Source organism: Ramlibacter ginsenosidimutans (assembly GCF_016654015.1).
Lineage (GTDB): Bacteria > Pseudomonadota > Gammaproteobacteria > Burkholderiales > Burkholderiaceae_C > Ramlibacter > Ramlibacter ginsenosidimutans.
Map to the genome: position 1 here is coordinate 1 of NZ_JAEPWM010000009.1, position 55387 is coordinate 55387.

Here is a 55387-nt window from a genome sequence, read left to right on the forward strand (position 1 = left end):
TGCGCACTGAGGTGCGCGCTCGAACGACTGCGCTGCCGAGGAGCGATCCCTCCGTTCTTCTGCAGGGCATCGAAAAGCGAGCTCTTGGCCCGACCTCCCAATGCGCCGGAGATCTCAGCCAGGCTTTGACCCTGCTTCCACCTGTTCCAGAGTTCTCGCCTTTCCTGAAATGTCAGGCGTGCCCTGCGTCTCGCCATCCCGGTCTCTCCAACATCTTGGGTGAACAATGATGTTGCCTTGACCGGTTGAACTCACCACGCAAAGGTTTCGCAAAAGACGCAAAAGCATTCAAGCAGGCTTTCTTCTGCGTCCTCTGCGGAACTTCTGCGTCCTCTGCGTCCGGTTGTTGGGTTTGAAGGTTCAGTGCAACGCGCGATAGATCTCTTCCGCCAGTTCCCGCGAGATGCCTTCCACTGTTGCGATGTCCTCGACGCTCGCCGCGGCGACGCCGCGCACGCCGCCGAAGCGTTGCAGCAGGCGGGCGCGCTTCTTCGCGCCGATGCCCGGGATTTCCTCCAGTTGGCTGCCGCCCACGCGCACGCGGGCCCGCCGCGCCCGCATGCCGGTGATGGCGAAGCGGTGCGCCTCGTCGCGGATCTGCGCGATCAGCATCAGGGCCGCCGATTCGCGGCCCAGGTAGGTCTTCTCGCGGCCGTCGGCGAAAACGAGTTCCTCCAGGCCAACCTTGCGGCCTTCGCCCTTCTCGACGCCGACGATCACGGACAGGTCGAGTCCCAGTTCGGCGAACACCTCGCGCGCCATGCTTACCTGGCCGCGGCCGCCATCCACCAGCACGAGGTCCGGCAGCCTCTGCGCGCTGCCGCCGCCCCCGACCTTGGGTTTTTTCAGTTTCCCGGCGTCGCCCACCGCTTCGGCGGACTCCGCCGCTTCCGCAAAGGCGGCGGCCTGCGGGTCGGCGACCGCCTCGACCTGCACGTCGCCCGCGGGCTCGTCCTGTGCTTGCGCGGCCACTTCCTCGGGCGCGTCTTCGGGCGGCGTCGCATCCGGCGTGTCGCGGCCGGCCTGCGCCAGCCGCGCATACCGGCGCGTGAGCACCTGGCGCATGGCGGCGTAGTCGTCGCCTGGCGTGATGCCGTCGATGTTGAAGCGGCGGTACTCGCGGTTCTGCATCTGGTGGTGGTGGAACACCACGCACGACGCCTGCGTCGCCTCGCCCGCCGTGTGCGAGATGTCGAAGCATTCGATGCGGAAGGTGTCCAGGTTGTCTGGGGCCAGGTCCAGCGCCTCCACGAGCGCGCGCGTGCGCGCCTGCTGCGAGCCCTCTTCCGCCAGCAGCCGCGCGAGCTGCAGTTCCGCGTTCTTCTCGGCCATCTCCAGCCACAGGCGCCGCTGCCCGCGCGGGTTGTGCGCCACGCCGATGCGGCTGCCCGCCTGCTGCGACAGGGCTTCGACCAGCTCCGGCATCACCGGATGGCTCGTGATCAGCGCGGAGGGCACCGGCACGCCGATGTAGTGCTGCGCAATGAAGGCCTCCAGCACCTGCACTTCCACCGGCTGCACCGGCGCCGCCTCGTCCGCGTCGAATTCCTGCAGCGCCGCGGCGTCCTCGATGTGGCTGGGGAAGTAGGCGCGGTCGCCGAGGTGCCGGCCGCCGCGCACCATCGCGAGGTTCACGCAGGCCTTGCCGCCCTGCACGCGCACGGCGAGGATGTCCACGTCCTTGTCGGAGGCGGTCTCCACCGACTGCTGGTGCAGCACCTTGGAGAGCGCCGACATCTGGTTGCGCAGTTCGGCGGCCTGCTCGAACTCCAGCTTCTCGGCGTGCTCCATCATGCGTTGTTCCAGCGCCTGCAGCACGCTCTGCGCCTCGCCGCGCAGGAACGCCTCGGCATTCTGCACGTCGCGTTGGTAGTCCTGGGGCGAGACCAGGTTCACGCACGGCCCCGAGCAGCGCTTGATCTGGTACAGCAGGCAGGGCCGCGTGCGGTTCGCGAACACGGTGTCCTCGCAGGTGCGCAGCCGGAACACCTTCTGCAGCAGCTGGATCGACTCCTTCACCGCCCAGGCGCTCGGGTAGGGGCCGAAGTAGCGGTGCTTGCGGTCCACCGCGCCGCGGTAGTAAGCGACGCGCGGGAAGGCGGCGGGCATGGCCAGCGCGCCCTCCTTCGTCACCGGCAGGCGGTCCGGCGTGCCGGTGATCTTCAGGTAGGGATAGCTCTTGTCGTCGCGGAACAGGATGTTGTAGCGCGGCGCCAGCGTCTTGATCAGGTTGTTCTCGAGCAGCAGCGCCTCGGCTTCGGAGCGCACCACCGTCGTGTCCAGCCGCGCGATCTTGCCGATCATGTGGCCGATGCGCGTGCCGCCATGGTTCTTCTGGAAGTAGCTGGAGACGCGCTTCTTCAGGTTGCGCGCCTTGCCGACATAGAGCACGCCGCCCTCGGCGTCGTAGTAACGATAGACGCCGGGCAGCGCCGGCAGCGCGGCCACCTGCGCGAGCAGTTCGTCCGAATGCATTGCCCTATTATCCCGGCGACATGCACTGGGACATCTTCTGCAGGGTCATCGACAACCACGGCGACGCCGGCGTGTGCTGGCGGCTCGCCGCGGAGCTCGCGGCACGCGGCGAGTCCGTGCGGCTGTGGATGGACGACGTTGCCATGCTCTCGTGGATGGCGCCCCAGGGCGCACCGGGCGTGAAGGTCGTGCACTGGACCGGGCCGGTGCCCGCCGCCGAACCGGGCGAGGTCGTCGTGGAAGCGTTCGGCTGCGATCCCCCGCCGGCCTTCGTCGCGCGCATGGCCTCCCTGGTGCCGCCGCCCGCCTGGATCAACCTGGAGTACCTCTCGGCGGAGGATTACGTCGAACGCAGCCACGGCCTGCCCTCTCCCGTGATGAGCGGTCCCGGCGCGGGGCTGGTGAAGCGCTTCTTCTACCCCGGCTTCACGCCACGCACGGGCGGGCTGCTGCGCGAACGCGACCTGGCCGCTCGCCGCGCGGCGCACGACCGCGCGGCCTGGCTGCGCCAGTGGGGCATCACGGACCCGCAGGCGCAGGTGCTCAGCCTGTTCTGCTACGAGCCGCGGGCGCTCCCGGACCTGCTGGAGCAACTGGCGGCGCAGGACCGGCCAACCCACCTGCTGGTCACGGCCGGACGGGCGAGCGCCGCCGTCCACGCGCTGCAGGCGCAGGATCGTGGAACGCTGCGCCTGCACTGGCTGCCCCTGTTGACGCAGCGCGGCTACGACGAACTGCTGTGGTCCTGCGACCTGAACTTCGTGCGGGGCGAGGACTCGGTCGTGCGCGCGCTGCTCGCTGGCGCTCCCTTCGTATGGCAGATCTATCCGCAGGACGACCTTGCCCACCACGCCAAGCTCGAGGCCTTCCTAGCCTGGCTGGCGCCGCCGCGCGACCTGCGTGATTTTTTCCTGGCGTGGAACGACGCAACGCCCGCTGCCCTGCCGCGGCTGGCCATCGCCGACTGGCGCGCCTGCGCCCGGCGGGCGCGGGAAAAAGCCGAGACCTTGCCGGAGCTCGTGGCCGGGCTGGCGCGCCTGGCCGCCGGTGAGGCTAGAATATAGAGCTTTGCGCTTCGGGCCAGACCCGTGAGCGCACCGCTTGCCGCCACCCGCAACCTGCGCGCGACGGCGCCAAGTCGGCCCCCAGCGGGGCCGTGGCCCTCACCGAAGACACCGTCATGAAAATCGCTCAAGAAATCCGCGCCGGCAACGTGATCATGCACAGCGGCCAGCCCTGGGTCGTGCTGAAGACCGAATACTCCCGCGGCGGCCGCAACGCGGCCACCGTGCGCATGAAGCTCAAGTCGCTGCTGAACAACCAGGGCACGGAAACCGTGTTCAAGGCCGACGACAAGATGGACCAGATCGTGCTGGACAAGAAGGACTGCACGTACTCCTACTTCGCCGACCCGATGTACGTCTGGATGGACGCCGAGTACAACCAGTACGAGGTCGAGAAGGAAAACATGGGCGACGCCCTGAACTACCTCGAGGACGGCATGCCCGCCGAAGTGGTGTTCTACGAAGGCAAGGCGATCTCCGTGGAAATCCCGACCAGCGTCGAGCGCGAGATCACCTGGACCGAGCCGGCCGTCAAGGGCGACACTTCGGGCAAGGTGCTCAAGCCGGCCAAGCTCGCCACCGGCTACGAGATCGGCGTGCCGATCTTCGTCGCGCAGGGCGACAAGGTGGAAATCGACACGCGCACGGGCGAATACCGCCGCCGCGTCTGAGCGACGCACACTCCACGAAAGGCTCCGCGAGGAGCCTTTTTTGCGTTCCGGCCGTTTTGCGTTCTACTCGGCCGCGATCCCGCCAGCCGCCAATGTCCTTCCCGCTCTCCCGCATCACCGCCCCGTTCCGCATGCAGCCTGGGTTGCAGCGGCTCGCCGGCGAGCCGCGCCACCTGAGCGCGCTCACGCCCGGCAGCGCGCTGTGGCAGGAGAAGAAGCGCGTGCTGGACAGCGGCGCGAGCCGCCTCGCCGTGCCAGGCTTCGATCCGCAGCCCGCAATCACCGCGATCCTGGCGCAGGCGCGTGCGGAAGGCATCGCTGCGGCCGGGCCGATCGAACTCGCGTTCGAGGAAGACTTCGCGGTCCTGGAGGCGCAAGGCACGACCCTGCCCTGGCTGTGCGTCTGCGTGCCCTCGCACTGGGCGCCGGAGGACAAGCTCGGCCTGCCCTTTAGCGCCGTGCATGCGCCCGTGGCCGACAGCAGCGCCCTGCTCTCCGCCGCGTCCCATCTGGTGCGGCTGGTCACGGGCGGCGAGCGTTTCGAGCGCTTCGTCTGGACGCTCTCCCCGAGCGGCCGCTACGACCAGCACCCCCGCCGGCACGCGCGCGCGCCCTGGCCGGACACGGCCGACGCCGACGCCTTTGCCGCGCAATGCTTCCTGCGCGCGGAACGCCAGACCTTCTTTCCCGTGCCCGGCGTGCCGGGGCAGGCGGTGTTCACGATCCGCGTGATGCTGCAGCCCCTGGCCGAGGCCGTGCGGAGCGCGGACGACGCACGGCGGCTGCACGACGCGCTCGCCTCCATGAGCGCAGCCGTGCTCGCGTACAAGGGCCTCGCGCCGGCGCGCGATCGCCTGCTCGCCTGGCTGACCACCCGGGCCGCATGATGGAAGCGCGTCGTCCCGCTGGGACGCGCGCTCGCCTGGTAAGGCTGTTCAGGCGCCGCGCAGCAGCAGCAGCCAGGCCGCGAGCGTGGCGAACGCCACGGCGGCGCCGACGACGCTGGCCCACAGCAGCGACGAGCCCGCCCGCGTGCGCGCGGCGGTGCGCCCCGCCAGCGGCTCGCTTCCCGGATACGGCGCGGCATGCGGCAGGCTTTCCGCCAGTTCGCCGGCGGCTTCCGGCTTCAGCAGGTCGAGGCTCACGCGCTGCGTGCCCGACCCATCCGGACTGCGGATCCACAGGTCGACGATCGTCGCCCGCAGCCGCGCATGCGCAATGTCCTGCAACGGGAACTTGATGCGCTCTTCCTTCCAGTCGGGGCCCACTCGGAAGCGGCCGGACACGCGCAGGACCTTGCCCTGCACGCGCACATCCACTTCGCCCTGGAACGGCGGGATGGTGTAGCCGGCGCCCTGCACCTCCAGCACCCGCGCGGGGTGGATGCCCTGCACGACCGGACGGCTGGGCGCACCGGCGGGCGCAGCGCCCTGGGAGCTGGCGGCGAAGCCGTGGTCGGGCAGCGCCTGCCGGACCAGTTCGCCGACGGTCGTGCGGCTGCCGTCCTCGCCCACCAGCACGCTCTTGCTGCTCAAGGCCTTCTTCACCTTCATGCCGACGATGGTTCGCCGATCGTAGGGACCGACCCTGCGGCCTTCGAGCAGCACGTGATAGACCGGGTTCTGCAACTCTTCCCCTTCTTCTTGTCCCGACAGGATACCGGCAGGGTGCGGTGGGCGGGAAGCCCGGTCGTCCCGGGATTGCGGCCACAATGCTCCCCATGTCTTCGACCCGCAACATCCACGACCGGCGGCTGGCCGACGCCTGGGCCACGCTCAAGGCGTCCTCCGATTCCGGCCTGCCCCTGGAGCCCGATGCCAACCGGCTGGCCTTCGCCGACCCCGAGTTCCTGCTGCGCCGCGAAACGCGCGGCATCCGCTTCCAGCTCGAGCTGCTCAAGCCCGACCTGGAACAGCAGGCCCACGGCATCGAGAACACCATCGTCGTGTTCGGCAGCGCGCGCCTGCGCGACAGCGAGACCTCGGCCGGAATGGTGAAGGCCGCCGAGGCTTCGGGCGACGAGGCGGTGATCCGCCGCGCCCGTGCCCTGGCCCGCAACGCGCATTACTACGAGAAGGCGCAGGCCTTCGGCCGCATCGTCGCCGAGTACAGCGCCGGCAAGGAGCCGCGCGACATGCTGTTCGTGTGCACCGGGGGCGGCCCCGGCATCATGGAGGCCGCCAACCGCGGGGCCGACGAGGCGGGCGGCATCAGCGTGGGCCTGTCCATCGCATTGCCGATGGAGGAAGCCGCGAATACCTACGTGACGCCCGCGCTGTCCTTCAAGTTCCACTACTTCGCGCTGCGCAAGATGCACTTCATGATGCGCGCGAAGGCCCTGGTCGCCTTCCCCGGCGGCTTCGGCACCCTGGACGAACTGTTCGAGGTGATCACGCTGGTGCAGACGCGCAAGGCGCGCCAGGTGCCGATCGTGCTGTTCGGCTCCGACTACTGGAAGCGGCTGATCAATTTCGAGCTGCTGGTGGAGGAAGGCGTGATCTCGCCGGCAGACCTGGACCTGTTCCAGTTCGCGGACGAGCCCGAGGCTGCCTGGGACGCGATCAAGAGCTTCTACCGGCTGTAAGGTCCTTCAGGCGCCAGGCGACGCGGATGCCGGAGCCCACGGTCGCCGACACCACCCAGAACACGGCGCCGATGCCCACCAGGGTGCCGGCGCCTCCGAACAGCATGGGCATCACGACGCTGGAGGCGTTGATCACCATCATGCGCATGCCCACCGCCTCGCCCTGGCGGTGCTCGGGCGTGATCTGGTGCAGCATGCTCATGACCATGGGCTGGACCATGCCCAGGGCGAACCCGAGCAGCACCGAGCACGCCCCCATGGTGAGCGCCAGGTGCATGAAGGGGTAGATCGCGTAGATCAGGGTCGTGGCGACCATCGCCGCGACGATCAGCACCCACTCGTGCACGCGCGCGGCCAGCACCGGCAGCACGACCCGGATCGCGGCGGCAGCGAAGGCGAACACGCCCAGGATGGTTCCGATCACCGAGGCCGAGAGCCCCCGCTCGTGGCCCAGCACCGGCACCACGAAGGTGTGCACGTCCCAGGCCGAGGACAGGAACCAGTTCACGAGGATGAGCCGGCGGAAGTTCGGCTCCCGCCAGAGGTCCCAGGCCTTGCCGCGCCGGGCCGCATGGTGCGACGCCACCGGCGCGAGCTCCCGGGCCTGCCGCACGAAGGCCCACGTGACCAGCGGGAACATGGCCAGCAGCAGGAAGGCCGCGCGGTACCCCGCATGGTCGATCACCAGCCCCGCCACGAAGGGGCCGACGAAGTTCGAGAAGGCGGGGCCGATCGCCAGCCAGGAGAAGGCCTGCTTCAGCTCGGCGGGCGTGTGCGCGGCGCGCCCCACGTGCCGCTGCAGCGCGATGACCGCGGTGCCGGTCGCACCGCCCGTGAGCAGTGCGCTCAGGCACAGCACCGGGAACACGGGGAACGCGAATGCCAGCCCAGCGCCCAGCGATCCGGCGCAGACGCTGAGCGCGAACGGCCGCTTGAGCCCATGCCGGTCGGCGAAGCGCCCGGCCGGCAGCGACAGGAACACCTGCGTCAGTGCATAGAGCGACAGCAGCACGCCGACCGCCGCCTCGCTGTAGCCCTGGCGCAGCGCCAGCAGCGGCGCGGCCATGCGCATGCCCGCCATGGTGGCGTGCAGGAACACATGGCCGACGATGAGCTGGAACAGCTCGCGGCGCTGGCCTGCCGGCTCAGGATTCGGCGTCGTCACCGGCGTCCGCCAGCGGCAGCAGGGCCTGGGCCTGGTTCTCCGGCAGCGCCTCGATGTTCTTCAGCGCGCGGCGCATCATCTTGGTCCGGGTGTCGGCCTTGTCGACCGTGTCGGCGGCCTTCTGCACCTGCTCCTTGATGCGTGCGACCCATTCGCCGTAGCGCTCGAACTCGGTCTTCACCGCGCCCAGCACCTTCCACACTTCGGAGGCCTGCTGCTCCAGCGCCAGCGTGCGGAAGCCCATGTGCAGGCTGTTCAGCATCGCGAGCAAGGTGGTCGGCCCCGCGAGGGTGACGCGGTAGTCGCGCTGGATCTTGTCCATCAGGCCGGGGCGGCGCAGCACCTCGGCGTACAGGCTCTCGATCGGCAGGAACAGGATGGCGAAGTCCGTGGTGTAGGGAGGGCACAGGTAGTACTCGCAGATGGACTTCGCCTCCTCGCGGATGCGCACTTCCAGCGCGCGGCCCGCGCTCTCCACGCCGGCGGCGTCCGCGCGGTCGTGCGCTTCGAGCAGGCGTTCGTAATCGTCGCGCGGGAACTTGGCGTCGATGGGCAGCCACACCGGCGAGCCGTCGTCGCTGCGGCCCGGGAAGCGGATCGCGAAGTCGACGCGCTGGTTGCTGCGCGGCTTGGTCTCCACCTGCTTGGCGTACTGGTCGGTCGTGAGCACCTGTTCGAGCAGGTTCTCCAGCTGTACCTCGCCGAACATGCCGCGCGTCTTCACATTGGTCAGCACGCGCTGCAGGTCGCCCACGCCCTGCGCCAGCGACTGCATCTGCCCGAGGCCGTGGTGCACCTGCTCCAGCCGCTCGGCCACCTGCTTGAAGCTCTCGCCCAGGCGCGCCTCCAGCGTGGTCTGCAGCTTCTCGTCGACCGTCTGGCGCATCTCGTCGAGCTTGGCCGCGTTGGTCTGCTGCATCGCGTTGAGCTGCGTCTCCAGCGTCTCGCGCACTTCGGCGATACGCCGCGCATTGGCTTCGCTCAGGTCGCGCAGCGAATCGGAGATCGTCTTCTGCGTGAGCGCCAGCTGCTGGGCGAAGGACTCGATCTGCGTGCTCTGGGTGCGCGCGGCCTCCTGGCCCTGCTGCACCAGGTTCTGCTGGAACGCCGACAGCGTCTGCGTCAGCTGCTGCGCAAAGGTGTCGATCTGCGCGTTGTGGGTGCGGCTCGCCTCCTGCCCCTGCTGCGTCAGCGACTGCTGGAAGGCCGAGAGCGTTTGCATCACTTCTCCGCGCAGTCCGCGCGAGCTCTCGCTGATCTCGCGGCGCAGTTCGCGCTCGAGCCGCTCGTTGGCCGCCATCAATTCGACGCGGCCGGTGTCCTGCACCGGCGGCTTGCGCATCAGCAGCGCCACCAGCAGCACCAGGCTGGCCAGGCCCAGCGCCATCACGATCCAGATTTCCACTAGGGCTTCTTCTTCAAAACTTCGGGATTGAGGGGCGTGCGCGGTTGTCCGCCCACGAGGTAGCCGATCAGGTTCTCGGCCGCGAGGTCCGCCATGGCGCGCCGGGTCGGCACCGTGGCGCTCGCGATGTGCGGCGTGAGAACGACGTTGGGGACCGTGAGAAGGTCCGGATGCACCTTCGGCTCGCCCTCGAACACGTCCAGGCCTGCCGCAGCGATGCGCTTCTCCTTCAGGGCCTGCGCCAGCGCCGCGTCGTCGACGATGCCGCCGCGGGCGATGTTCACCAGCGTCGCCGTCGGCTTCATGCGGGCGAGTTCGGCCGCGCCGATGGCATGGTGGGATTCCGCGCTGTAGGGCAGCACCAGCACCAGGTGGTCCGCCTTCGCCAGCAGTTCGTCCTTGGTCACGTAGCGCGCCTTGCACGCGGCCTCGAGCTCGGGCGTGAGGCGCGAACGGTTGTGATAGATCACGTTCATGCCGAACCCGTGCGCGCCGCGCCGGGCGATGCCCTGTCCGATGCGTCCCATCCCGAGGATGCCAAGCGTGCTGCCGTGCACTTCGGCGCCGGCGAACATGTCGTAGCTCCACTTGGTCCAGCGGCCGGCGCGCAGGTAATGCTCGCTCTCGGCGATGCGGCGCGCCGTCGCCATCAGCAGCGCGAAGCCGAAGTCGGCGGTCGTCTCCGTGAGCACGTCGGGCGTGTTGGTCGCGAGCACGCCGCGTGCCGTCATCGCCGGCACGTCGAAGTTGTTGAAGCCCACGGCCATGTTGGCGCAGATCTTCAGTTCGGAGCACGCCGCCAGCAGTTCGGCGTCGATGCGCTCGGTGCCCGTGGTGAGCGCGCCGGCCTTGTCTTTCAGGCGTGCGAGCAGTTCCTGCCGGCTCCAGGCCGCGTCGGCCTGGTTGTGCTCCACCTCGAAATGCTGCTCGAGGCGGGCGATGGTTTCCGGGAACACGGCCCGGGCGACCAGGATGCGGGGTCGGGTGGTCATGGTTTGTTGGTCTGCGCGGGTTCGCTATGGGTGGTGATTGGTGCGGCGTGCGGAGTGCCGACGTCGGCCTCGGGCTCCCACCCCAGCACCAGCATGAGGGCGATGAAGCCCAGGACATAACCGACGGCGACGTGCCAGCCGCCCTTGAGCCACGCACCGACCGAGCGGCCCTCGTGGTACATGTTGCACAAGGCGACGCCGGCGGACGAGCCGAACCAGATCATGGAGCCGCCGAAGCCCACCGCATAGGCCACGAAGCCCCAGTCGTAGCCGCCCTGGCGCAAGGCCAGCGCCGTGAGCGGGATATTGTCGAACACGGCGCTGACGAAGCCCAGCCCCAGCGCGCTGGGCCACGATGCGCCCGGCAGCGCCTTCACCGGCATCATCGCGGCGCACATCACCAGCGAGAGCAGGAACACGCTGCCGCGGAACGCGCCGGGCAGCAGGCTCCACGTCGGCGTGCGCCAGCCCGCGGTGACGAGCAAGGCCACCCAGACCGACAGGCCGATCAAGGGCCACTCGTTCAGCAAGTCGGGGCGGTGGATGTTCAGCGTGATGTTGGTGAAGATCGCGGCGAGCAGCATCAGCGCGACGACGCCGAGGCGAGGCAGGTCCAGCTTCACGCCGCGCGGGTTGTCCTTCATGATGGGCTGGTAGGCCTGCTGCTGGCGCGCCGCGATGGTCCCGAAGAACAGCAGCGCGACGCCCGCGCCGACGTACGCCTCGAACACCTGGCCCGGCCGCACGCCGGCAATCCACATCATCGTGGTGGTGGTGTCGCCCACCACGCTGCCCGCTCCTCCCGCGTTGCTGGCGGCCACGATGGCCGCGAGGAATCCGACGTGCACCTTGCCCCGGTACAGCACGTGCGCCATCGCGCCGCCGATCATCGCGGCGGCGATGTTGTCCAGGAAACTGGAGATCACGGCGATGAGCACCAGCAGCAGGAAGCCGCCCTTCCAGTCGTCGGGCAAGTAGTTCGGCAGCATGTCGGTGACGTGACTCCGCTCGAAATGGTCGGCCAGCAGCGCGAACCCGAGCAGCAGCCCCAGCAGGTTGCCGAGCGTCACCCATTCGTGCGCGAGCAAGGTGCCCAGGCCGTGCACGCCCGTCACGCCGGAGAAGTCGCCGAACAGGATCTTGTAGAGCGCGATCACGATCATGCCCGTGACCGCGACGAACAGCGTGTGGTTATGGAACAGCGCGACGCCCAGCAGGGTGAGCGCGAACAGGATGAAGTCGAGCGGAATGCCGGCCAGCGTCAAGGGGAGCTCTCCATTTTTTGGTTCTTCTCGGGCAGGCGGGATTATCGCGGCTAGCCCTGCCGCAAGCCTTTCGGATGCAACACGGCTGTCGTCCGCGGACTACGGGACGAGCCCGGTGCTTCCTACCGCCCGACCAAGCTGGACGGCTGGATCATGGGCAGAACGTTGCAAGCCACGGGACAGGCGCATGAACCAGGATCGCATCGAGGGACGCTGGAAACAGTTGAAGGGCAAGGTCAAGGAGCAGTGGGGCAAGCTCACCGACGACGACCTGGACATCATCGCCGGGCGGCGCGAGCAGTTGCTCGGACGCATCCAGCAGCGCCATGGCCTGGCCAAGGACGAAGCGGAGCGCCAGGTGCGCGACTGGGAAGGCAAGAACCCCGACGCGCGCTTCGAGCGCAAGGACGACGGCCGCTGAGCGGCCTCACTCCCGCCAGTGCGTGAACGCCGACGCGGGCTCGCGCGGCGTGTGGAAGGTGTTCACCCTGGCATCGATGTCCGCATAGCCCAGGGACATGCCGCAGACGATCATCTCGTTCTCGCCGGCGCCGATGTGCGGCAGGATGATCTTCGCGAAGCCGTTCCAGGCCGCCTGCGGGCAGGTGTGCAGCCCGCGGGCGCGCGCCGCCACCATGATGTTCTGCAGGAACATGCCGTAGTCCATCAGCGAGCCGCGTCCCAGGATGCGGTCCATCGTGAACATCAGGCCCACCGGCGCGTCGAAGAAGCGGAAATTGCGCTGGTGCTGCGCATGCATCTTGTCCTTCTCGCCCTTCTGGATCCCCAGCAGGCCGTACAGGCCCCAGCCGTTCTCGCGGCGGCGATCGATGTAGGGCGGGATCCACTTCGTCGGGTAGTAGTCGTACTCCTCCCGGTACTGCTCCGCCAGCGTCGGGTCCGCGTAGATGGCGTCGTGCGCCGCGCAGACCTTGTCGGCCAGCGTGTCGCGCGCGGCACCCTGCAGCACGTATACCTTCCACGGCTGCGTGTTGGTCCCGGAGGGCGCGCGGGAGGCCACGTCCAGGAGGTGCTCGATGTCGGCTCGCGCCACCGGCCGCTCGCGCAGGAAGGCGCGGCAGGAGAAGCGGCTCTCGATCGCGGCATCCACGCTCGCCGGATCGGCCACCACGGTGGCGACCTGGGATACGTTCATTGCAAGGCCTCCAGCACGCGCCTGAGGCGCTGGGGCAAGGCAGTGGGCCGGCGGCTCGCGCGGTCGACGTAGACGTGGATGAAGTGGCCCTTGGCCGCGGTCATGGATTCTCCCTGCAGGAACAGGCCCACCTCGTAGCGGACGCTGGACGACCCGAGCTTCGCCACCCGCAGGCCCGCTTCCACGACCTGCGGGAACTCCACCGGCGCGAAATAGTTGCACTGGGTCTCGATCACCAGGCCGATGGTCTCGCCCTGGTGGATGTCCAGCGCGCCCTGCTCGATCAGGTGCGCGTTGACCGCCGTGTCGAACCAGCTGTAGTAGACGACGTTGTTGACGTGGCCGTAGGCGTCGTTGTCCATCCAGCGCGTGGGGATCGCGCGAAAGGCCTTGTAGCCGCCGCGCCCCTCCGGCTGCGGCTTCGCGGGTATCGGATCGGTCATCGCGGGCGATTGTGCCAGCGCCGCGCATAGGCCAGCGCCACTGCGAAGGTGTTGACCTGCACCTGCACCGTGTCCTCCAGCCTGTGTCCGTAGCCGCCTGCCATGGCGAACGCGAGCGGCACGCCACGCTGCCAGGCCCAGTCGAACACGCGCCGGTCGCGCGCCTCGAGTCCGTCCCAAGTGAGCTTCAGCCGTCCCAGGCGGTCGCCCTCGTGCGGGTCGGCGCCTGCCAGGTAGATGACCAGGCCGGGATCGAAGCGATGCGCCAGTTCGTCCAGCGCGCGTTCCAGTGCGTGCAGGTAAGCGTCGTCGCCGGTGCCATCGGGCAGGTCGACGTCGAGGTCGCTCGCTTCCTTGCGGAAAGGAAAGTTCTTCTGTCCGTGCAGGGAGAGCGTGAACACGGTGGGGTCGTCGCGGAAGATGCGCGCCGTGCCGTTGCCCTGGTGCACGTCCAGGTCGATCACGGCCACGCGCAAGGGCGCCCGCTGCGTCCGGACGCGCTCGGCCTGCATCAGGCGCGCGGCCACGGCGGCGTCGTTGAACACGCAGAAGCCGCCGCCCCGGTCGGGGTACGCGTGGTGCGTGCCGCCGGCGATGTTCGCCGCCACGCCTTGCTCGAACGCGGTGCGGCAAGCCGCGATCGTCGCCCCGACGGAACGCCGCGCGCGTTCGGCCATCGCCTGGCTCCAGGGAAAACCGATCTCGCGCAGGATCTTCGGGTCGACGCTGCCGTCGGCTATGGCCTGGATGTAGGCCGGCGTGTGGACCAGGGCCAGTTCACCGTCCGTGGCGGGCCGGGCCTGGGCCAGCCGGATCTCCGGAAGCTCTTCGGCCAGCCTGTCCCTCAGCAGCCGGTACTTGCCCATCGGGAAACGGTGGCCCGTCGGCAGGGGCAGCACGAACTGATCCGCATAGAAGACCTGCATGGCTGCGATTCTGCGGGCCGGCAGGAATTAGGGGATCTTCCCTAGTTTGCTGCAACGCAACAAAAAACGCTTGCAATGGCCAGCGGTACCCATATACTTCGATCCATGCTGCGCTGCAACACGGTTTCAGGGCAGCTCCGAGCCCCCTAAACCACCCGGAGAAGATCCATGCTGACCGCTGAACAACTGATGGCCGCCCAGAAGGCAAATGTCGAAACCCTCTTTGGCCTGACCTCCAAGGCCTTCGAAGGCGTCGAGAAGCTCGTCGAGCTGAACGTCACCGCGACCAAGGCCGCCCTGGCCGAAGCCGCCGAGACCACCCAATCCATGCTGAACGTCAAGGACGCCCAGGAACTGCTGGCGCTGCAAGCCGCCCTGTTCCAGCCCCTGGCCGAGAAGACCGCTGCCTACAGCCGTCACCTCTACGACATCAGCACCTCCACCGGCGCCGAGTTCACCAAGGCCGTCGAAGGCCAGTTCTCCGACGTGCAGAAGAAGTTCCTAGCCGTCGTGGACAACGCCGCCAAGAACGCGCCCGCCGGTTCCGAGACCGCCGTCGCGGTGTTCAAGAGCGCCGTTGCCGCCGGCAACAACGCTCTGGAATCCGTGCAGAAGGCCGTCAAGCAAGCGACCGACGTCGCCGAAGCCAACTTCAACGCCGTGGCCAGCCAGGCCGTGAACGCCGCGAAGACCACGACCAAGGCCAAGCGCTGAGCAATGAATTGAGCGTTCCTGACGCCTTTTCGGCGGAACAGGAACCTCGCCCATAGGCTGGCACTCCATCGAATCGCCCGGTCCGCCGGGAGTTTCTTCAGGTTGTCTCCTCGGGTCCTTTCGACACCATCGCTGGTTCAGGGATCCATTGGCCACCCCATCGCAAGATGGGGTGGCCTTTTTCCTGGCGCTCGCGTTTCCGTCAGGGCGCGTGCGCCTTCGCCTCGAGGGCGGCCCTCAGCTGCGGCAGTGCCGCCTGCATGGCGGCCCGTCCGGCCTCGATGGCCCGGCGCTTGCCGGCGAAGTCGCCGCTGCCCATGCCGGCGAGCGCCGGCCGCACCACCACGTCCGCGTCCTTGAGCTCCCAGCCGTTGATGCTCTTGCCCATGATGGCGAAAGTCTGCAAGAGCACCTGCACGGTGTCGCCGTAGGGGTTGCCTTCGGGCGCGCTCGAGATGTCGACGGCGATCACCACCTCGGCGCCCATCTGCCGCGCGTAGCGCACGGGCACGGGCGAGACCAGGCCGCCGTCCACGAACTCCTGCGCGCCGATCTTGACGGGCAGGAACACGGCCGGCACGGCGCTCGAGGCACGCACCGCGGTCCCCGTGTCGCCGCGCCGGAACAGCACGCCCTGCCCGGTCTTCAGGTCGGTCGCGACGATCCCCAGCGGCAGCGTCATGTTCTCGATCAGCTTGTGGTTCACCTGCGTGTCCACGTAGCGCGCCAGTGCCTCGCCGCGCAGCAGGCCGCGGCTGAAGATCGGCAGCGTCCAGTCGGCGAACGCCGCCTCGTCCATCGCCATCGCGGACTGCTGCAACTGCCGGCCGTCGCGCCCGCTCGCATACAGGGCCGCGACCAGGCTGCCGGCCGACGTGCCCACCACCAGGTCCGGCTTGATCCCGGCCTCTTCCAGTACCTCGATCACGCCCACGTGCGCGAATCCCCGCGCGGCGCCGCCGCCGAGCGCGAGCCCGATGCGCGGCGGCCGCTTCTGCACGACGACGGGCGGCGCACTGGGCTCGGGTGCGGGCTGGGGAGCGCTGGCGCAAGCGGCCAGCAGCACGAGGAGCGAAGCGATGAGCGTGCGGCCCGCCTGCCGGCGCGCCGTACGGAAAGGAATGTGCATGAGGGAGGTGCCTGTGGCCGAAGCCGATACTGCCAAGCCTCGTATGCTAACCATGAGCTCGAAGGCCACCGGGACCGCGCGAGCCATCGCCCATAATCTGCGCGAACTTCAGGTCACAGGAGGCAAGAGATGGACATCCAGGGCAAGGTCTTCATCGTCACCGGCGGCGCATCGGGCCTCGGCGAGGGTACCGCGCGCATGCTGGCCGCCAGCGGCGGCAAGGTCGTGATCGCGGACATGCAGGCCGACAAGGGCGAGCAGGTCGCGCGCGAGATCGGCGGCGCCTTCGTGAAGTGCGACGTGAGCCAGGAGGCGGATGGCCAGGCGGTGGTGGCCAAGGCCGTGTCGCTCGGCAAGCTGATGGGCCTCGTGAACTGCGCCGGCATCGCGCCGGCGGAGAAGACGGTGGGCAAGAACGGCGCGCACAACCTCGGCGTGTTCACCAAGACCGTGATGGTCAACCTGGTGGGTTCCTTCAACATGATCCGCCTGGCCGCCGAAGCCATGGCGAAGAACACGCCCGAGGCCACCGGCGAACGCGGCTGCATGATCTCCACCGCATCGGTGGCGGCCTATGACGGCCAGATCGGCCAGGCTGCGTACAGCGCGTCCAAGGGCGGCGTCGTCGGCATGACGCTCCCCATCGCCCGGGATCTCGCGCGCAACGGCATCCGCAACATGACGATCGCCCCTGGCATCTTCGGCACGCCCATGCTGTTCGGCATGCCCAAGGAAGTGCAGGACGCGCTCGCCGCCAGCGTGCCCTTCCCTTCGCGCCTGGGCACGCCCGAGGACTACGCGAAGCTCGCGAAGCACATCTTCGAGAACGACATGCTCAATGGCGAAGTGATCCGCCTCGACGGAGCGATCCGGCTGGCGCCGAAGTGAGCCCGGCGCATGCGCGGCGGCCCTATAGTCGCCGCGTGCGTCGCCTCGTCCATTCCCTGCTGATCGCGGCGGGCCTGCTTGCAGGCTGCGCCAGCACCCCGCCGTCCTTCACCTACCAACCGCCTTCCGAGCTGCCGCCCGTGGCCTTCAACGGCACGGCGAAGCCGGGCTGGGCGACGCACACCTTTGCCGTGGCCGCCGCGCATCCGCTGGCCGTGGACGCGGGCTACCAGGTGCTGCGTGCCGGCGGGACGGCCGTCGACGCGGCGGTCGCCGTGCAGGCGGTGCTGACGCTGGTCGAGCCGCAATCGAGCGGCATCGGCGGCGGCGCCTTCCTGCTGCACTACGACGGCCACGACGTCGTCGCCTACGACGGCCGCGAGACCGCTCCTGCCGCAGCCACCGAGCGGCTGTTCCTCGATGCGGACGGGAAGCCGCTGTCGTTCCATGCGGCGGTGGTCGGAGGACGTTCGGTCGGCGTGCCGGGCGTGCTGCGCATGCAGGAACTCGCGCACCGCGAGCACGGCCGACTGCCCTGGGCGACGCTGTTCGCGCCTGCCATCTGGCTGGCGGAGAACGGCTTCCCGATCAGCGAACGGCTGCACGCGCAGCTTTCTTCGGATCGATTCTTCCGCAACGATCCCGCCGCATTCGCCTATTTCTACACGGCCGACGGCAAGCCGCTGCCGGCCGGCACGCGGCTGCGCAACCCCGAGCTCGCGCAGGTGCTGCGCCGCATCGCCAGGGAAGGCAGCAGCGCGTTCTACGAGGGCGAAGTGGCGCAGGCCATCGTCGCGAAAGTCCGCGGCCATGCGACGAACCCTGGCGCGATGACGCTGGCCGATCTCGCCGGGTACCGGGCCAGGGAACGCCAGCCGCTCTGCAGCGACTACCGCGCACACGCACACGACTACCGCATCTGCGGCTTCCCGCCGCCCGGCTCCGGCGCGATCGCCGTGGCGCAGATCCTGGGCATCCTCTCGCAAACGCCCGCAAGCGGCATCCCGCTCGCGAACGGACTGCCTACCGCACCCTGGCTGCACCTCTATACCGAAGCGGCGCGCCTCGCGTTCGCGGATCGCGGCCTCTACGTGGGTGATCCCGACTTCGTGCAGCCGCCCGCCGGCCGCTGGGAGAGCCTGCTCGCGCCTGCCTACCTCGCGCGTCGTGCACGGCTGATCGGGCCCGCCAGCATGAAGACGGCTCAGCCCGGCAACCCCGGGGCCGCCGTCGCGCTGGCGCCTGCCGAGGCCCAACCCGAGCACGGCACCTCGCAGGTGAGCATCGTTGACCCGTACGGCAATGCGGTGTCGATGACGACGACCGTGGAAGACCAGTTCGGCTCGCGGCAGATGGTGAAGGGCTTCGTGCTGAACAACGAACTTACCGACTTCAACTTCGCGCCGGCCGGGGCCGACGGCCGTCCGGTCGCGAACCGCGTGCAGCCGGGCAAACGGCCGCGCTCGTCGATGGACCCCACCTTCGTTTTCGACAAGGCCAGCGGCCAGCTCGTGATGGTCACCGGCGCCATGGGCGGCCCCATGATCATTCACCAGGTGGCGAAGCACCTCTACGGAGTGCTGGACTGGGGCCTGGACGTGCAGCGCGCCATCGAACTGCCCAACTTCGGTTCGCTCAACGGCCCGACGCTGTTGGAGCCGAATCGCTTCCCGCCCGCGACGGTCCGGGCCTTGCAGTCCATGGGCCACGAGGTCGAGCAGGTCCCGTTCCCCGCAGGCATCCAGGCGATCCAGCGCACGCCCGGCGGCTGGTTCGGCGGGGCCGATCCTCGCCGCGACGGCATCGTCATGGGCGACTGACCGGCCCGCGGTCGATGCGCTCGTACTCGGAGATCACCTGCGCGCCCAGCAGCAGCAAGGTCGCGGCGATCTCCAGGCTGAACAGCACGACGATGGCGGTGGTGAGCGAGCCGTAGACCACGCTCACCTGCGACAGCGTGCTGAAGTACCAGACGAGGACGCGCCGCGTGATCTCCCACAGCACCGTCGACGTGACGCCGCCCACCAGCGCATGCCGCCACCACAGCCGGCCGACCGGCATCACCATGTAGATCGAGGTGAGCAGCAGGATCTCGCCGGCGAGGCCCAGCAGGTAGAGCAGCACGCCGGACACGCCGCCGAGCGACCAGTCGAAGCCAAGGAAGCTCACCTGGTCCTGGCCGATGGCCTGGATCACCCCCGCGACGAGGGTCACCACCAGCAACCCGAAGCCCAGGGCGAAGATGTAGCAGTAGGGCAGCAGCGCTGACACGAGGAAGTGCCGCCGCCGCACGGTGAAGCGGTGCAGGAAGATGACCGACATCGCCTTCTCCAGCACGGTGAAGGCCAGCGAGCTGAAGAACAGCATCGTGACCAGCAGCAGCCAGCCGATCACGTCCCGGTGCGCGACGAAGTTCGACAGCTCGGTGACGATGGCGCGCGACTGGCCCGGCGTCAGCCACTCGAGGTAGCGGCCGATGGTGGCGAGCAACTCGCGCTGGTCGACCAGGTGCGACAGCGCGATCACCGTCAGGATCATCAGCGGCACCACCGACAGCAGCGCGTAGTACGCGACGGCGCCTGCCAGCAGCAGGCCCTGGTTCGCCTGGAAGCCCTTGAAGACCTTGAGCGCGAACTTACCGGGGTTGGCGAGCACGTAGGCGCTGGCAGGACTCAGGACGGACATGCGGACGAGTATGCCTCGCCCTCCGCCGCCCGTGGGGCGCGCGGCGCTACACGTCGATGGCGCTGGCCGAGCCGGCCTGCTTGCGCAGCTCGAACTTCTGGATCTTGCCGGTGGAGGTCTTGGGCAGCTCGCCGAAGACCACGGCGCGCGGCACCTTGAAGCCCGCAAGGTGCTTCCTGCAGTGGGCGACGATCTCCTCGGGCGTGGCCTTCGAGCCGGCCTTCAGCTCGATGAACGCGCACGGCGTCTCGCCCCACTTGGCGTCGGGCTTGGCCACGACGGCCGCGGCCAGCACCTCCGGGTGCCGGTACAGCACGTCCTCGACCTCGATCGACGAGATGTTCTCGCCGCCCGAGATGATGATGTCCTTGCTGCGGTCCTTGATCTTGATGTAGCCGTCGGGGTACTGCACCGCGAGGTCGCCCGTGTGGTACCAGCCGCCCGCGAACGCTTCCTGCGTTGCCTTGGCGTTCTTCAGGTAGCCCTTCATGGTGATGTTGCCGCGGAACATGATCTCGCCCATGGTCTCGCCGTCCCAGGGCACGGGCTGCAGGCTGTGCGGGTCCAGCACGCGGGCGCTGCGCTGCAGGTGGTAGCGCACGCCCTGGCGCGCGTTCAGCCGGGCGCGCTCGCCGATGTCCAGGCCATCCCAGGCCTCGTGCTTCGCGCAGGCGGTCGCCGGCCCATAGACCTCGGTCAGGCCGTACACGTGCGTGAGGTCGAAGCCCATCTGCTCCATCCCCTCGATCAGCGATGCCGGCGGCGCCGCCCCCGCGACCATCGCCTTCACGCCGGCCGGCAGGCCCTTCTTCAGCGCCTCGGGTGCGTTCACCAGCAGGCTGTGGACGATGGGCGCGCCGCAGTAGTGCGTGACGCCGTACTCGCGGATGGCGTCGGCCATCGCCTGCGCCTCCACCTTGCGCAAGCACACATTGACACCCGCGCGTGCGGCCACCGTCCAGGGGAAGCACCAGCCGTTGCAGTGGAACATCGGCAGCGTCCACAGGTACACCGGGTGCTTGGGCATGTCCCACTCGAGGATGTTGGAGATGGCATTGATCGCCGCGCCGCGGTGGTGGTAGACCACGCCCTTCGGGTTGCCGGTCGTCCCGCTGGTGTAGTTCAGCGCGATCGCGTCCCACTCGTCCGAAGGCAGTTCCCAGGCGAACGCCGGGTCGCCCGTGGCCAGGAAGTCCTCGTAGGTCGTGCTGCCGATGCGCTGAGGGGCGCCCGTGAAGAGCGCATCCTCGGCGTCGATGACCAGCAGCGGCCGGGACTCCTTGCGCAGCGCGATGGCCTTCTGCATCGCCGGCGCGAACTCGGGATCGACGAGCACCGCCTTGGCCTCGCCGTGATCCAGCATGAACGCGATCGCCTCCGGATCCAGCCGCGTGTTGAGCGTGTTGAGCACCGCGCCGGCCATGGGGATGCCGAAATGCGCCTCCACCATCGGCGGCACGTTGGGCAGCATCACGGCCACCGTGTCGCCCTTGCCCAGGCCGGCGCGCTGCAAGGCGCTGGCCAGGCGGCGGCAGCGCTCGTAGACCTCGGACCACGTGCGGCGCAGGCCGCCGTAGACCACCGCCGTGCGTTGCGGGTAGACGTCGGCGGCGCGCTCCAGGAAGGACAAGGGAGACAAGGGCGTGAAGTTCGCCTCGTTGCGCGGGAGGTCCTGGTCGAAGATGCTGGCCATGCGGGGCTCCGTACTTTGCTGGCGCTAGCGTAGTCCTTTTCCGGCCGGTGCAGAATCGGGCCGGAACCCTCCATCCCGCTTGTGCCTATCCCCCAGAGTTTTACCCAGGAACTGCTCGCCCGTGCCGACGTCGTCGAGATCGTCGGCCGGTATGTGCAGTTGAAGAAGGGCGGCGCCAATTACCTGGGGCTGTGCCCCTTCCACGCCGAGAAGTCGCCATCCTTCACCGTGAGCCCGTCCAAGCAGTTCTACCACTGCTTCGGCTGCGGCAAGAGCGGCGACGCGATCCGCTTCCTGATGGAATTCGCGGGGATGAACTTCATCGAGGCGGTCAAGGACCTGGCCGGCCAGTACGGCATGCAGGTGCCCGAGGACGACCGCTCGCCCGCCGAGCGCGCGCGGGAGGCGGAGCAGCGGCAGAAGCAGGTGACGCTCAGCGACGTGCTGGAGAAGGCGGGCGCCGCCTACCGCAAGCACCTGAAGGCCTCGCCGCGCGCCGTCGCCTACCTCAAGGGCCGCGGCGTCTCCGGCGAGATCGCCAGGCAGTTCGGCCTGGGCTACGCGCCCGAGGGCTGGCGCACCCTCGCCAGCGTCTTCCCCAGCTACGACGACCCGCTGCTCGCCGAAAGCGGCCTGGTGATCGTCAACGAGGAGGACGACAAGCGCTACGACCGCTTCCGCGACCGCATCATGTTCCCGATCCGCAACGTGAAGGGCGAGTGCATCGGCTTCGGCGGGCGCGTGCTGGGCGACGAGAAGCCGAAGTACCTCAATTCGCCCGAAACGCCGATCTTCAGCAAGGGCCGCGAGCTCTATGGGCTCTGGGAGGCGCGCAACGCGTTGCGCGAAGCCGGCTACGTGCTGGTCACCGAGGGCTACATGGACGTGATCGGCCTGGCGCAACTGGGCTTTCCGAACGCGGTCGCGACGCTGGGCACGGCGTGCACGACCGAGCACGTGCAGAAGCTGTTCCGCTTCACCGACAGCGTGGTCTTCAGCTTCGACGGCGACGCCGCCGGCCGGCGCGCGGCGCGCAAGGCGCTCGATGGCGCCCTGCCCTACGCATCGGACGTGCGCTCCGTGAAATTCCTGTTCCTGCCGCCCGAGCACGACCCCGACAGCTACATCCGCGAGCACGGCCAGGACGGCTTCGCGCGCTACGTGCGGCAGGCGGTGCCCCTGAGCGAATTCATGATGGATGCAGCCGCGGAAGGCTGCGACCTGGGCACCGCCGAGGGCCGCTCCAAGATGGTGAGCACGGCCGGACCGCTCTGGAAGCAGTTGCCGGAGGGCGCGCTGAAAAAGCAGCTGCTCGGGACCATCGCCGAACGCGCGCAGCTGGGCGAGCACGACCTGCTGGAGCTCTGGGGCCTGGGGCGTCCGCGGCCGCAGGCGGAGCCGCGCGGCAAGGGCCGGCGGGCCTCCGAGTCGCCGTACCGCAAGCGTGCCTACGGCACCGGCACCCGCCAGACGATCAAGCCCAAGACCATTGCGATGGCCGAGCACATCGCCCGGGCCGTCCTGCAGAATTCCCAGGCCTGGGACCTGCTCACCAACGACGACCACCACCTGCTGTGCGAGCTGCAGTCCCCGTACGGCGACCTGTTCTCCTGGATCGACACCCGCTACCACGATAGCGGCGCCGAGCCCTGGGCGGTCCTGCGGCTGGGCGTGGAAGGCCAGCCGTTCTCCGAGCTCGCCTTGCGGCTGATCGCGCTGGACGACATGCAGCCCAGTGGCAAGGCCCACGAGGTCGAGGAGATCTCGGCCTCCGAGCTGCGCCGCTCGATGGCGGAAATCCACATCGACGCCCTCACCGAGGAAATCGTCCGGGTCGGCAAGCTCCCGGCCTCCGAGCCGGGCAAGGTCGAGCGGCTGTACGAGCTCAGCCGAAGGCAGCAGGCGTTGTTGAAAGCTCAAAAACCAGGCGCCAAGGCTTGAAATCCGCGCACAACCCTATAATGTAGGGTTTGCTAGCGGCAAGAGCGACAGCAGCACCTCCGGACCGGCCAGCCCTCACGCACGAGCGGCACCCCACAGCGGGTCAGGCCAACCTACCGCAAGGACTGCACACCAAATGTTCGCCCACCCATCTTGCCCTGAGGCCTAGGTCGGCCTGTCCACCCGCGCCGGGTCGCCGTGCGCGCATTTGTGTTTCCGCTGTCCTGTTCCGAGGTCGTATGCCCGTTCAAAAGTCCGCGAAGCCGTCCACCGCTGCGAAACCTGCCGACCGAAAGCCAGTCCAAGCCTCATCCCCGTCTGCCTCCAAGGCCCAGCTGAAGGTCGTCAAGAGCGACAAGAAGCCCGCCCCAACCAAAGTAGCCAAGCCCGTGCCAACGAAGTCCATAGCCGCCAAGTCCGAGAAGGCCTCCGCCAAGGAAGAAACGAAGAAGACCGCCAAGAGCGCGGTCGTCGCCGAGGAACCGGCGAAGAAGAAACCGGGCCGCCCGCCGAAGGCCAGCGCCGAAGTCGACACGCCGGCGAAGGCCACGGGCGGCGCCAAGCGCGGACGCAAGCCGAAGGACGCCGCACCCGCAGCCAAGGGTGACGCCGAGGACGTGGACCTGGCCGACGTCGACGCCGAATTCGAGGACAGCGAACCCGTCGTGGAGGAAGTCGCCGCGGTCGCCGAGAAGGCCAAGCCGCTGCGCATGAAGATCAGCAAGGCGAAGGAACGCGCCTTGATGAAGGAGTTCGGCCTGGATGAGGCGGTCCTGTCCGAGGAAGACATGGCCAAGCGCCGCCAGCGCCTGAAGAGCCTGATCACCCTGGGCAAGACGCGCGGTTACCTGACGCACGCGGAAATCACCGACCACCTGCCCGAGAAGCTGGTGGACGCCGAGACGCTGGAAGTCGTCGTCTCGATGCTCAACGACATGGGCGTGGCCGTCTACGAACAGACGCCCGACGCCGAGACGCTGCTGCTGACCAACACCGGCCCGACCGCCGCGACGGTGGAGGAAGCGGAAGAGGAAGCCGAAGCCGCCCTGTCCACCGTGGACAGCGAGTTCGGCCGCACCACCGACCCCGTGCGCATGTACATGCGCGAGATGGGCACGGTGGAGCTGCTCACGCGCGAGGGCGAAATCGAGATCGCCAAGCGCATCGAAGGCGGCCTGATGGCGATGATGGAGGCGATCTCCGCCTCGCCCGCCACCATCGCCGAAATCCTGCGCCTGGGCGCGGAGATCCGCGAAGGCAAGATCGTCATCTCCACGGTGGTGGACGGCTTCTCCAACCCGAACGAGGCCGACGACTACGTCGCGGAAGAAGACTTCGACGAGTTCGACGCGGATGACGACGACGACGGCTCCGGCGGCTCCAAGGCGCTGACCCGCAAGCTGGAGGAGCTCAAGGCCGCCGCGCTGGTGAAGTTCGACAACATCGCCTCGCTGTTCGAGAAGGTGCACCGCGCCTATGACAAGGAAGGCTGGGGCTCGCCCGCCTACCAGAAGTGCCAGCACGCGCTGTCCGAGGAGCTGATGACCATCCGCTTCACGGCCAAGACCATCGAGAAGCTGTGCGACATGGTGCGCGGCCAGGTCGACGACATCCGCAAGAAGGAGCGCGAGCTGCGCCGGATCATCGTCGACAAGTGCGGCATGCCGCAGGAGACCTTCGTCAAGGACTTCCCGCCCAACCTGCTGAACCTGCGCTGGGTCGAGAAGCAGGCCGCGGCCGGCAAGCCCTGGAGCGTGATCATGGCCCGCAACGTGCCCGCCATCCAGGAGCTGCAGCAGAAGCTGATCGACCTGCAGATGCAGGTGGTGGTGCCGCTGACCGAGCTGAAGGAAATCAACCGGCGCATGAACGAGGGCGAGGCCTCGTCGCGCGAGGCGAAGAAGGAAATGATCGAGGCCAACCTGCGCCTCGTGATCTCCATCGCCAAGAAGTACACCAACCGCGGCCTGCAGTTCCTGGACCTGATCCAGGAAGGCAACATCGGCCTGATGAAGGCGGTCGACAAGTTCGAATACCGCCGCGGCTACAAATTCTCGACCTATGCGACGTGGTGGATCCGCCAGGCCATCACCCGCTCGATCGCGGACCAGGCGCGGACCATCCGCATCCCGGTGCACATGATCGAGACCATCAACAAGATGAACCGCATCTCGCGCCAGCACCTGCAGGAGTTCGGCTTCGAGCCGGACGCCAGCATCCTGGCGGCCAAGATGGAGATCCCGGAAGACAAGATCCGCAAGATCATGAAGATCGCCAAGGAGCCGATCTCCATGGAAACGCCGATCGGCGACGACGACGATTCCCACCTGGGCGATTTCATCGAGGACACCGGGAACACCGCGCCGATCGAAGCCGCCATGCAGGCCGGCCTGCGCGACGTGGTGAAGGACATCCTCGACTCGCTCACGCCGCGCGAAGCGAAGGTGCTGCGCATGCGCTTCGGCATCGAGATGAGCACGGACCACACGCTGGAAGAAGTCGGCAAGCAGTTCGACGTCACCCGCGAGCGGATCCGCCAGATCGAGGCGAAGGCGCTGCGCAAGCTGAAGCACCCGTCGCGTTCGGACAAGCTGCGGTCGTTCATCGATACGCTCTGAGCCTCGGGTCATCTCCGCGCAGGCGGAGACCCAGGGATTCAAGGAAGCGCCCCGATCGGGGCGCTTTTTTTTGGGCTCCGTCCCCTGGCGACGGCCAGGGCAGCGCACAGTCTGGCGGCGATTGAAGCGAAAACCGTAGGCTGGTGGTGAGCCGCAGGCGAACCCCAGCTCGCTGCGCTACGCTGGATCGCTGGGGTTCGCGGTGCTCACCGCCAGCCTACGAGTACGGAAGCCCGTGAGTCTTCCCCGCAGGGGCCACACTGTCCATCGTCGCGGCAGGCGGCGTGCGGTGCAGGCCCGCATCAGGGGCATCGCCTGGAAGCCGGTCCGGGCGGCGGAGCGCGGCTACGAGAGCGCAGCGTATCGAACCGCGCGTACGTTTCATGCTACCGCGGCACTTGTCCGAGCAGAGAGTTTGCCCGCGCGCGGGCAAGCTCTTTGCGAGTTGTGCCGCGCGACGCCGCCCGGACCGGCTTGCAGGGGAGTCGGCGCGCGCAGCCGCCGACCGATGCCCAGCGGGCCTGCACCGCACGCCGCCTGCCGCGACGCCCACCGGCCCCCGCAGAGCGCACCTCTTCGTGCCCGGACATGGGCGAACGGGCCCGCATTCTGTCCTCGGTGCCCCTCTCGCGGCAGAATCCCCGCATGGTCGATTCCGCGGACTTCCTCATCATCGGCGGTGGCATCGCCGGCGCCTCGGTGGGCTACTTCCTCGCGCCGCATGCGCGCGTCGTGCTGCTCGAGCGCGAGTCGCAACCGGGCTACCACTCCACCGGGCGCTCCGCCGCCCTCTTCCTCGAAAGCTACGGCACGCCGCAGGTGCGCGCCCTCACGCGGGCGAGCCGGCCGTTCTTCGATGCGCCGCCGGCGGGCTTCGCGGACCACCCGGTGCTCGGACCGCGCGGCTGTCTGTTCGTCGCCGGGCCGGGGCAGGAGGACCTGCTCGACGCCCACTGGGACCTGCTGCGCGCGATGACGCCGAACGCGCGCCGGCTGGGCGCGGCCGGGGCGCTTGCGCTCGTGCCCGTGTTGCGCGCCGATCGCATCATCGGTGCCGTGCTCGAGCCCGATGCCAGCGACATGGACGTGCATGCGATCCACCAGGGCTACCTGCGCGGCTTGCGCCGCCACGGCGGTTCCATCGTGTGCGATGCCGAGGTCCAGTCCGTGCGCAAGGACGGCGCGCTGTGGGAAGTGCAGACCCGCGCCGGCAACTGGCGTGCACCCGTCGTGATCAACGCCGCGGGCGCCTGGTGCGACGCGATCGCCAAACTGGCCGGCGTCCCCGCAATCGGCCTGCAGCCCAAGCGCCGCTCCGCCTTCACCTTCGCGCCGCCCGTGGGCATGGACCCGCGCGCGTGGCCCTGCCTCATCAGCGCGGACGAGTCCTGGTACGTGAAGCCCGACGCCGGCATCCTGCTCGGCTCGCCCGCGAACGCCGACCCCGTGGACCCCCAGGACGTGCAGCCGGAGGAACTGGACATCGCCCTGGCGATCGACCGCATCCAGCAGATGACCACGCTGGAGATCCGCCGCCCCGCGCGCACGTGGGCAGGCCTGCGCTCCTTCGTCGCCGACGGCGATCTGGTGGGCGGCTTCGATGCGGCCGCGCCGGGCTTCTTCTGGGTCGCCGCGCAAGGCGGCTACGGCATCCAGACCTCGGCCGCGATGGGCGAAGCGTGCGCCGCGCTCGCGCGCGGCCTGCCGCTGCCGCAAGCCATCGCGGACTGCGGGCTCACGCCGGCGATGCTGAGCCCGTCGCGGCTGCGATGAGCGAAGCGCCGGCGCGGTCCTTCGCCGCGCGGGGCTAGAACATCGTGTCCTGGTAGGCCTCGTCCTTGCCATCCGTGCGCCGGCGCAGCAGTTGCACCTGCGGCTCGCTCGCCGCTTCGGTGCGGTAGCCCTTGCCGCATTCGGGGCAGGCGTACTCTTCGCGATGGAGGCCATCCGCGACGGGGGTGGCGAGCACGCGGAAGCGCGCGCCGCAGTAGGAACAGGTTTGCTCGAAGACGCTGAGGCTGCCCTCGGTGTCGGGCAGGGACGCGTTTTTCATGGGTCCTCCTCTCGTGAAGCGGACCCGGCCAGTATGCGCGCGCCGCCGCGCGCGTTCAAGCCGCTTGCGTGAGCGACTCCAGTGCCATCATGCCCGCGGCCGTGTTCGAGATCGGGATGTGGTAGTTCGTATGCACCTTGCGCACGCGCCCCGGCACGGCAGCGCGCGTCGCGAGCCACATCAGCAACTCGACGCCTTGCGTTCCGGTCTTCTCCACCAGCTCGTGGATGCTGTACTGCGTGGCCCACTCGGGGTCTTCCACCAGGCTGTCCATGAACTTCAGGTCGAACGGCTTGTTGATGAAGCCCGCGCGCTCGCCATCGAGCTGGTGCGACAGGCCGCCCGTGCCGATCACCACGACCTTCTTGTCGCTTTCCCAGGAGCGGATCGCCTCGCCCACTGCCTGCCCCAGCGCGTAGCAGCGCCGGGCGCTCGGCAAGGGGAACTGCACGGTGTTGATGCAGATCGGCACGACCGTCACCGGCACGCCCTGCGGCCAGAACAGTTTCAGCGGCAGCGTGAACGCGTGGTCCACCAGCATTTCCTGGCAGGTCGTGATGTCGAACTCCCGGTCCACCAGGTGCTCGATCACGTGCCACGAAAGGTCCAGCTCGCCCCGGAACGGCGGCAGCGTGGGAATGCCCCAGCCTTCGTCTGCGTTGCGATACTCCGGCGCGGCGCCGACCGCAAAGGTCGGCATCTTGTCCAGGAAGAAGTTCAGGCCGTGGTCGTTGTAGAAGACGACCGCGACATCCGGCTGCACGTCGTCCAGCCAGCGGTGCACCGGCAGGAAGCCGTCGAAGAAGGGCTTCCAGTACGGTTCGCCCTGCAGGCCCTTGGCGATGGCGCCGCCGATGGCGGGCACGTGCGAGGTGGTGAGACCACCGATGATCCTGGCCATGTCGTCACGCTCCGGTTCAGGCGGCGAGCCGCGTTGGTTGCTCGTTCTGTCGCACCAGGCGCGCCTTGAACTCCTCTTTCGACAAGCCGGTTTGCGCGGCTCCCAGGTCCTGCACGTCGAGACCCAGGATGCCGGCGAATTTCGCGAGGTAGTAGACGTTGCCTCCCGCCGCGAGCAGACCCAGCACGTCGCGCTTGCGGATCGCCTCGGCCTGCACGCCCTGGACGCCGTAGCGGCGCATGTAGCCCTCCTCGTCCGCCTTGAAGGCGTCGCGGTTGGCCTGCTCGTTGAACGAGAAGCACATGCGGTTCAGGGCGTAGCCCTTGCGCGCCTGCTCGCCGTCGAAGATGGTGGTACCGAAGATGGCGGGCGGCCGGTCCATGCGTGTCTCCTGTTTGCGCCGGAGTATCCCGGCACGGCGCGCCGGCTCGCCTGACGCAGGTCAAGGTTCGGGGTGGAGTTGATCCTCGTCAAAGGTGCTGCGATTACGATTAGTGAAACGCATTTCTCATTGGTAAATTTGCGTGGATCGCGGCGAGAGACCGCACAGACCGCCACCAGGAGACGCGCCCATGGGGACCCACACGTACCCGCGCTTCGCGACGAAGGCGCCGGACGACCTGCGCACGCAGCCGCCGCAGCGCCGGCCCCTGATCGTGATCGGCGCGGGGCCGGTGGGTCTGGCCGCAGCCATCGATGCGCGCCTGCAAGGCCTGCCGGTCCTGCTGTTCGACGAGGACGACTCCGTCTCGATCGGCTCGCGTGCGGTCTGCTACGCGAAGCGCGCGCTGGAGATCCTGGACCGCCTCGGCGTCGGTGACGCGGTGTGCGAGCGCGGCGTCGGCTGGAACGTGGGCCGCACCTTCTTCCGCGAGCAGGAGGTCTACCGATTCGACCTCGTGCCCGAGCCCGGGCACAAGCGGCCCGGCATGATCAACCTGCAGCAGTACCACCTCGAGGAGATGCTGGTCGCGCGCGCGCAGCAGCTCGGCGTGGACCTGCGCTGGAAGTACAAGGTGGTCTCGGTGCAGCCGGCGGTCGACCACGTGAAGCTGCAGGTGGAGACGCCCGAGGGCGTGTTCGCGATCGAGGCGGACTGGCTCATTGCCGCCGACGGCGCGCGCTCGGCCACGCGCCGCATGCTGGGCCTCGACGTCGACGGCCGCATCTTCATGGACCGCTTCCTGATCGCGGACGTGGTGATGCAGGCCGACTGGCCGGCCGAGCGCTGGCTCTGGTTCGACCCGCCCTTCCACCCGAACCAGACCGTGCTGCTGCACAAGCAGGCCGACAACGTCTGGCGCATCGACTTCCAGCTCGGATGGGACGCCGATCCCGAAGAGGAGAAGAAGCCGGAGAAGGTCATCCCGCGCATCCGCGCGATGCTCGGCGACGCACGTCCGTTCGAGCTGGAGTGGGTCAGCATCTACACCTTCCAGTGCCGCCGCATGAAGGACTTCCGCCACGGGCGCGTGCTGTTCGTCGGCGATGCCGCGCACCAGGTCTCGCCGTTCGGTGCGCGCGGCGCCAACTCCGGCTTCCAGGACACCGACGACCTGCTGTGGAAACTCCGGCTGGTGATCGAGGGCAAGGCGCCCGATTCGCTGCTGGACACCTACAGCACGGACCGGGTCTACGCGGCCGACGAGAACCTGATGAACTCCACCCGCTCCACGGACTTCATCACGCCCAAGAGCCGCGCGAGCAAGACCTTCCGCAACGCGGTGCTGGAGCTCGCGCGCGAGCATCCGTTCGCGCGCAAGCTGGTGAACTCGGGGCGCCTGTCCGTGCCCAGCTATCTCGTCGCGTCGCGGCTGAACACACCGGACGCGGAACACTTCGACGGGGACATGGTGCCCGGCGCCCCGATGGCCGATGCGCCCGTGGCAGTCGCCGGTACGCCCGCGTGGCTGCTGGACCAGGTCGGCGGCCGCTTCGTGCTGCTGCTGTTCCTCAGCGACACGGGCAAGCTCACGCCGTCCTGGCGCGACCGCCTCGATGCGCTGGCGCAAGGGCCCATCCCGGTCGAGACGGTGATCGTCACGCCGCAGGGCGGCGAAGTGCGCGGCCTGCGCGTGCTGGCCGACCCGCAAGGGCTGGTCGCGCGGCGCTACGACGCCTCCGCCGGCACCGCCTACCTTCTGCGGCCGGACCAGCACGTCGCCGCGCGCTGGCGCACCTTCGAACCCGCGCGCGTGCAAGCCGCCCTCGCGCGCGCCACCTGCAACGACTGAAAGGCCACGCCATGCCGCTGCAACTGCAAGCCCGTTTCCAGGAACCCGGCAAGCGCTACTTCCGCGACTTCAGCCCGGGCGACGATTTCTACGAGGCGCTGATCGATGCGCATCGCGACCTGAGCGACGAGGAAAGCGAGCGGCTCAACGCGCGCCTGATCCTGCTGCTCTCCAACCACATCGGCGACATCGCGGTGCTCAGGGAAGCACTGGCGCTGGCCCGCCGCGAAGCCTGAAGGAGCCAACCATGAACATCCGCAAGATCCACCACGTCGCCTACCGCTGCAAGGACGCCAAAGAGACCGTCGAGTGGTACGGCAAGCACCTGGGCATGAAATTCGTGCTGGCCATCGCCGAGAACCACGTGCCCTCCACGCACGAGCCCGATCCGTACATGCACGTGTTCCTCGATGCCGGCAACGGCAACGTCCTCGCCTTCTTCGAGATCCCCAAGTCGCCTCCGATGGGCCGCGACACCAACACCCCCGCGTGGGTGCAGCACATCGCCTTCGAGGTCGGCAGCGTGCAGGAGCTCGAAGACGCCAAGGCCCGCCTGCAGGCCGACGGCATCCCGGTGGTGGGCGTCACCGACCACACCATCTTCAAGTCGATCTACTTCCACGACCCGAACGGCCACCGCGTCGAACTCGCCGCGAACACGGGCACGCCGGAGATGTACAAGCGGCTCGACGAAGTGAAGGTGGCGATGCTGGAAGAGTGGAGCCGCACCAAGCGCGCGCCCAAGCATGCGGCGTGGATGCACGAGAAGGAATTTGCGTGAAGCTGCTGGGGTTCCCTTCGGTCACCACCAGCCTACGGGTGCATTCATAGGGTGGGGTTGAGCACCAGGCATTCGTAGGCTGGCGGTGAGCGCCAGCGAACCCCAGCGCTTCACCGCCCCGTGAATTTCGGCTTGCGCTTTTCCATGAAGGCCTGCCGGCCTTCGACGTAGTCGGCGCTGGCGAAGCAGCGGTCCACCACCGCCTTGCACAGCGCCACGTTGCGCTCCGACTCGTCCTTCAGGGTCTGGGCGACCAGCGTCTTGATGGACGCCACCGTCAGCGGCGCATTCGCAGCGATGCGCTCGGCATACCCGCGCACGAACGCTTCGAGTTCGTCGACGGGCACCACGCGGTTCACCAGCCCCATCGTCACGGCCTCTTCCACCGTGAACTGGCGGGCCGTGTAGAAGATCTCGCGCGCGAAGGACGGGCCGACCACGTCCACGAGCTTGCGCACCCCCTCGAATTCGTAGCCCAGCCCCAGCTTCGCTGCCGGCACGGCGAAGCTCGAGCCCTGCGCGGCGATGCGCAGGTCGCACGACAGCGCCACCGACACGCCGCCGCCCACGCAGTAGCCGCGGATCATCGCGATGGTCGGCTTGTTCACGTCGTGCAGCGCGGCGGTGGCGGCGTGCGAAACGGCGTTGTACGCAGCGATGTTCTCCGCGTTGGAGCGCTTCTCCTCGAACTCCGAGATGTCGGCGCCGGAGACGAACGCCTTGTCGCCGGCGCCTTTCAGCACGATCACGCGCACTTCGTCATCCTCGGCGAACGCGGTGACCGCATCGAAGAGCCCTTGCCACATCGGCAGCGACACCGCGTTGTGCCGCGCCGGGTTGTTGAACGTGATCCAGCCGATCGCGCCATCCTTCTGCGCGATCATGCGCTCGGTCTGCAGCTTCATGCCTTGGCTCCGGTGGATTTCACGACGCCTTCGGCCAGCAGGCCGCGCACCTGGCTGTCGCTGTAGCCGGCTTCGCGCAGGACCTCCTCGGTGTGCTGGCCATGCAGCGGCGCGGGCTTGCGGATCTGCGTCAGCTCGCCATCCGACTTCAGCGGCAGGCCCAGCGTCTTCATCGGTCCGATCACGGGATGGTCGATGTCGTACACCATCCGGCGGTGCTGCACCTGCGGGTCCGCCAGCGTCTGGTCGTAGGTGTAGACGGGACCGCCCGGCACGCCGGCCGCGTCCAGCTTCGCCACCCAGTGCGCCGTCGGCTGCGTAACGAGGATGGATTCGATCAGCTCCTCCAGCGCGTCGGCGTTCTTCACCCGCAGCGGATTGCGCTCGAAGCGCGGGTCCACCAGCCACTGCGGCTGCTCGACGACCTGCGTCACGAAGGCGCGCCAGAGCTTGTCGCCGCTCGCGCCCACGGTGACGTAGCCGTCCTGCGACCGGAACGCCTGGTACGGCGCAGAGCGGCGGTGCCGCGTGCCGGTGGCGGTCGGCAGTTCGCCGGAGCCGAAGTACGCGCCGAACTCCCAGATGCTCCACGCCAGCCCTGCTTCCAGCAGCGAGGTCTCGAGGTACTGGCCCTGGCCGTGGCGCAGCTTGCCGATGAAGGCGCCCAGGATGCCGTAGAGCGTCGTCACGCCGCAGGCGATGTCGTTCATCGCGATGCCGACCTTGGCCGGACGCCCGCCCGGATAGCCGGTCATCATCATCACGCCCGACATGCCTTGCGCGATGATGTCGAAGCCGCCCTTGCGCCCGTAGGGGCCGGTCTGTCCGAAGCCGGACATCGACGCATAGATCAGCGACGGGTTCAGCTTCTTCAGGTCGTCGTAGGCGATGCCCAGCTTCTTCACGACGCCGGGGCGGAAGTTCTCGATCACGATGTCGCTGCGCGCCGCGAGCTTCATCACGATGTCCTTGCCCTGCGGCGACTTCAGGTCCACCGCGATGCTCTTCTTGTTGCGGTTCAGGACCGCGAAGCAGTACGACTCGCCGTTCACCTGGGGCTCGAAGTGGCGCGTGCTGTCGCCCTCCAGGCTTTCCAGCTTGACGACCTCGGCGCCGAGGTCGCCCAGCACCATGGTGCAGTAGGGACCGGCCATCACGTTGGTCAGGTCGAGGACGCGGACGCCTTCCAGGGGCAGCGGCATGGTGGAACTATCCTTGGTTCAGAACGGTGATCTGCGAGGTGTCGATCTCGGCGTAGAGGGTCTGCCCCACTTCGAACACGTCGCCGGGGCGGGCGGTCACGCGCAGCGGCTCGAGCGCGGGTGCCAGCCGCACATGGTAGTCCCAGGACTCGCCCAGGTAGGAGCGCCGCTGGATGCTCGCCTCGACGCAGCAATGCCCGTCGCGACCCGCCGGCCTCTCGCGCAGCAGCTGGATGCATTGCGGCCGGATCGAGACCTGCACCTCCTGCGGCAAGGCCGTGCCCCCGGCCAGGTCGCGCACCGGCAGGAAGAAGCCGCCGAAATCGACGCGGTCGTCGCGCCGCGCGCCCGTGAGGAAGTTGCTGCGCCCGATGAAGCCGGCCACGAAGCGCGTGCGCGGGTTGCGGTACAGCTCGAAGGGCGCGTCGAGCTGCTCGATGCGGCCCTTGTTCATCACGGCGATGCGGTCCGAGGTCACCATGGCTTCGGCCTGGTCGTGCGTGACGTAGACCATGGTCATCTGGAACTCGTCGTGCAGGCGCCGGATCTCGTAACGCATTTCCTCGCGCAAGTTGGCGTCGAGGTTGGAAAGCGGCTCGTCGAGCAGCAGCACCGAAGGCTTCACGACGATGGCGCGCGCGAGCGCGACGCGCTGCTGCTGGCCGCCGCTCAACTCCGCCGGGTAGCGGTCGCGCAAGGCCCGCAGCTGCACCACGTCGAGGATGTCATCCACCCGCTTCCTGGCGTCCGCCGCGGGCACCTTCTGCAGCTTCAGGCCGAAGGCGACGTTCTCCGCCACGGTCATGTTCGGCCAGATCGCGTAGCTCTGGAAGATCATGGACATCTGCCGCTTCTCCGGCGGCAGGCTGGACTGGGCCGAGGAGATCACCTTGCCATCCACCTCGATCGTCCCCGCCGTGGGCGTGATGAAGCCCGCGATCATGCGCAGCGTGGTCGTCTTGCCGCAGCCCGAAGGGCCCAGCAGGGACACCAGCTCGCCTTCGCGCAGCGACAGGTTCAGGCCGTCGACGGCCGTGAAGCTCCCGAACGTCCGCGACACATTTCTCAAGACCAGCTGGCTCAACTTGGCATCCTCCTGCTCACGTCACCGTCCTGCGCATCATGAAGTCCCGCCCCAGCAGCTTGAAGCCCACCAGTACCAGCGTGACGGTGATCACGACCAGCACCAGGCCGATGGAGGCGAGCATCTCGAAGTTGCCTTCGTCGCTCTTGTCGAACAGCAGCACGGACAGGACCTGCGTGTTGATCGAGTACAGGAAGATCGCCGTGCTCAACTCGCGCGTCGCCGGGATGAACACCAGGATGAACGCGCCGGCGAGGCTGCGCTTCAGCATGGGAAGCACGACGTGGCGGACGGCCGTCAGCCGCGAGCCGCCCAGGGTGCGCACGGCCTCTTCCAGCTCCGGGTTGATGCTGCGGATCGCCGCACTGCTGTTCACGAAGGCGATCGGCAGGAAGCGCGTGGTGAAGGCGAGGATCAGGATCCACGCCGTCCCGTACAGCAGGAAGGGCGGCCGGGTGTAGGCCGCGTAGAAGCCGATCGCCAGCACGATGCCCGGCACCACGAACGGCGCCATGGTGAGGAAGGACAGGACGCTGCCCACGTGCCGGTTCACCAGGTTGCGGTTCACCACGTAGGCGATGCACAGGGCGAGAACCACGGCGATGACGGAGGCCGTGCCCGCATACAGGAAGGTGTGCCAGGTGGCCGTGCGGGTGAGCGCGTTCTCGAACACGATCGCGCGCACGTTGTCCAGCGTGAGGTTGTCCCACGCGAAGCCGCGCCCCCATGCCTTGGCGAACGCGGCCTGGCAGACCACCACCAGCGGCATGAAAAACGAGAGTGTCGTGACGAACAGGCAGTAGCCCAGCGCCAGCCACTTCCAGGGACCCAGCGCGATCGCACGCCGCTCGCCGCCCTTGCCCGTGAGCGACACGTAGCCCTTGCGATGCGTGATGCGCCGCTGCAGCCAGAAGAGCGCCACGGTGATCAGCAGCAGCGGCATTGCATACGCGGCCGCAACGCCCACGCGCGGCGGGAACTCGAAGAACTGCCACAGCTGCGTGGTGACGACGTGGAAGCGTCCGGGCAAGGCCAGCAGCGCCGGCGAGCCGAACAGGGCGATCGCTTCCAGGAACACCAGGATGAACGCGCCCAGGATCGACGGCAGCACCAAGGGCAGCGTGATCAGCAGCGAGGTGCGCAGGTTGCTGGCACCGAGGATGTTGGCGGCGTCCTCCATCTCGGAGGACACGAGGTCGAGCGCGGACTTGGTCAGCACCACCACGTAGGGGAAGCTGTAGCAGGCCACCACCAGCACCAGCCCCGGCATCGAATAGATGTTGAACGGGCGCGTGCCGAACAGCCACCGCGCGGCCTGGTTCAGCCACCCGGCATGCGGGCCGGCGAGCAGGATCCAGGCGACGGCGCCGAGGTAAGGCGGGATGATGAAGGTGCCCAGGATCGCGACCCACACCAGCGGCTTGCCCGGCATGTCGGTGCGCGACAGCGCCCACGCCAGCGGCACGCCGAAGGCCAGGCACAGCAAGCCGGAGGAGAGCCCCAGCACGAGCGAGTTCCCGAGCGCCTCCAGGTGGCGGTGGTTGCGATAGGCCGCGGCGTAGTTCGCCAGCGTGAACGCGCCGCCCTCGTCCTGGAAGCTGACGACGAACAGGCGCAGCAACGGGTTGAGCACCAGCACCGCGAGGATCGCGATGGCCAGGATCCACAGCAGCGAGCTGCGGTCCCAGTGCCGCCAGCGCTGCGCCCAACCCTCGCCCGCGGCCGCTTCCGCCAGGGGCGTCGATTCAGCGTAAGCCATCCGTCGAGGGGCCGGCGCTCAGATGCCGAAGGTTTCGCGGAACTTCTGCTTCACCTCGGGGATGCCCCGGGCGATCTCGTCCTCGGTGGGGCGCACCACCTTGATCTGCTCCAGCGGCTTGGCGCCCGGCGCCGCCGCGACGCCCTTGACCACCGACAGGTTGTGCGACTTCACCTGCACCTCGGCGGCCTCCTTGCTCAGGAGGAACTCCATGTACAGCTTGGCCGCGTTGGGCGAAGGTGCGTTCTTGGGGATCGCGCTCGGCGACACCATCAGCAGTGCGCCGTCGGTGGGATAGATCACCCCCAGCGGGTTGCCCTTGTCGCGCGAGAGCAGGGTCGTGCCCTCCGGTCCTGCGGCGACCACGCGCTCCTTGGAGTTGAGCATCGTCACCGTGTCGTTCACGGAGCGGCCGATCTGCGGTTCGTTCTTCTCCAGCTTGGTGAAGTAGTCCCAGCCATAGAGCTTCTGCATCAGCACGACCCAGGTGCCCACGTAGCCGCTGAAGGCGGGGTGGCCGATGGAGACCTTGCCCTTCCACTTGGGATCCAGCAGGTCGGGCCAGTTCTTCGGCGCTTCCTTCTCGCTCACCACGCTGGTGTTGTAGGTCAGGGCCATCAGGGCCGCAGCGGTCACCCAGTAATCACCGTCCTTGTCGTTGTACGGCTTGAGCGAGTCCACCATGTTGGCCTCGTTGTGCGGGCGGTACTGCATCAGCAGGCCCTTCTTCTTCATCTCCGGGTAGTGGCTCACGTCCGTGCTGCTGAAGATCGACGCGACCGGCGCATTCGCCTGCAGGTCCTGCTGGAAGCGCTGATAGGCCACCTGCGCGGTGGTGCGCACGAAGTTGCACTTGAGGCCGGCGTACTTCTGCTCGAACGCGGCGCACAGCGACTGCGCGTCCTCCGTGTTGTAGTGCGCCGTGTACACCGTGATCGGCTTTTCCTTCTTCGCCGCCTCGTAGAGGTCCTTCTCCCACGGTTGCATCTGGGCGCGGGCGGGCGTCGCCGCGATCAGCAGGCAGCCGGCGGCCGCGAGGGTCCAGTGCAGGAAAGTTCGTTTCATGGCGAGGTCTCCGCGGCACGATGCCGCATGCGTGACGTGCCACTCTAGGGCTCCCTCGGCCGCCGCGAATCAGCACTTACCTGAGGAAGCCGAAAGTTTTGCGGGAGGGCCCGCGCCGCGCCTGCGACGAATGGCGCGGCGCATCCATGGCGGGAGCTTGTGCAAAGCTCTGCCTTGCCGGCTCAGAACACCTCCGTGTCCACCTCGCGATTGGACTGATCGCTGTAGCGGTCGCCGGCCACCGTGTCCTGGTTGATCAGGGCCTCCAGGCTGGCGATGGTCCGTGGCGAGAGCCGCACGTCCGCCGCGGCCAGGTCCTCGCGCAGGTGCTCCACGCTCGTGGTTCCGGGAATCGGGATGATGTCCGGGCCCTTGTGCAGCAGCCAGGCCAGCGCGAGCTGCGCCGGCGTGCAGCCCGCCTCGCGCGCGATCGCCTTGTACGGCGGCAGCAATTGCAGGTTGCGCGCGTAGTTCTCCGGCGCGAAGCGCGGCATCGTCTTGCGGATGTCCTTTGCATCCAGGGTCGTCACGTCGTGCAGCGCGTCGCACAGGAAGCCGCGCGCGACCGGGCTGAACGCGACGAACGCCGCCCCGATCTCGCGGCAGGCGGCGAGCACGGCGATCTCCGGGTTGCGCGTCCACAGCGAGTACTCGGTCTGCACCGCCGCCACCGGGTGCACGGCGTGGGCCTTGCGGACGGTCGCGGCCGACACTTCGGACAGGCCGATGGCGCGTACCTTGCCCTGCCCCACCAGCCGGCTCAATGCGCCCACGCTCTCCTCGATCGGCACGCTCTTGTCCCAGCGGTGCAGGTAGTAAAGGTCGATGACGTCCGTCTGCAGGCGGCGCAGGCTGTCTTCGCAGTTGCGCCGGATCGCTTCGGGACGGCCGTCGATCACGCGGCGCGTGACGCCGTCGTCGCCGGTCACGCCCGCCATGCCGCCCTTGCTGCACAGCGTGATCTCGCGCCGGTGCGGCTTGAGCACCGGGCCAACGAGGCTTTCGTTGGCGCCGAACCCGTACAGGGCCGCCGTGTCGAACAGCGTCACGCCGGCATCGAGCGCGGCGTGCAGGACCTTCCTGCCTTGCTCCGGTGAAGGCGGCGTGCCATAGGCATGGCTGAGGTTCATGCAGCCGAGGCCGATGGCGGTGACGGTGAAGGGGCCGAGTTTTCTGGTGTGCATGGGCCTATTTTCACGCGAATCAGCAGGGTGTCGGTGCACACGCCGCTGCCTCGTAGGCGCGCTTCCCGGCCGCGTACGTCTGGTCAGACTCTTTGCGCGGCCTTGGCGCTACGGGACGGCCGCGGCGCGCATGATGGACTCACCAGAACAAGGAGTCCCCATGAAATCAAAACGCATCGTCTGCATGCTCACCGTCGCGGCCATGAGCTTCGGCTCGCTGTCCGCATTCGCGCAAGGCCGTGACGAGAACCGCGACCACGACCGCGGCGACCAGCGCTACGAGCGAGGCGCCATGGGCAACCGCGGCCACGACGAGGGCCGCAACGACCGCGGCGATGCGCGCGACGGCCACGACCGCCGTGACGAAGGCCGCTACGGGCATGACCGTCGCGACGAGGCCCGCTACGAGCACGAGCGCCGCGGCGACCACGATGTCTATTACTACGGCGCCCGCGGGCCCGAGTGGCACCGCGGCGGCCGGCTGCCCGCGCAGTACCGCGAGCACCAGTACGTGGTGGACAACTGGCACGAGCACCACCTGGCTCCGCCCCCGCGCGGCTACCACTGGGTGCAGGTCGGCAACGACTACGTGCTGGCGGCCATCGCCACCGGCGTCATCGCCCAACTGCTGTTGAACGGCAGCTACTGATCGGGCTTGCCACCCGATCGCGGCGCGTGGCCTCGGCCGCGTGGCGCAGCACCCAGCGTCCGGCCGGCCTCACTGGCCGCCGGACTGCTCTCCCTCGAGTTCGTTCAGCACGGCCTGCACGCTGGCACTCCAGCGCGGCTCGCTTGGCGGCTCGGACTGCGAGGACATGAGTTCGAGTTGCGTGATGGCGCCGCGAATGTCGCCGAGCACGGCGTCCGTCCGCACGCCGCCGGAGGCGTGGACCCACAGGCCGCCGAAGTGGCTCACGTCCATCAGCCACGTGGTGTCGAGCGACTGGCGCGTCTTCGCCTCCAGCACCGGCAGCGCGACCAGCAGCCGCAGGGACGTGCGCGCGTTCCACTTCACCAGGCGCAGCATGCCGAGGTAGACCGCGCGCCCGTCCTTCATGGTGCCGGCGGGCCGGACCTCGATGTCCACGGTCTCCGGAGGAATGCCCAGCCGCGACAGCTGCACGCGCACGACCTCTTCGTACTCGCGCTCCAGCCCCTCACCCGAGAGCTGCGAGCTGTACTGCGTGAGCGCCGAATCAGGCGTGGCTGCCTTCTTGGCTTTTTGCTTGTCTGGCGGCGCGCTTCGTTTCGAAAAAATCATGGTCTGCGAGGGTTGCTGCCGCATGGCAGGAGCGAACCGCAGCCCGACTTTAATGGACTTGCAATCGCGCGGGGCGATTTGATTGCGCGCGCGCAACGGTCAGGCCGGAATGAAGGCGCCCGCCGCAGCCATATTCGCGCAGCCGCATACAAACTGTCACACGACAAGAGCTGCGTCCCCAGGCGAATTGGCCCCGTTGCGCGTCCTGTGGCGCGCTGCGCCGCGCACACGGGACTCAGTCCTGCGACCGCTGCTTGGGCTCGTTGGGGTCGCGCCGCAATTCCTTGCGCCCTTCGCGCACCAGCCGAGCGGTGTCGTCCAGCACTTCGTCGTCGGAGGCAGCGGGAATCGGGCCGTCCTCGCGCAGCTTGGGATCCTCGCTGTCCGCGTCCTGGCCCGGCTTGTTTTCGTTCGGCATGGTGGCTCCTGGTCGAGCCCCCATTGTTGGGTGCGCGCTCGCCCTCCGCGTCGGCGCAATGGAACGGTGCGCGTAGGCTGCGGCGTACCGGGCGTGTCCGCGCTCAAGGCGCGGGGCCCGCAGCGGTCCAGTGCCCCAGCACCGCGTCCCAGTCCGCCGGCCCGCGCGGCGCGGCGCCCGCCTGCGACGGGGTGCGCGAGAAGCGCGGCGCCGGCGCGGGCTGCGCCACCCCGTCGACCGTGACGAACGCCTGCCGCGCCGCATTTTGCGGATGCCGCGCCGCGTCGGACAGCGACAGCACCGGTGCGCAGCATGCATCCGTGCCTTCCAGCAGATCGGTCCAGTCTTGCCGCGAACGCGAGCGGAAGATCGTCGCGAGCGCCGCGCGCAGCTCCGGCCAGCGGGCGCGGTCGTCCTGCGTGTCGCGCAGGTGCTCCGGCACGCCGATGCGCTCACACAGCTCGGCGAAGAACTGCGGCTCCAGCGCACCCACGCTCATGTGCCCGCCGTCCGCCGTTTCGTAGACCGCGTAGAACGGCGCGCCGCCATCGAGCAGGTTGCGCTCGCGTTCCTCCACGAAGCCGCCACGCAAGGCCATCGAGGCGAACAGGGACATCAGGCTCAGCGTGCCGTCGGTGATGGCGGCGTCGACCACCTGCCCGTGCCCGGACGTGCGCGCTTCGTGCAAGGCCGCGAGGATGCCCACCAGCAGGTAGAGGCTGCCGCCGCCGTAGTCGCCCACCAGGTTGAGGGGCGGGACCGGCCGGTCGTGCGGGCCGATGGCGTGCAGCGCACCAGATAGCGCGATGTAGTTGATGTCGTGGCCGGCCGCGTGCGCGAGCGGGCCGGTCTGTCCCCAGCCCGTCATGCGCGCGTAGACCAGCCGCGGGTTGCGCTCCGCGACCAGCTCGGGCCCGAGGCCGAGGCGCTCCATCACCCCGGGGCGGAAGCCCTCCACCAGGACGTCGGCGCCGTCCAGCAGGCGCAGCACGCGATCGCGGTCGGCAAGCGACTTGAGGTCCGCCTGGAGCACCGTGCGCCCGCGCCCGATGAACTGCGTGGCGTCCGCAAGCCTGGCGTTGGCACGCTGGATCGTGACGACCTCTGCGCCCATGTCGGCCAGCAGCATGCAGGCGAAGGGCGCCGGCCCGAGGCCCGCGAACTCCACGACCCGCAGCCCGCACAAGGGACCGACGCGCGCGGCTGCGTCCGGTACCGTCACGGCCTCAGTCCAGCTTGATGTTGGAGCGCCTGATCACCTGGCCCCACTGCGTCATCTCGTCGCGGATCAGCTGTTCCAGCTCCGCCGGCGTGCTGCTGCGCGCTTCCACGTCGCGCTCGGTGAAGAGCTTCTGCACTTCCGGCTTCGCAACGGCGTAGGCGACCGCGTCGTGCAGCCTGGCCACCACGGCGTCCGGCACGCCGGCCGGGGCCAGCACGCCGAACCACGCGATGCTGCGGAAGCCCGGCACCTCCTCGGCAATCGCCGGCAGGCCCGGTACCACGCTGGTCCGGGCGGAGGAGCCGACCGCAAGGTAGCGGACCTTGCCGGCATTCAGCATGGTGGCGCCATCGAGGCCGGTGACGAAGGCCGCTTGCAACTGGCCGCCGCCAAAGGCCGTCATCATCGGCGCGCCGCCGTTGTACGGGACGTGCGTGAGCTTCAGGCCGGCCAGGTGGTTGAAGTACTCGCCGGTCAGGTGCGACAGCGAGCCGACGCCGACCGAGCCGAAGTTCCAGCTGCTGCCGGACTGCTTCGCCGCCGCCAGGAACTCCTTCAGGTTCTTTGCCGGGTTGCTCGCGGAGACCGCGAGGATCATGGGCGTGATCACCGCCGTGGACACCGGGCGCAGGTCCTTGATCGGGTCGTACGGCGTCTTGCGCAGCAGGGGCAGGATCGCGTTGGGTCCGGAATTGCCGAACACCAGCGTGTAGCCATCGGGGGCCGCCTTGGCCACCGCGTCGGTGCCGATCATGCCGCCGGCGCCCGCCTTGTTGTCGATGACCACCGGCTGCTTGAGGTACTCCTGCAGCGCCGGCTGGATGGCACGCGCAACCTGGTCCGTGGTGCCGCCGGCCGCGTAGGGAACCACGATGTGGATCGGCCGCGAAGGATAGCTCTCCTGCGCGAGCGCCGAAGCCGCGGCGAAGGTGGAGAGCACGCCGGCGGCGCACAGGGCGAGGAGGTGGCGGCGGGATCGGGGCATGTTCTGTTGTCTCCTGGATGGCGAGCGGCAAAGCTTCAATGGTAGGACCATCGGAGCGAAAGCGTCAACCGCCGGAGCGCGGCCGCCTCTGCAGCACGACGGGCTTGCCGCCCAGCCGGCGCTTGCACATCCACGCCGCGAGCGCGGAATCCAGGTAATCGGCATGGCCGGGGAACCAGCGCGCGAGTTCGGCCACGAAGGAGCGCCCGATGTCGATGCGGCCCTGCGCCACGAGCGGCGCCACCTCGTCGGCCGACTTCAGCACCGCCGCGTGTTCGTCGACGTGGCAGTCGCCTGGCGGGAAGTCGGTCTCGCGCATCCAGGCGTCCTCGGCGCCGAAATGCGCGCGCAGGTGCGCGATGACTTCGGCCAGGCAGGCCGGAAACTCCGCGTCGGAACAGGCCTGGGCCCGCGCGATGATCGCGTCGAACTCGGCGTGGACGTCGTCCATGGGCGCGAAGCCCAGCACGACCGGATTGCGTTCATTCGCTTGCATCGTTGCCTCGCTGCGGCAGCGCTTCGCGCCGCGGGGTTGCGGACGCGCCAGGGCCGCCGGCGAAAAGTGGACAGCATAGCATCCCGCATGCAAAATAGCCCCAATGGTTGGACCATTCAAGGACGAGTGAATGTTGACACGTGAAGACAACGAACTGCTGGTGCGCGTCGGGCCCGAGACGGCCATGGGCAAGCTAATGCGGCTGTACTGGATCCCCTTCCTGCTGTCGCGCGACGTGGCCGCGGACGGCGCGCCCTATCGCGTGCGGCTGCTGGGCGAGGACCTGGTCGCGTTCCGCGACAGCGCCGGCCGCGTGGGCCTGGTGGACCAGGCGTGCCCGCACCGCGGCGCACCGCTGGTCTTCGGCCGCAACGAGGACGGCGGTCTGCGCTGCGTGTACCACGGCTGGAAATTCGCGGTGGACGGCGCCTGCCAGGAGATGCCGGCCGAAGCGGCGAACACGCCGATGCTGAAGAAGGTGCGGGTGAAGGCCTATCCCGTGCAGGAGCGCAATGGCGTGCTGTGGGCCTACATGGGTCCGGATGCCGTGCCGCCGCCGCTGCCCAGCCTGGAATGGAACATGGTGCCCGAGCAGAACGCGCACGTCTCCATGCGCATCCAGGAATGCAACTGGCTGCAGGCGCTGGAAGGCGAGGTCGACTCCGCGCACGCGGCCATCCTGCACGGGCGCGTGGACGCCGGCGGCAGCATCGACCAGTGGAAGCAGGCGGCGGACCTCGCGCCGAAGTTCGAGGTGACGCAGCACGAGGCCGGCGTGCACATCGCCTCGCGCCGGCAGGTCGGCAAGGAACAGAACTACATCCGGGTCAACCAGTTCCTCATGCCGTTCTGGACGCTGGTGCCGCCCTTCTCGCAATACCCGGAGCTGAGTGGCCACGCGTGGGTGCCGATCGACGACGAGCACACGCTGTGCATCATGTTCTCCTACCATCCGGCCCAGCCCTTCTACGAGAAGACGCGCAAGCTGTTCCGCGAGGGCCATAACGGCCGCGAGACCGGCCATGCCTCCGAGCACGCCTTCGAGCCGCGCCCGGTGACCGTGCCGTATGCGACCTACTGGAGCAAGTACAAGCGCGAGAACGCCTACGGCTACGACCCCGAGCTCGCGCGCAAGTACAACGCCGGCATGCCGGGCCTGTGGCTGCAGGACGCAGCCTGCCAGTCCGGCGTGACGGCGATCTACGACCGCAGCAAGGAGAACCTGGGCCTGAGCGACAGCGGCGTCATCCGCACGCGGCGGGTGCTGCTGGAAGCGGCGAAGAAACTGGCGCAGGAGGGCCAGCGGCCACCCTCCGTGGACGCCAGCGACAAGCTCCTGGTGCGGGCCATCTCCATCACCATCCCCGCCGGCGCCGACTGGATGGCCGCTGGCCGGGAATTCATGCGCGCCGAGCCGGGCAAGGATTTCGGCTACCAACCGTAAAGCAGTCCATGAGCGAACCCGAAGTTTCTCCCCTCGCCCGCCGCACCGCCGAGTTTCCCCCGCACACGCCCCGCCCCGCCGGCGCGCCGACCGCGTTGCAGGGCATCCGCGTCATCGACTTCTCGCACTTCATCGCCGGCCCGCTCGCCACGATGATGCTGGCCGACATGGGCGCCGACGTCATCAAGATCGAGCCGCCCGAGCGCGGCGACGAGTTGCGCTACTACCCTCCCGCGGTGCCGGGGCTGGAGCAGCAGGGCGGCCCCTTCACCTGGGGCAACCGCAACAAGCGCAGCTTCGCGCTGGACCTGAAGGCGCCGGCAGGCGCCGAGCTCGCGCGCCAGCTGATCGCGCAGGCCGACGTGGTCGTGGAGAACTTCTCCACCGGCGTGATGCAGCGCTTCGGCCTGGACTACGAGGCCTGCCGCAAGATCAATCCCAAGCTGGTGTACTGCTCGGTGTCGGCCTACGGGCGCGAAGGCCCGTTCGCCGACCGCCTCGGATTCGACCCGGTGGTCCAGGCCGAAAGCGGATTCGTCTCCATGAACGGCTATCCCGACCGCATGGGCGTGCGTTCGTCGTCGGCCGTGATGGACATCAGCACTGCGCTCATGACATGCAACGCCGTGCTCGGCGCCCTGCTCGCCCGCGAGCGCCAGGGCGAGGGCCAGTTCGTGGAGGTCGCGCTGTTCGACACCGGCCTGCTCATGACCGGCTGGGCCACCATGCAGCACCTCATCACCGGCCAGGAACCGCAGAGGCACGGCAACACCAGCGTGGACACCTGTCCTTCCGGCGTATTCGAGGCCTCGGACAAGGCGTTCTACATCAACTGCGGCAACGACAAGATCTTCCAGCGGCTCGCGCTGCAGGTGCTGGAGCGGCCCGACCTCGCGAACGACCCGGTGCTGAAGGACCGCAACGGCCGCATTGCCCGGCGCGACGAACTGTTCGCGCAGCTGAACGCCGCCTTCGCGCAGCATCCGTGGAGCCACTGGCAGGAGCGCATGCGCGCGGCGCAGATTCCCTGCGGCGAGGTGCGCACCGTGGGCGAAGCCATGCGCTCGCCGGAAGCGCGCGCGCGGCAGCTGGTCACCCGCATTCCGCATCCCACGCTGGGCGAAGTGCCGAACATCGCCTCGCCCATCCGCTACGCGCGCACGCCCATGGTCGACCCGGTCCCGGCGCCCGACGTGGGACAGCACACGGAGGCGGTGCTGCGCGAAGTCCTGCACCTGCCGCAGGAGCGCATAGCCGAACTCGCGCGCGCCGGCACCTTCGGCCGCCGGGTCACGCCCGGCGCGCGCTGAAGCCGCAGGCGCTGCCGCTCAGGCCGCGGCCTTCTGCTCGGTCCACAGCGCCAGGTACTGCGTATGCAGCCGCCGCAGGTGCCGCGACATCTCGGCCACCGCCGCATCGGCGTCGCGGCTGCGCAAGTGCTTCATGAAGCGCTTGCGCGAAGGCAGCGTGTACGGGTTCTCGCGCGGGCCGATCTTCTCGATGAACTTGCCGAACACCGCCATCACGCTTTCCATGGTGATCGCGATGATCGGGTTGCGCGTGGTGCGCGCCAGGAGCACGTGGAACTCGCGGTGCAGCTGCTGTCGTTCGTCGAAGCGGCCCGCTTCGTGCGCGCGCGTGGCGGCCGCGATGTTCGCTTCGAGCGCCTCGAAGTCCGCATCGGTCGCGCGTTCGCAGGCCACGCGCACCACGATGTCGTTGAGCCAGATCCGCGCTTCCGTCAGCTGCTGGGGCGTGATCGCGCCCAGGTGGTAGAGGTCGCTCAGGCCCGTCACGATCGCGCCGCCGCTGCCGGTGCGCACGAACGCGCCCCCGCTCGCGCCCTTGCGCATCTCGATCAGGCCCGCGTGTTCCAGCGTGCGCAGCGCTTCGCGCAGCGTGTTGCGGCTCACCCGCAGCCGCAGCGACAGGTCGCGCTCGGACGGCAGGCGGTCGCCGGGCTTGAGCCGGCCGTCCTCCACCATGGAGCGCACCTGGGCCGCGATTTCGTCCACGGCGCGCGCGGGAGAGATCGCTGCGAACGACAGGTCGGCGGCAGGAGCTTTCATGGGGGGGTGGCCGCGATTCTAGTGCCGCGGCCTCAGGCGCAGCGCCACTGCAGCAGCGAGAACGGCGGCGCAGCGTCGGCGTGATGCTCGAACACGCCGTTCACCTCGGCGCCGATGCGCACCTCCTGCAGCGGGTCGCCGAGCAGGTTGCCGACCATGCGCACGTTGCCCGCCTGGGGCAGTTCCACCAGCACGGCAACATAAGGACAGCGGTCCTTCAGCGCCGGATGCACCGGATGCCAGACGCGCTCCCAGCTGTAGATGCGGCCCTGCGGCCGCACCTCCACCCACGCGGGGTCGAACGCGTGGCAGCGGTGGCAGATGCACTCCGGCGCGAACTGCCACGCGCCGCACTGCGTGCAGCGCTGCACCAGCAGGCGGCCTTCGCGCAGCCCCGCCCAGTAAGGCGCCGAGATGCCATCGCTCTCCGGAACGGGGATGGGCAGGCCGGTCGGCAGGTAGGCGGCCGAACTCACTGGACCACCCTCCTCTCCAGTGCATCCTGCGAGCCCAGCAGCAGGTCGCTGGCCGGCGCCACCATCGGGCCGCCCACCACCAGCGCCACGTCGTTGCGCGCGACCGGATTGCACGAGGTGCCGCGCACCTGCCGCACTGCCTCCAGCACCAGCTCGAAGCCGTGCATGTAGCACTCGGCGAGGTTGCCGCCGCTGGTGTTCAGCGGCAGGCGGCCGCCCGCCGCCAGCAGGTTGTCGAGCGTGAGGAAGTCGTTCGCCTCTTCCGGCGCGAAGAAGCCGTGCTCCGCGAGCGCCATCACCACGCCGCCGGTGAAGTTCTCGTAGCACTGCACCACGCCCACGTCCGCGGGCGTGAGGCCCGCCATGCGATAGAGCTCGGGAGCCACGGTCGTGAAGTTCGCGGATGCGTAATCGGGCGAGTTGTGCGCCTGCGCGCCGAAGCGCTCGCTCGCGCCGGCAGCGGCGCCGAGGAGGTACACCGGCTCGTTCGGGAAGTCGCGCGCGCGTTCGGCGTCCACCAGCACCACGGCGGCCGCGCCGTCGTTTTCCATGCAGCAGTCGAACAGGTGGAAGGGCTCGACGATCCAGCGCGAGGCGTCGTAGCGCGCCGCATCGAGCGGCTTGCCGTGCATGAGGGCGCGCGGGTTGTTCTGCGCGTGCCGGTACGAGGCGAGCGCGATGGCGCGCAAGGCCTGCTGGCGCACGCCGTGCTCGTGCATGAAGCGGCGCACGCGCATCGCGAAGCGCTGCGGCGGTGCGATGACGCCGTAGGGCACCAGGTACGAACGCTCGCCCGCGACCGTGCCCGCCGCGCTCGCCTGCCCGAAGCGCCCGTACTGGCCCTGCGCGAGCGAGCGGAACACCACCACGCACTCGGCCTGCCCGGTCGCGATCGCGGCCGCGCCATTGGCGACGGCAGCGCAGCAGCCACCGCCGCCGCCGCCCCACTGCATCGTCGCCGAACGCAGGCGCGGCAGCCCCAGCGCGGCGGCGAGGCGGACCGCATCGCTGCGTTCCTCGCCATACGAGGCGAAGCCGTCGATGGCACGCGGGTCCAGTCCCGCGTCCCGGCACGCGGCCAGGATGGCCTGCAACGCCAGCTGGAATTCCGGGACGGGCGACTGGCCGTGCTTGTAGTACGGGCTCTCGCCGATGCCGACCACGGCGACACGGCCCCGCAGGGTGCGCTCAGCCAAGCGACACCTCTTGCGGACCGGGGCGGCGGCGAAGGATTGGTCCTACCATTTGAACGAGGGTAGCACCCTCGCCCACTCAGCGTCAACGCGCGCTGCGAGCGCGAGCCGCGCTGCGCGGCCGCGGCAGCCCGATCAGCGCGCCGCGCCTGCGGCCTGCTCGCTGGGTGCGCCGGCCGCCTGCTCGCTCGCCGCGGCCGCCAGTTGCATCTTGGCGTCGCGGTCGCCCAGGCTGGCGGCGCGCTGCAGCCACTGCAGGGCGCGGGCGGAGTCCTGCCGGACCGAGGCGCCGTTCTGGTAGGCGACCCCGAGGAAGTAGCTCATCTCGAGCCGGCCATAGCGGACGCCGTTCTCGGTGACCTTGCCGCAGTCCTTGATGATCTTCGGCACGTCGCCCTGGCCCTGCGCGAAGGCCTGCATGCGGTTAACGGTGTCCGCAAGGAAGGCGTCGCGTTCCTTCTGCGCCCGGGCCCGGTTGGCCGAGATGGCGACCAGTTCGTCCGCCAGCACGGGCAGCACCTCGAACGGGGTCGCGCCGGGACGCACGCGCGGCGAGTACCAGGCGCGCAGCAGCACCTTGTCGAGCGGCCCCAGGCCTTCGGTGCGCGAGGTGAAGTAGTTCAGCACCGTGTCGCCTTCGGGATGGCCGCGCACGCCCATGACGTGCATCGACTCGTGGTACGCGCAGCGCCGGGCGTCGCTGTCGCGCATCTGCATGGTGACGCTGTCGATCGTCGTTTCGGTCTGGAAGTCCAGCCGGGTCTCGCACGGCTGCGCTTCGCTCAGCGCGCTGTCCGGCACGATCTCGATCTTCACGTTCGCCTGGGTGGCGGCGTCGGGCTGGTCGGTGACGTCGATCACCTTCACGCCTGCTTCCCCGGCCACGTCGCGCAGCGCCTGCACCGTGTGCTGCCGATGCGCCGCCACGTTCACGCCGGTGATGCGCACCTTGATGTCGGTGCCCCAGCGCACGAGGCGCGTGGCCGTGCCGCTCTGGTGCCAGAGCACTTCCCAGATCGTGTCCTTGCCGCGCTGGAACGCGTCAGGCTGCGCGGCCAGGCACGGGCTCAGCGCCGCGGCGGCGAAAAGGGCGATGACGCCGGACTTCCACATACGGAACTGCTCTCCTTGCAAACAGAACCGGGTAGGAGGCCTCCTACCCGCAGGAGTTCACTCGCTTACAAAGCAGTAGGAGCCGTCCGTCAAAAAAGTCGCACAGCGACGAGGTTTGGCGCGCGGACAGCCGACGACGGAAGCCGCCGGGGCTGGCTCAGCGCATGCGAAAGTGTTCGACCGCGTCGGGGTCCCACGCGAGTCCGGCGCCGGGGCGTTCGCTGGCGGGCCAGTGGCCATCGACGATCTTCACCGGCTCCTGCGCGATCGGGTCGGTCCAGTCCACGTACTCCAGCCAGTGGCAGGTCGGCGTGGCCGCGAGCAGCTGGGCGCTGACCTCCGGCATCAGGTGCGAGCTCAGCGGAATGCCATGAGCCTCGGCCACGCCAGCGGCCTGCATCCAGCCGGTGACGCCGCCGATGCGCGCGACATCGGGCATGGCGAGATCGCAGGCCTGCGCCTGCAGCGCCCGCAGCAAGTCCTTGGGGCCGTCGAAGTTCTCGCCGAGTTGCAGCGGCAGGGTGAGCGAGCGCGCGAGCTCCGCGTTGCCGGTCAGGTCGTCGTGGCGGATCGGCTCCTCCAGCCACGCCACGCCTTCCGACTGCAGCGCGCGCCCGCGCTCCAGCGCCTCGAAGCGCGACAAGGCTTGGTTGTAGTCCACCAGGAGTTGCACCGCATCCGGCAGGCGCGCGCGCACCGCACGCGTGACGGCGAGGTCGTCCGCCAGGCTCGCGTACCCCAGCCGCAGCTTGACCGCCTGCATGCCGCCTTCCAGCAAGGCCTCGGCTTCGTCCGCAGCAGCTTGCGGGCTCATCAGGCCCAGGCCGCACGAGTTGTAGGCGCGGATGGGCCGCGGCGAGGCGCCCAGCAAGGTCGCGAGCGGCACGCCTGCGGCCACGGCCATCGCATCCCAGAGCGCCATGTCGAAGGCCGAGAGCGCCATGCGCACGATGCCCGTCACGCCGATCAGCGCGAAGCTGCGCTGCAGCCGCGTCGCAAAGTCGGCCGGCGCGATGCGCTCGCCGCGCACGATCTGCGCGGCATCCTCGACGATCGCCGCCACCGGTTTGGCGCCGCTGCGCCGGTAGCAGAACACGTAGGAGCGTCCGGTGATCCCCTGCTCCGTGTGCACGTCCACCAGCAGCAGCGGCGCGGCCCGCACGGTGGCTGCACTGGTCCCGAGGACGTAGCGCAGCGGGACTTCCACCGGCGTGCAGGTCACGCCGCGCAGGCGCAGGTCGCTGATGCGATGCCGGGTCTCAGGCATGGGGCGCTCCATTCGCGTACAGGGCCAGGATGTCGGCGATCGCGCGGTTCAGCGGCGCAGGCACGCCCTTGGCGCGACCGAGTTCGACCACGCCGCCCGAGAGCCAGCGCACCTCCAGCGGGTTGCCGCGTTCGAGGTCGTGGTGCATGGATGCGGTCATGTCGGGTGCGACGCTGTCGGCGCGCTGTAACCCGGAGGTCTCGGCGAAGTCCTCGGCCAGCGGGACTCCGTGCGCCCGGCCCACGGCGACCACTTCGCGCATCACGTCCAGCAGGAACGCGCGCGTCTGGGGGTTCGTGCGGATCGGCCCGATGGTCTGCCGCATGGTGGTGGTGGTGCCGGACAGGCCCACCAAGAACACGTACTTCTGCCAGATCTCGCGCAGGATGTCCGTCGACAGCTCCGCGTTGATTCCGCCGGCCCGGCAGGCCGCCAGCAAGGCCTCGCCGCGCGCGGAGCGCGAGCCGTCGAACTCGCCGAACAGCAGCCGCTGCATGGGACCGGTCTGCCGGATCACGCCGGGCGATTCGATGGTGGTGGCGACGTAGCCCACGCCACCCATGACCTGGCGCGCGTCAAAGGCGGCACGCAGGTAATCGTCCTTGAGCACGCCGTTCTGGAAGGAGATCACCGTGGTGTCCGGTCCGACCATGGGCCGCATCTGCGCGATCGCCTGCTCGGTGTCCCAGAGCTTCACGGCCAGCAGCACGAAGTCGACCACACCGACCTCGGCCGGCTGGTCCGTCGCCTGCACCTTCTGCACATGCAAGGGGTCGGGGCCCGCGATGCGCAGGCCTTCGCTGCGCATGGCCTGCAGGTGCCGCCCCCGCGCGATGAAGTGCACGTCCGCGCCACCCTGCACGAGCCGCGCGCCGAAGTAGCCGCCCAAGCCTCCCGAACCCATGACCGCGATGCGCATAACCCACCTCCGCGTTGGCGAAACCGGAAGTGTCTTATAGCGGAGGCGCTGGCGGGTGCCGGGCCGGGAATCCCCCTGCAAGTTCTTCCACGCGCAGGCTGGCCAGCTTCGCGCGGTAATCCTGCAGCACCGCCTCCGCCCGGCGAGCGCCGGCCGTCAAGAGCGTGCGCCAGGCATTGACCGCGCGCAAGCGCGCGTGGCGACGCACGTCCAGAGCGCAGTCGACGCGCGCGATGCCGCCCACGCGCACGCCACTCCAGGCGAAGCGGAACAGGCGCGCCGCGTGCCAGGCGCGCGCGGGCACCGACAGGATCCACACGAGCAGGATGCCGGCGGTCCATGCAATCGCTGCCCGCTCCGGATCCAGTCCTTGCAGCGTGAAGGAGCCAAGCAGTGCATGGCGCACCAGGACCACCGGGAGCACGGCGGTGAGCGCGACGGCGGCTGCGGTGCCGGCCCAGATGCGCGCGTACTCCGCGAAGCGGCCGTCCCACTGCACCGCATGCCCGCCCACGCGCGTGCCCGTGATGCGCAGCCGCTGCCACTGGAAGCCCAGGCGCAGCAGCAGGCCCAGCGCAAGCACCACGGCGGCCACGATCAGCGACAGGGCGGTCGCGTCGAGGCGCAGGGTCTCCGGGCGGTCTGCGGCGTCAGCCACGAGCGGCGCCCATGGAGCCCACGCGCAGCCCAGCAGCAGTAGTGGCCAGCTCTCGGCGTAGATGCGCCGCCATCCGGGTGAGAAGCGGCAGTCCATGCCGCGCCAGCGCAGCGCATCGACGCTGCGACCCACGGCGACACCCCACACGTACGGCAGCAGCAGCACGCCCGCGATCACCACCAGGGGAAGCGGCGGCCCGTGGTCGAACTCCTGCGCCACGCGCGCGGCGATGTACAAGGCCACGAGGACGATTGCCGGCCAAGGCGACTTGCGCACCGGCACCGCCTCCACGGGCTCGCCATCGACCAGCGTGCGGCTTGCGAGGTACAGCGCCACATGGCGCCGTGCCACCGGCGTATAGAGTCCGCCCAGCACGAGGTTGATCCACAGGTCGCGCCGCCAGCGCGCGCGAACCTCGTCGGCCCGGCCCGTGAACGCGACGGTCAGCGCATGCGGCGTCGTCGCGCTGTCCCGCGCCGGCGCGTGGTGCCCGTCCCCCATCAGGAATGCGGCGGCTTCGGACCGAACAGGATCAGCAGGCCATCGTCCTCGACCCGGAAGTCCTGCGGCTGGAAGCCCATGGTGTCCGCCAGTGCGAGCTCGCGCGGCGTGAAGCGGTGCAGCAGGATCTCCCCCAGGTTCTGCGCCAGGCTGGGCAGCAGCGCGCGCACCGTCTCGCGCGTTTGCGGCGGCATGCCGGGCCAGCGCAGGTCCACGATCTCCGGGTCATGGCCACGCAAGGTCTGGTCGGCCGGCTCGTAGCGCAACGCGAACACCAGGTCCAGGTCGCCCGCCGGCAAGGGCTGGCCCCGCGCGTCGCTCCAGTCCGCGCGCAGCCCGGCGCCGAGCTTGTTGCGCGACGGCAGCAGTTCCAGGCGCGGCGCGCTCACCTGCACTTCGAGCACGCCGGGCAGGCCGAAGCGCATGGGAAAGCGCGAGGAAAGCGCCTCGTAGAGTTGTGCCGCCGAGATCTTCAGCCGCGGCCGGGGTCCTTCGTCCTGCGCCAGCACGCGCGCAGCGGGCAGCGCGGCCATCAGCATGAGGAGGAGTCGCCTTTGCATGACAGCCATTGTGGCCGTGCGGCGTTTCGCGCGGGTGAAGCGAAGCTGCTGAGCCGCTCAGCCGCCGGCGCGGACCTGCGCCAGCAGGCGATCGCGGCTGTGGCGCACGTGCTCGCGCATCACGCGCTCGGCGCCGTCCGCATCGCGGGCGTGGATGCGGTCGATGATGGCGTGGTGCTCCTTGGCCGTGACGCGCGCGGTGCTGCCGGGGCGGCGCACCGCGTGGAGCCGGTACAGGCGCAGCAGCGAGTAGAGGTCTTCGCACAGCTGGCGCGCGATCCACTTGTTGCGGCTGCCGATGGCGATCTGGCGGTGAAAGTCGGTATCGGCCTGGCTCGCAAACACGGATTGCGGTCCCTGCTCCAGCAGCTGCTCGATGCGCGTCGCCGTCTCCCGCAGCTGGCGGATCTCCGGCGCGGTCATGTGTTCGGCTGCCTGCCGGCAGGCCATGCCTTCCAGGGCCTCGCGCATCGACAGCAGCTGTTCCAGGTCTTCCAGCGACAACTGGACCACGCGCACGCCCGCGTGCGGCGTGCGTTCCACGAGGCGCCGCCCTTCCAGCGTCCGGATCGCTTCGCGCAACGGGCCTCGGCTCACGCCGAGAGTGTCGGCCAGCTGCTGCTCGGGCAGCCGTGCGCCCGGGGGCAGCTCGCCGCGCATGATGAGGTCTTCCAGCCGCGCGACCGTGTCGTCGATCATCACGCGCGCGGGAGCGGCGGCTTCGGCTGTCGTCATGCGAGCACTTTAGCACGCGGTTGACGATGATTCCGGATTGTCTACAATCCGCCGCATTGTCTACGGAAAGCCGTCCATGCCCCCATCTGCCCCCGGCACCGTCAACGTCCTCGTTCCCTGCGGTGCGCTGGGCATCGGCGTCAAGGAGGCGGACGTCTTCGACCGCCTGGCCGAGGCCCATGCCATCGCCTGCGACGCCGGTTCCACCGACAGCGGCCCCGCCTACCTGGCGACCGGCCAGGCGAAGTACTCGCGCGATTCGGTCAAGCACGACCTGTCCATCCTCATGCGTGCGCAGGCCAAGGCCGGCATTCCGCTGCTGATCGGATCCTGCGGCACCTCCGGCTGCGACGAGGCGCTGGACTGGACGCGCGACATCGCGCTCGAGATTGCGCGTGAACACGGCCTGCGCCCGCGCATCGCCCTGCTCTACTCCGAGCAGTCGCCGCAGACCATGCAAGCCTGGGCGAAAGCCGGTCGCATCTCGCCCCTCGCGCCCATGACGGACAGCGACCCGCAGCGCTTTGCCGCTTGCGACCGCATCGTGGCGCTCATGGGTCCCGAGCCCTACATCGCCGCCCTGCGCGAGGGCGCGGACATCGTGCTGGGCGGCCGCACCACCGACACCGCGGTACTTGCCGCCGTGCCGCTGATGCGCGGCGCGCCCCCCGGCCCCGCGTGGCACGCGGGCAAGATCGCCGAGTGCGGTTCGCTGTGCACCGTGCGTCCCCGCGAAGGCGGCGTGATGATCCGCGTGGGCAGCGACCACTTCACCGTGGAGCCCCTGGGCGCGCACAACCAGTGCACCGTGGAGACGGTCTACTCGCACATGCTGTACGAGAACAGCGATCCCTTCCTGCTGCACGAGCCAGGCGGCATCCTCGACGTGACCGCCGCGCAGTACGTGCCGATCGACGAGCGCATCGTGCGCGTGACCGGCTCGAAATTCCTGCCGCAGCCCTACACCATGAAGCTGGAGGGGGCACGCGGGACCGGATACCAGACGCTCATGCTCGTGGGCATCCAGGACCGCGATGTACTCGCGGACATCGACCGCTTCATCGCCCACATGCACGACGTGCTGACAA

General features: G+C 69.0%; 53 protein-coding genes (1 of these 53 cut by a window edge). 18 read left to right on the forward strand and 35 right to left on the reverse strand.

Translation table 11 applies throughout. The features are described 5' to 3' along the window. Nucleotides 1-360: 360 nt before the first annotated feature. A complete protein-coding gene (gene uvrC, locus JJB11_RS18930; protein WP_201175037.1) occupies nucleotides 361-2475 on the reverse strand; it encodes an excinuclease ABC subunit UvrC in 2115 nt (704 codons plus the stop codon). Nucleotides 2476-2495: 20 nt separating this feature from the next. Here uvrC and earP point away from each other — a divergent pair, with 20 nt between their 5' ends. From earP to JJB11_RS18945, 3 genes are all read left to right on the forward strand, one after another. Then, nucleotides 2496-3539 (forward strand): elongation factor P maturation arginine rhamnosyltransferase EarP, encoded by a 1044-nt coding sequence (gene earP, locus JJB11_RS18935; protein WP_201175615.1) that lies wholly within the window; start codon nucleotides 2496-2498, stop codon nucleotides 3537-3539. Between the two features lie 116 nt (nucleotides 3540-3655). Then, a complete protein-coding gene (efp, locus tag JJB11_RS18940; protein WP_201175039.1) occupies nucleotides 3656-4210 on the forward strand; it encodes an elongation factor P in 555 nt (184 codons plus the stop codon). Between the two features lie 92 nt (nucleotides 4211-4302). After that, nucleotides 4303-5097 carry a heme-dependent oxidative N-demethylase subunit alpha family protein gene (locus JJB11_RS18945; RefSeq protein ID WP_201175041.1) on the forward strand — a complete coding sequence of 265 codons (795 nt, stop codon included), beginning with the start codon at nucleotides 4303-4305 and terminating at the stop codon, nucleotides 5095-5097. A gap of 48 nt (nucleotides 5098-5145) precedes the next feature. Here the strand turns inward: JJB11_RS18945 and JJB11_RS18950 are convergent, their stop codons facing one another. Continuing rightward, nucleotides 5146-5838: a hypothetical protein gene (locus JJB11_RS18950; protein ID WP_201175043.1), complete on the reverse strand. Its 693-nt coding sequence runs from the start codon at nucleotides 5836-5838 to the stop codon at nucleotides 5146-5148. A 92-nt stretch (nucleotides 5839-5930) separates the two neighbouring features. On the opposite strand from JJB11_RS18950, the gene JJB11_RS18955 reads away from it, so the two are divergent. After that, nucleotides 5931-6794 carry an LOG family protein gene (locus JJB11_RS18955; RefSeq protein WP_201175052.1) on the forward strand — a complete coding sequence of 288 codons (864 nt, stop codon included), beginning with the start codon at nucleotides 5931-5933 and terminating at the stop codon, nucleotides 6792-6794. On the opposite strand, the gene JJB11_RS18960 is transcribed toward JJB11_RS18955, so the two are convergent. Genes JJB11_RS18960 through JJB11_RS18975 form a run of 4 tightly spaced genes read right to left on the reverse strand, consistent with a single transcriptional unit; the run spans nucleotide 6772 to nucleotide 11621 of the window. Beyond that, on the reverse strand, nucleotides 6772-7959 hold the full coding sequence (locus JJB11_RS18960) for an MFS transporter (protein ID WP_201964950.1): 1188 nt from the start codon (nucleotides 7957-7959) through the stop codon (nucleotides 6772-6774). The two genes, JJB11_RS18955 and JJB11_RS18960, sit on opposite strands and share 23 nt — an antisense overlap. Next, on the reverse strand, nucleotides 7940-9364 hold the full coding sequence (gene rmuC / locus JJB11_RS18965) for a DNA recombination protein RmuC (protein ID WP_201964951.1): 1425 nt from the start codon (nucleotides 9362-9364) through the stop codon (nucleotides 7940-7942). The genes JJB11_RS18960 and rmuC overlap by 20 nt, the downstream gene beginning before the upstream one ends. Beyond that, entirely contained in the window at nucleotides 9364-10356 is a 993-nt protein-coding gene (locus tag JJB11_RS18970) for a 2-hydroxyacid dehydrogenase (protein ID WP_201175055.1), read from the reverse strand. The genes rmuC and JJB11_RS18970 overlap by 1 nt, the downstream gene beginning before the upstream one ends. Then, complete coding sequence (locus tag JJB11_RS18975) at nucleotides 10353-11621, reverse strand: citrate transporter (protein ID WP_201175057.1); 1269 nt, start codon at nucleotides 11619-11621, stop codon at nucleotides 10353-10355. Before JJB11_RS18975 ends, JJB11_RS18970 begins: the two co-directional genes overlap by 4 nt. A 187-nt stretch (nucleotides 11622-11808) precedes the next feature. On the opposite strand from JJB11_RS18975, the gene JJB11_RS18980 reads away from it, so the two are divergent. Then, a complete protein-coding gene (locus tag JJB11_RS18980; protein ID WP_201175059.1) occupies nucleotides 11809-12042 on the forward strand; it encodes a CsbD family protein in 234 nt (77 codons plus the stop codon). 6 nt (nucleotides 12043-12048) lie between these two features. Here the strand turns inward: JJB11_RS18980 and JJB11_RS18985 are convergent, their stop codons facing one another. From JJB11_RS18985 to JJB11_RS18995, 3 genes are read right to left on the reverse strand one after another with little or no spacing between them, the layout of a single operon-like run. After that, nucleotides 12049-12777, reverse strand: a complete 729-nt coding sequence (locus JJB11_RS18985; protein ID WP_201175061.1) for a nitroreductase — start codon at nucleotides 12775-12777, stop codon at nucleotides 12049-12051. Beyond that, a complete protein-coding gene (locus JJB11_RS18990) occupies nucleotides 12774-13220 on the reverse strand; it encodes an acyl-CoA thioesterase (RefSeq protein WP_201175063.1) in 447 nt (148 codons plus the stop codon). Before JJB11_RS18990 ends, JJB11_RS18985 begins: the two co-directional genes overlap by 4 nt. After that, nucleotides 13217-14146, reverse strand: a complete 930-nt coding sequence (locus JJB11_RS18995) for a histone deacetylase family protein (RefSeq protein ID WP_201175065.1) — start codon at nucleotides 14144-14146, stop codon at nucleotides 13217-13219. The genes JJB11_RS18990 and JJB11_RS18995 overlap by 4 nt, the downstream gene beginning before the upstream one ends. 168 nt (nucleotides 14147-14314) lie before the next feature. Here JJB11_RS18995 and JJB11_RS19000 point away from each other — a divergent pair, with 168 nt between their 5' ends. Continuing rightward, nucleotides 14315-14860, forward strand: a complete 546-nt coding sequence (locus tag JJB11_RS19000) for a phasin family protein (RefSeq protein WP_201175067.1) — start codon at nucleotides 14315-14317, stop codon at nucleotides 14858-14860. A gap of 202 nt (nucleotides 14861-15062) precedes the next feature. On the opposite strand, the gene JJB11_RS19005 is transcribed toward JJB11_RS19000, so the two are convergent. Further along, nucleotides 15063-15989, reverse strand: coding sequence for a patatin-like phospholipase family protein (locus JJB11_RS19005; RefSeq protein WP_201175069.1), 927 nt, complete (start codon nucleotides 15987-15989; stop codon nucleotides 15063-15065). Nucleotides 15990-16118: 129 nt separating this feature from the next. Here JJB11_RS19005 and JJB11_RS19010 point away from each other — a divergent pair, with 129 nt between their 5' ends. Continuing rightward, on the forward strand, nucleotides 16119-16877 hold the full coding sequence (locus JJB11_RS19010; protein ID WP_201175072.1) for a 3-hydroxyacyl-CoA dehydrogenase: 759 nt from the start codon (nucleotides 16119-16121) through the stop codon (nucleotides 16875-16877). 35 nt (nucleotides 16878-16912) lie between these two features. Then, nucleotides 16913-18697 carry a gamma-glutamyltransferase gene (gene ggt / locus JJB11_RS19015; protein WP_201964952.1) on the forward strand — a complete coding sequence of 595 codons (1785 nt, stop codon included), beginning with the start codon at nucleotides 16913-16915 and terminating at the stop codon, nucleotides 18695-18697. Here the strand turns inward: ggt and JJB11_RS19020 are convergent. Further along, nucleotides 18684-19562, reverse strand: coding sequence for a YihY/virulence factor BrkB family protein (locus JJB11_RS19020; protein ID WP_201175077.1), 879 nt, complete (start codon nucleotides 19560-19562; stop codon nucleotides 18684-18686). The genes ggt and JJB11_RS19020 overlap by 14 nt on opposite strands. Nucleotides 19563-19608: 46 nt before the next feature. After that, on the reverse strand, nucleotides 19609-21255 hold the full coding sequence (locus JJB11_RS19025) for an acyl-CoA synthetase (protein WP_201175079.1): 1647 nt from the start codon (nucleotides 21253-21255) through the stop codon (nucleotides 19609-19611). A gap of 81 nt (nucleotides 21256-21336) precedes the next feature. On the opposite strand from JJB11_RS19025, the gene dnaG reads away from it, so the two are divergent. From dnaG to JJB11_RS19040, 3 genes are all read left to right on the forward strand, one after another. Beyond that, the gene (gene dnaG, locus JJB11_RS19030) at nucleotides 21337-23196 is read left to right on the forward strand and encodes a DNA primase (protein ID WP_201175081.1); all 1860 of its coding nucleotides are present in this window, start codon (nucleotides 21337-21339) and stop codon (nucleotides 23194-23196) included. A gap of 239 nt (nucleotides 23197-23435) precedes the next feature. After that, entirely contained in the window at nucleotides 23436-25814 is a 2379-nt protein-coding gene (gene rpoD, locus JJB11_RS19035; protein ID WP_201175083.1) for an RNA polymerase sigma factor RpoD, read from the forward strand. Nucleotides 25815-26459: 645 nt separating this feature from the next. Beyond that, nucleotides 26460-27587 carry an NAD(P)/FAD-dependent oxidoreductase gene (locus JJB11_RS19040; protein ID WP_201175085.1) on the forward strand — a complete coding sequence of 376 codons (1128 nt, stop codon included), beginning with the start codon at nucleotides 26460-26462 and terminating at the stop codon, nucleotides 27585-27587. Nucleotides 27588-27621: 34 nt separating this feature from the next. On the opposite strand, the gene JJB11_RS19045 is transcribed toward JJB11_RS19040, so the two are convergent. Genes JJB11_RS19045 through JJB11_RS19055 form a run of 3 tightly spaced genes read right to left on the reverse strand, consistent with a single transcriptional unit; the run spans nucleotide 27622 to nucleotide 29150 of the window. Then, a complete protein-coding gene (locus tag JJB11_RS19045; RefSeq protein WP_201175087.1) occupies nucleotides 27622-27867 on the reverse strand; it encodes a hypothetical protein in 246 nt (81 codons plus the stop codon). 55 nt (nucleotides 27868-27922) lie between these two features. After that, nucleotides 27923-28768 carry a class III extradiol dioxygenase family protein gene (locus JJB11_RS19050; RefSeq protein ID WP_201175089.1) on the reverse strand — a complete coding sequence of 282 codons (846 nt, stop codon included), beginning with the start codon at nucleotides 28766-28768 and terminating at the stop codon, nucleotides 27923-27925. A 16-nt stretch (nucleotides 28769-28784) separates the two neighbouring features. Beyond that, nucleotides 28785-29150, reverse strand: coding sequence for a protocatechuate 4,5-dioxygenase subunit alpha (locus JJB11_RS19055; protein ID WP_201175091.1), 366 nt, complete (start codon nucleotides 29148-29150; stop codon nucleotides 28785-28787). 190 nt (nucleotides 29151-29340) lie between these two features. Between JJB11_RS19055 and JJB11_RS19060 the strand changes: the two genes are divergently transcribed. From JJB11_RS19060 to JJB11_RS19070, 3 genes are read left to right on the forward strand one after another with little or no spacing between them, the layout of a single operon-like run. After that, nucleotides 29341-31002: an FAD-dependent oxidoreductase gene (locus JJB11_RS19060; RefSeq protein ID WP_201175093.1), complete on the forward strand. Its 1662-nt coding sequence runs from the start codon at nucleotides 29341-29343 to the stop codon at nucleotides 31000-31002. Nucleotides 31003-31013: 11 nt separating this feature from the next. Then, on the forward strand, nucleotides 31014-31238 hold the full coding sequence (locus tag JJB11_RS19065) for a DUF2783 domain-containing protein (RefSeq protein WP_201175095.1): 225 nt from the start codon (nucleotides 31014-31016) through the stop codon (nucleotides 31236-31238). Between the two features lie 11 nt (nucleotides 31239-31249). Next, complete coding sequence (locus JJB11_RS19070; RefSeq protein WP_201175097.1) at nucleotides 31250-31783, forward strand: VOC family protein; 534 nt, start codon at nucleotides 31250-31252, stop codon at nucleotides 31781-31783. A gap of 110 nt (nucleotides 31784-31893) precedes the next feature. On the opposite strand, the gene JJB11_RS19075 is transcribed toward JJB11_RS19070, so the two are convergent. From JJB11_RS19075 to JJB11_RS19100, 6 genes are all read right to left on the reverse strand, one after another. After that, nucleotides 31894-32688, reverse strand: coding sequence for an enoyl-CoA hydratase (locus tag JJB11_RS19075; RefSeq protein ID WP_201175099.1), 795 nt, complete (start codon nucleotides 32686-32688; stop codon nucleotides 31894-31896). Next, nucleotides 32685-33890, reverse strand: a complete 1206-nt coding sequence (locus JJB11_RS19080) for a CaiB/BaiF CoA transferase family protein (RefSeq protein ID WP_201175101.1) — start codon at nucleotides 33888-33890, stop codon at nucleotides 32685-32687. The genes JJB11_RS19075 and JJB11_RS19080 overlap by 4 nt, the downstream gene beginning before the upstream one ends. Before the next feature lie 7 nt (nucleotides 33891-33897). After that, the gene (locus JJB11_RS19085) at nucleotides 33898-34974 is read right to left on the reverse strand and encodes an ABC transporter ATP-binding protein (protein WP_201175103.1); all 1077 of its coding nucleotides are present in this window, start codon (nucleotides 34972-34974) and stop codon (nucleotides 33898-33900) included. Nucleotides 34975-34990: 16 nt separating this feature from the next. Beyond that, nucleotides 34991-36733: an ABC transporter permease gene (locus JJB11_RS19090; protein ID WP_201175105.1), complete on the reverse strand. Its 1743-nt coding sequence runs from the start codon at nucleotides 36731-36733 to the stop codon at nucleotides 34991-34993. A gap of 18 nt (nucleotides 36734-36751) precedes the next feature. Next, nucleotides 36752-37798 (reverse strand): ABC transporter substrate-binding protein, encoded by a 1047-nt coding sequence (locus JJB11_RS19095; protein WP_201175107.1) that lies wholly within the window; start codon nucleotides 37796-37798, stop codon nucleotides 36752-36754. Nucleotides 37799-37980: 182 nt separating this feature from the next. After that, nucleotides 37981-38982 (reverse strand): aldo/keto reductase, encoded by a 1002-nt coding sequence (locus JJB11_RS19100; protein WP_201175111.1) that lies wholly within the window; start codon nucleotides 38980-38982, stop codon nucleotides 37981-37983. 160 nt (nucleotides 38983-39142) lie between these two features. Between JJB11_RS19100 and JJB11_RS19105 the strand changes: the two genes are divergently transcribed. Beyond that, complete coding sequence (locus JJB11_RS19105; protein WP_201175131.1) at nucleotides 39143-39631, forward strand: RcnB family protein; 489 nt, start codon at nucleotides 39143-39145, stop codon at nucleotides 39629-39631. A gap of 69 nt (nucleotides 39632-39700) precedes the next feature. On the opposite strand, the gene JJB11_RS19110 is transcribed toward JJB11_RS19105, so the two are convergent. The 5 genes from JJB11_RS19110 to JJB11_RS19130 form a co-directional block, all read right to left on the reverse strand. Continuing rightward, complete coding sequence (locus JJB11_RS19110; protein ID WP_201175133.1) at nucleotides 39701-40243, reverse strand: hypothetical protein; 543 nt, start codon at nucleotides 40241-40243, stop codon at nucleotides 39701-39703. A 235-nt stretch (nucleotides 40244-40478) separates the two neighbouring features. Then, entirely contained in the window at nucleotides 40479-40661 is a 183-nt protein-coding gene (locus JJB11_RS19115; RefSeq protein ID WP_201175135.1) for a hypothetical protein, read from the reverse strand. Between the two features lie 103 nt (nucleotides 40662-40764). Next, nucleotides 40765-41883: a CoA transferase gene (locus tag JJB11_RS19120; RefSeq protein ID WP_201175137.1), complete on the reverse strand. Its 1119-nt coding sequence runs from the start codon at nucleotides 41881-41883 to the stop codon at nucleotides 40765-40767. A 4-nt stretch (nucleotides 41884-41887) separates the two neighbouring features. Beyond that, nucleotides 41888-42868 (reverse strand): Bug family tripartite tricarboxylate transporter substrate binding protein, encoded by a 981-nt coding sequence (locus tag JJB11_RS19125; RefSeq protein ID WP_201175139.1) that lies wholly within the window; start codon nucleotides 42866-42868, stop codon nucleotides 41888-41890. A gap of 64 nt (nucleotides 42869-42932) precedes the next feature. After that, entirely contained in the window at nucleotides 42933-43364 is a 432-nt protein-coding gene (locus tag JJB11_RS19130; RefSeq protein ID WP_201175141.1) for a bacteriohemerythrin, read from the reverse strand. 130 nt (nucleotides 43365-43494) lie between these two features. Between JJB11_RS19130 and JJB11_RS19135 the strand changes: the two genes are divergently transcribed. Then, nucleotides 43495-44808, forward strand: a complete 1314-nt coding sequence (locus tag JJB11_RS19135; protein ID WP_201175149.1) for a Rieske 2Fe-2S domain-containing protein — start codon at nucleotides 43495-43497, stop codon at nucleotides 44806-44808. Between the two features lie 8 nt (nucleotides 44809-44816). Beyond that, on the forward strand, nucleotides 44817-46118 hold the full coding sequence (locus JJB11_RS19140; protein WP_201175151.1) for a CaiB/BaiF CoA transferase family protein: 1302 nt from the start codon (nucleotides 44817-44819) through the stop codon (nucleotides 46116-46118). Between the two features lie 18 nt (nucleotides 46119-46136). On the opposite strand, the gene JJB11_RS19145 is transcribed toward JJB11_RS19140, so the two are convergent. From JJB11_RS19145 to JJB11_RS19185, 9 genes are all read right to left on the reverse strand, one after another. Then, the gene (locus tag JJB11_RS19145; protein ID WP_201175153.1) at nucleotides 46137-46877 is read right to left on the reverse strand and encodes a FadR/GntR family transcriptional regulator; all 741 of its coding nucleotides are present in this window, start codon (nucleotides 46875-46877) and stop codon (nucleotides 46137-46139) included. Between the two features lie 32 nt (nucleotides 46878-46909). After that, a complete protein-coding gene (locus JJB11_RS19150; protein WP_201175161.1) occupies nucleotides 46910-47353 on the reverse strand; it encodes an OB-fold domain-containing protein in 444 nt (147 codons plus the stop codon). Continuing rightward, a complete protein-coding gene (locus tag JJB11_RS19155; protein ID WP_201175163.1) occupies nucleotides 47350-48549 on the reverse strand; it encodes a thiolase C-terminal domain-containing protein in 1200 nt (399 codons plus the stop codon). Before JJB11_RS19155 ends, JJB11_RS19150 begins: the two co-directional genes overlap by 4 nt. Nucleotides 48550-48681: 132 nt before the next feature. Next, nucleotides 48682-49659, reverse strand: a complete 978-nt coding sequence (locus tag JJB11_RS19160) for a DUF2927 domain-containing protein (protein WP_201175165.1) — start codon at nucleotides 49657-49659, stop codon at nucleotides 48682-48684. 157 nt (nucleotides 49660-49816) lie between these two features. Next, nucleotides 49817-50926, reverse strand: a complete 1110-nt coding sequence (locus JJB11_RS19165; protein ID WP_201175167.1) for an enolase C-terminal domain-like protein — start codon at nucleotides 50924-50926, stop codon at nucleotides 49817-49819. Next, on the reverse strand, nucleotides 50919-51845 hold the full coding sequence (locus JJB11_RS19170; RefSeq protein WP_201175169.1) for a ketopantoate reductase family protein: 927 nt from the start codon (nucleotides 51843-51845) through the stop codon (nucleotides 50919-50921). The genes JJB11_RS19165 and JJB11_RS19170 overlap by 8 nt, the downstream gene beginning before the upstream one ends. A 34-nt stretch (nucleotides 51846-51879) precedes the next feature. After that, nucleotides 51880-53004, reverse strand: a complete 1125-nt coding sequence (locus tag JJB11_RS19175; protein WP_201175171.1) for a DUF898 family protein — start codon at nucleotides 53002-53004, stop codon at nucleotides 51880-51882. Continuing rightward, nucleotides 53004-53564 carry a DUF1439 domain-containing protein gene (locus tag JJB11_RS19180; RefSeq protein ID WP_201175172.1) on the reverse strand — a complete coding sequence of 187 codons (561 nt, stop codon included), beginning with the start codon at nucleotides 53562-53564 and terminating at the stop codon, nucleotides 53004-53006. The genes JJB11_RS19175 and JJB11_RS19180 overlap by 1 nt, the downstream gene beginning before the upstream one ends. Nucleotides 53565-53621: 57 nt before the next feature. After that, complete coding sequence (locus JJB11_RS19185) at nucleotides 53622-54299, reverse strand: GntR family transcriptional regulator (RefSeq protein WP_201175174.1); 678 nt, start codon at nucleotides 54297-54299, stop codon at nucleotides 53622-53624. Between the two features lie 76 nt (nucleotides 54300-54375). On the opposite strand from JJB11_RS19185, the gene JJB11_RS19190 reads away from it, so the two are divergent. Continuing rightward, nucleotides 54376-55387 carry the 5' portion of an acyclic terpene utilization AtuA family protein gene (locus tag JJB11_RS19190; RefSeq protein WP_201175176.1) on the forward strand. It continues 377 nt past the right edge of the window, so only the first 1012 of its 1389 coding nucleotides appear in the window; the start codon lies at nucleotides 54376-54378; the stop codon falls past the right edge of the window.

Bases quoted from the DNA above. Each gene is read 5' to 3' on its own strand.
- JJB11_RS19045 (WP_201175087.1), bottom strand. From the start codon at position 27,867: ATGAAAAACGCGTCCCTGCCCGACACCGAGGGCAGCCTCAGCGTCTTC.
- JJB11_RS19040 (WP_201175085.1), top strand. From the start codon at position 26,460: ATGGTCGATTCCGCGGACTTCCTCATCATCGGCGGTGGCATCGCCGGC.
- JJB11_RS19125 (WP_201175139.1), bottom strand. From the start codon at position 42,868: ATGCCCCGATCCCGCCGCCACCTCCTCGCCCTGTGCGCCGCCGGCGTG.
- JJB11_RS18985 (WP_201175061.1), bottom strand. From the start codon at position 12,777: ATGAACGTATCCCAGGTCGCCACCGTGGTGGCCGATCCGGCGAGCGTG.
- JJB11_RS19095 (WP_201175107.1), bottom strand. From the start codon at position 37,798: ATGAAACGAACTTTCCTGCACTGGACCCTCGCGGCCGCCGGCTGCCTG.
- JJB11_RS19075 (WP_201175099.1), bottom strand. From the start codon at position 32,688: ATGAAGCTGCAGACCGAGCGCATGATCGCGCAGAAGGATGGCGCGATC.
- JJB11_RS19175 (WP_201175171.1), bottom strand. From the start codon at position 53,004: ATGGGGGACGGGCACCACGCGCCGGCGCGGGACAGCGCGACGACGCCG.
- JJB11_RS19050 (WP_201175089.1), bottom strand. From the start codon at position 28,768: ATGGCCAGGATCATCGGTGGTCTCACCACCTCGCACGTGCCCGCCATC.
- JJB11_RS19130 (WP_201175141.1), bottom strand. From the start codon at position 43,364: ATGCAAGCGAATGAACGCAATCCGGTCGTGCTGGGCTTCGCGCCCATG.
- JJB11_RS19065 (WP_201175095.1), top strand. From the start codon at position 31,014: ATGCCGCTGCAACTGCAAGCCCGTTTCCAGGAACCCGGCAAGCGCTAC.
- JJB11_RS19080 (WP_201175101.1), bottom strand. From the start codon at position 33,890: ATGCCGCTGCCCCTGGAAGGCGTCCGCGTCCTCGACCTGACCAACGTG.
- JJB11_RS19145 (WP_201175153.1), bottom strand. From the start codon at position 46,877: ATGAAAGCTCCTGCCGCCGACCTGTCGTTCGCAGCGATCTCTCCCGCG.
- JJB11_RS19100 (WP_201175111.1), bottom strand. From the start codon at position 38,982: ATGCACACCAGAAAACTCGGCCCCTTCACCGTCACCGCCATCGGCCTC.
- JJB11_RS19060 (WP_201175093.1), top strand. From the start codon at position 29,341: ATGGGGACCCACACGTACCCGCGCTTCGCGACGAAGGCGCCGGACGAC.
- JJB11_RS18990 (WP_201175063.1), bottom strand. From the start codon at position 13,220: ATGACCGATCCGATACCCGCGAAGCCGCAGCCGGAGGGGCGCGGCGGC.
- JJB11_RS19185 (WP_201175174.1), bottom strand. From the start codon at position 54,299: ATGACGACAGCCGAAGCCGCCGCTCCCGCGCGCGTGATGATCGACGAC.
- JJB11_RS19005 (WP_201175069.1), bottom strand. From the start codon at position 15,989: ATGCACATTCCTTTCCGTACGGCGCGCCGGCAGGCGGGCCGCACGCTC.
- JJB11_RS19135 (WP_201175149.1), top strand. From the start codon at position 43,495: ATGTTGACACGTGAAGACAACGAACTGCTGGTGCGCGTCGGGCCCGAG.
- JJB11_RS19020 (WP_201175077.1), bottom strand. From the start codon at position 19,562: ATGTCCGTCCTGAGTCCTGCCAGCGCCTACGTGCTCGCCAACCCCGGT.
- JJB11_RS19140 (WP_201175151.1), top strand. From the start codon at position 44,817: ATGAGCGAACCCGAAGTTTCTCCCCTCGCCCGCCGCACCGCCGAGTTT.
- JJB11_RS19090 (WP_201175105.1), bottom strand. From the start codon at position 36,733: ATGGCTTACGCTGAATCGACGCCCCTGGCGGAAGCGGCCGCGGGCGAG.
- uvrC (WP_201175037.1), bottom strand. From the start codon at position 2,475: ATGCATTCGGACGAACTGCTCGCGCAGGTGGCCGCGCTGCCGGCGCTG.
- JJB11_RS19105 (WP_201175131.1), top strand. From the start codon at position 39,143: ATGAAATCAAAACGCATCGTCTGCATGCTCACCGTCGCGGCCATGAGC.
- efp (WP_201175039.1), top strand. From the start codon at position 3,656: ATGAAAATCGCTCAAGAAATCCGCGCCGGCAACGTGATCATGCACAGC.
- JJB11_RS19170 (WP_201175169.1), bottom strand. From the start codon at position 51,845: ATGCGCATCGCGGTCATGGGTTCGGGAGGCTTGGGCGGCTACTTCGGC.
- JJB11_RS19025 (WP_201175079.1), bottom strand. From the start codon at position 21,255: ATGGCCAGCATCTTCGACCAGGACCTCCCGCGCAACGAGGCGAACTTC.
- rpoD (WP_201175083.1), top strand. From the start codon at position 23,436: ATGCCCGTTCAAAAGTCCGCGAAGCCGTCCACCGCTGCGAAACCTGCC.
- JJB11_RS19115 (WP_201175135.1), bottom strand. From the start codon at position 40,661: ATGCCGAACGAAAACAAGCCGGGCCAGGACGCGGACAGCGAGGATCCC.
- JJB11_RS19165 (WP_201175167.1), bottom strand. From the start codon at position 50,926: ATGCCTGAGACCCGGCATCGCATCAGCGACCTGCGCCTGCGCGGCGTG.
- JJB11_RS18980 (WP_201175059.1), top strand. From the start codon at position 11,809: ATGAACCAGGATCGCATCGAGGGACGCTGGAAACAGTTGAAGGGCAAG.
- JJB11_RS19055 (WP_201175091.1), bottom strand. From the start codon at position 29,150: ATGGACCGGCCGCCCGCCATCTTCGGTACCACCATCTTCGACGGCGAG.
- JJB11_RS19070 (WP_201175097.1), top strand. From the start codon at position 31,250: ATGAACATCCGCAAGATCCACCACGTCGCCTACCGCTGCAAGGACGCC.
- JJB11_RS19160 (WP_201175165.1), bottom strand. From the start codon at position 49,659: ATGTGGAAGTCCGGCGTCATCGCCCTTTTCGCCGCCGCGGCGCTGAGC.
- JJB11_RS18970 (WP_201175055.1), bottom strand. From the start codon at position 10,356: ATGACCACCCGACCCCGCATCCTGGTCGCCCGGGCCGTGTTCCCGGAA.
- JJB11_RS18995 (WP_201175065.1), bottom strand. From the start codon at position 14,146: ATGCAGGTCTTCTATGCGGATCAGTTCGTGCTGCCCCTGCCGACGGGC.
- JJB11_RS19180 (WP_201175172.1), bottom strand. From the start codon at position 53,564: ATGCAAAGGCGACTCCTCCTCATGCTGATGGCCGCGCTGCCCGCTGCG.
- JJB11_RS18955 (WP_201175052.1), top strand. From the start codon at position 5,931: ATGTCTTCGACCCGCAACATCCACGACCGGCGGCTGGCCGACGCCTGG.
- earP (WP_201175615.1), top strand. From the start codon at position 2,496: ATGCACTGGGACATCTTCTGCAGGGTCATCGACAACCACGGCGACGCC.
- JJB11_RS19110 (WP_201175133.1), bottom strand. From the start codon at position 40,243: ATGATTTTTTCGAAACGAAGCGCGCCGCCAGACAAGCAAAAAGCCAAG.
- JJB11_RS18945 (WP_201175041.1), top strand. From the start codon at position 4,303: ATGTCCTTCCCGCTCTCCCGCATCACCGCCCCGTTCCGCATGCAGCCT.
- JJB11_RS19010 (WP_201175072.1), top strand. From the start codon at position 16,119: ATGGACATCCAGGGCAAGGTCTTCATCGTCACCGGCGGCGCATCGGGC.
- JJB11_RS19000 (WP_201175067.1), top strand. From the start codon at position 14,315: ATGCTGACCGCTGAACAACTGATGGCCGCCCAGAAGGCAAATGTCGAA.